At 71.6% G+C, this 57,671-nt stretch carries 49 protein-coding genes and 1 tRNA gene (1 of these 50 running past the window's edge); 26 read left to right on the top strand and 24 right to left on the bottom strand.

What is annotated here, in order from left to right:
* Nucleotides 1-95, bottom strand: the start of a protein-coding gene (locus OJ997_RS13285; protein WP_270025591.1) for a hypothetical protein. The gene continues 271 nt to the left of window position 1, outside the view; only the first 95 of its 366 coding nucleotides appear in the window; its start codon is at nucleotides 93-95; its stop codon lies beyond the left edge, outside the window.
* 104 nt (nucleotides 96-199) lie between these two features.
* On the opposite strand from OJ997_RS13285, the gene OJ997_RS13280 reads away from it, so the two are divergent.
* On the top strand, nucleotides 200-550 hold the full coding sequence (locus OJ997_RS13280; protein WP_270025590.1) for a hypothetical protein: 351 nt from the start codon (nucleotides 200-202) through the stop codon (nucleotides 548-550).
* 12 nt (nucleotides 551-562) lie between these two features.
* Entirely contained in the window at nucleotides 563-832 is a 270-nt protein-coding gene (locus OJ997_RS13275) for a DUF3303 domain-containing protein (RefSeq protein WP_270025589.1), read from the top strand.
* A 44-nt stretch (nucleotides 833-876) separates the two neighbouring features.
* Here the strand turns inward: OJ997_RS13275 and OJ997_RS13270 are convergent, their stop codons facing one another.
* Entirely contained in the window at nucleotides 877-1,302 is a 426-nt protein-coding gene (locus tag OJ997_RS13270) for a VOC family protein (protein ID WP_270025588.1), read from the bottom strand.
* A gap of 11 nt (nucleotides 1,303-1,313) precedes the next feature.
* On the bottom strand, nucleotides 1,314-1,748 hold the full coding sequence (locus OJ997_RS13265) for a helix-turn-helix transcriptional regulator (protein WP_270025587.1): 435 nt from the start codon (nucleotides 1,746-1,748) through the stop codon (nucleotides 1,314-1,316).
* A gap of 64 nt (nucleotides 1,749-1,812) precedes the next feature.
* Between OJ997_RS13265 and OJ997_RS13260 the strand changes: the two genes are divergently transcribed.
* From OJ997_RS13260 to OJ997_RS13235, 6 genes are all read left to right on the top strand, one after another.
* On the top strand, nucleotides 1,813-4,038 hold the full coding sequence (locus OJ997_RS13260; RefSeq protein WP_270025586.1) for an NADP-dependent isocitrate dehydrogenase: 2,226 nt from the start codon (nucleotides 1,813-1,815) through the stop codon (nucleotides 4,036-4,038).
* A 50-nt stretch (nucleotides 4,039-4,088) separates the two neighbouring features.
* The gene (locus OJ997_RS13255; protein ID WP_270025585.1) at nucleotides 4,089-4,838 is read left to right on the top strand and encodes a VOC family protein; all 750 of its coding nucleotides are present in this window, start codon (nucleotides 4,089-4,091) and stop codon (nucleotides 4,836-4,838) included.
* Between the two features lie 30 nt (nucleotides 4,839-4,868).
* On the top strand, nucleotides 4,869-5,126 hold the full coding sequence (locus OJ997_RS13250) for a DUF7218 family protein (RefSeq protein ID WP_270025584.1): 258 nt from the start codon (nucleotides 4,869-4,871) through the stop codon (nucleotides 5,124-5,126).
* A 40-nt stretch (nucleotides 5,127-5,166) separates the two neighbouring features.
* On the top strand, nucleotides 5,167-5,418 hold the full coding sequence (locus tag OJ997_RS13245) for an Rv1322 family protein (protein ID WP_270025583.1): 252 nt from the start codon (nucleotides 5,167-5,169) through the stop codon (nucleotides 5,416-5,418).
* A 251-nt stretch (nucleotides 5,419-5,669) separates the two neighbouring features.
* Nucleotides 5,670-5,743: transfer RNA gene (locus OJ997_RS13240), tRNA-Arg, on the top strand.
* A gap of 156 nt (nucleotides 5,744-5,899) precedes the next feature.
* Nucleotides 5,900-7,651, top strand: coding sequence for a TROVE domain-containing protein (locus tag OJ997_RS13235; protein WP_270025582.1), 1,752 nt, complete (start codon nucleotides 5,900-5,902; stop codon nucleotides 7,649-7,651).
* A 35-nt stretch (nucleotides 7,652-7,686) separates the two neighbouring features.
* Here the strand turns inward: OJ997_RS13235 and OJ997_RS13230 are convergent, their stop codons facing one another.
* From OJ997_RS13230 to OJ997_RS13210, 5 genes are read right to left on the bottom strand one after another with little or no spacing between them, the layout of a single operon-like run.
* Entirely contained in the window at nucleotides 7,687-8,997 is a 1,311-nt protein-coding gene (locus OJ997_RS13230) for an acetamidase/formamidase family protein (protein WP_270025581.1), read from the bottom strand.
* Nucleotides 8,998-9,010: 13 nt separating this feature from the next.
* Nucleotides 9,011-9,256 carry a MoaD/ThiS family protein gene (locus OJ997_RS13225; RefSeq protein WP_270025580.1) on the bottom strand — a complete coding sequence of 82 codons (246 nt, stop codon included), beginning with the start codon at nucleotides 9,254-9,256 and terminating at the stop codon, nucleotides 9,011-9,013.
* Nucleotides 9,253-11,403: an SF1B family DNA helicase RecD2 gene (recD2, locus tag OJ997_RS13220; RefSeq protein WP_270025578.1), complete on the bottom strand. Its 2,151-nt coding sequence runs from the start codon at nucleotides 11,401-11,403 to the stop codon at nucleotides 9,253-9,255. Before recD2 ends, OJ997_RS13225 begins: the two co-directional genes overlap by 4 nt.
* A gap of 48 nt (nucleotides 11,404-11,451) precedes the next feature.
* Nucleotides 11,452-12,390, bottom strand: coding sequence for a C40 family peptidase (locus tag OJ997_RS13215; protein WP_270025577.1), 939 nt, complete (start codon nucleotides 12,388-12,390; stop codon nucleotides 11,452-11,454).
* Between the two features lie 7 nt (nucleotides 12,391-12,397).
* Entirely contained in the window at nucleotides 12,398-12,934 is a 537-nt protein-coding gene (locus tag OJ997_RS13210) for a TetR/AcrR family transcriptional regulator (protein ID WP_270025576.1), read from the bottom strand.
* Between the two features lie 61 nt (nucleotides 12,935-12,995).
* Between OJ997_RS13210 and OJ997_RS13205 the strand changes: the two genes are divergently transcribed.
* The 5 genes from OJ997_RS13205 (at nucleotide 12,996) to OJ997_RS13185 (ending at nucleotide 22,655) form a co-directional block, all read left to right on the top strand.
* Nucleotides 12,996-13,892, top strand: coding sequence for an oxidoreductase (locus OJ997_RS13205; protein ID WP_270025575.1), 897 nt, complete (start codon nucleotides 12,996-12,998; stop codon nucleotides 13,890-13,892).
* 63 nt (nucleotides 13,893-13,955) lie between these two features.
* On the top strand, nucleotides 13,956-17,168 hold the full coding sequence (locus tag OJ997_RS13200; protein WP_270025574.1) for a response regulator: 3,213 nt from the start codon (nucleotides 13,956-13,958) through the stop codon (nucleotides 17,166-17,168).
* Nucleotides 17,165-17,566, top strand: a complete 402-nt coding sequence (locus OJ997_RS13195) for a response regulator transcription factor (RefSeq protein WP_270025573.1) — start codon at nucleotides 17,165-17,167, stop codon at nucleotides 17,564-17,566. Before OJ997_RS13200 ends, OJ997_RS13195 begins: the two co-directional genes overlap by 4 nt.
* 10 nt (nucleotides 17,567-17,576) lie before the next feature.
* Nucleotides 17,577-22,241, top strand: a complete 4,665-nt coding sequence (locus tag OJ997_RS13190; RefSeq protein WP_270025572.1) for an NAD-glutamate dehydrogenase — start codon at nucleotides 17,577-17,579, stop codon at nucleotides 22,239-22,241.
* 9 nt (nucleotides 22,242-22,250) lie between these two features.
* Entirely contained in the window at nucleotides 22,251-22,655 is a 405-nt protein-coding gene (locus OJ997_RS13185; RefSeq protein ID WP_270025571.1) for a nitroreductase family deazaflavin-dependent oxidoreductase, read from the top strand.
* Here OJ997_RS13185 and OJ997_RS13180 read toward each other — a convergent pair.
* Entirely contained in the window at nucleotides 22,630-22,959 is a 330-nt protein-coding gene (locus OJ997_RS13180) for a PilZ domain-containing protein (RefSeq protein WP_270025570.1), read from the bottom strand. The genes OJ997_RS13185 and OJ997_RS13180 overlap by 26 nt on opposite strands.
* Nucleotides 22,960-22,988: 29 nt before the next feature.
* Between OJ997_RS13180 and OJ997_RS13175 the strand changes: the two genes are divergently transcribed.
* From OJ997_RS13175 to OJ997_RS13165, 3 genes are read left to right on the top strand one after another with little or no spacing between them, the layout of a single operon-like run.
* Nucleotides 22,989-23,585 carry a flavin reductase family protein gene (locus OJ997_RS13175; RefSeq protein ID WP_270025569.1) on the top strand — a complete coding sequence of 199 codons (597 nt, stop codon included), beginning with the start codon at nucleotides 22,989-22,991 and terminating at the stop codon, nucleotides 23,583-23,585.
* A 48-nt stretch (nucleotides 23,586-23,633) separates the two neighbouring features.
* Nucleotides 23,634-25,577, top strand: a complete 1,944-nt coding sequence (locus OJ997_RS13170; protein ID WP_270025568.1) for a putative bifunctional diguanylate cyclase/phosphodiesterase — start codon at nucleotides 23,634-23,636, stop codon at nucleotides 25,575-25,577.
* A gap of 28 nt (nucleotides 25,578-25,605) precedes the next feature.
* Nucleotides 25,606-27,366, top strand: a complete 1,761-nt coding sequence (locus OJ997_RS13165) for a hypothetical protein (RefSeq protein WP_270025567.1) — start codon at nucleotides 25,606-25,608, stop codon at nucleotides 27,364-27,366.
* On the opposite strand, the gene OJ997_RS13160 is transcribed toward OJ997_RS13165, so the two are convergent.
* Nucleotides 27,363-28,442 carry an ATP-dependent DNA ligase gene (locus OJ997_RS13160; RefSeq protein WP_372517892.1) on the bottom strand — a complete coding sequence of 360 codons (1,080 nt, stop codon included), beginning with the start codon at nucleotides 28,440-28,442 and terminating at the stop codon, nucleotides 27,363-27,365. The genes OJ997_RS13165 and OJ997_RS13160 overlap by 4 nt on opposite strands.
* Nucleotides 28,427-29,491, bottom strand: a complete 1,065-nt coding sequence (locus tag OJ997_RS13155) for a hypothetical protein (protein WP_270025565.1) — start codon at nucleotides 29,489-29,491, stop codon at nucleotides 28,427-28,429. Before OJ997_RS13155 ends, OJ997_RS13160 begins: the two co-directional genes overlap by 16 nt.
* Before the next feature lie 57 nt (nucleotides 29,492-29,548).
* Here OJ997_RS13155 and OJ997_RS13150 point away from each other — a divergent pair, with 57 nt between their 5' ends.
* Entirely contained in the window at nucleotides 29,549-30,220 is a 672-nt protein-coding gene (locus OJ997_RS13150) for a TVP38/TMEM64 family protein (protein ID WP_270025564.1), read from the top strand.
* Here OJ997_RS13150 and OJ997_RS13145 read toward each other — a convergent pair.
* Nucleotides 30,202-30,909, bottom strand: coding sequence for an META domain-containing protein (locus tag OJ997_RS13145; protein WP_270025563.1), 708 nt, complete (start codon nucleotides 30,907-30,909; stop codon nucleotides 30,202-30,204). The genes OJ997_RS13150 and OJ997_RS13145 overlap by 19 nt on opposite strands.
* A 127-nt stretch (nucleotides 30,910-31,036) precedes the next feature.
* Between OJ997_RS13145 and OJ997_RS13140 the strand changes: the two genes are divergently transcribed.
* Nucleotides 31,037-34,723 (top strand): 3-keto-alpha-glucoside-1,2-lyase-like domain-containing protein, encoded by a 3,687-nt coding sequence (locus tag OJ997_RS13140; RefSeq protein WP_270025562.1) that lies wholly within the window; start codon nucleotides 31,037-31,039, stop codon nucleotides 34,721-34,723.
* Here the strand turns inward: OJ997_RS13140 and OJ997_RS13135 are convergent, their stop codons facing one another.
* Nucleotides 34,724-35,563 carry an aldo/keto reductase gene (locus OJ997_RS13135; RefSeq protein WP_270025561.1) on the bottom strand — a complete coding sequence of 280 codons (840 nt, stop codon included), beginning with the start codon at nucleotides 35,561-35,563 and terminating at the stop codon, nucleotides 34,724-34,726.
* Nucleotides 35,564-35,606: 43 nt separating this feature from the next.
* Between OJ997_RS13135 and OJ997_RS13130 the strand changes: the two genes are divergently transcribed.
* Complete coding sequence (locus OJ997_RS13130) at nucleotides 35,607-36,089, top strand: DMP19 family protein (RefSeq protein ID WP_270025560.1); 483 nt, start codon at nucleotides 35,607-35,609, stop codon at nucleotides 36,087-36,089.
* Here the strand turns inward: OJ997_RS13130 and OJ997_RS13125 are convergent.
* Entirely contained in the window at nucleotides 36,041-36,322 is a 282-nt protein-coding gene (locus OJ997_RS13125) for a hypothetical protein (protein ID WP_270025559.1), read from the bottom strand. The two genes, OJ997_RS13130 and OJ997_RS13125, sit on opposite strands and share 49 nt — an antisense overlap.
* A 253-nt stretch (nucleotides 36,323-36,575) precedes the next feature.
* Between OJ997_RS13125 and OJ997_RS13120 the strand changes: the two genes are divergently transcribed.
* Together OJ997_RS13120 and OJ997_RS13115 are read left to right on the top strand one after the other, a co-directional pair.
* Entirely contained in the window at nucleotides 36,576-40,388 is a 3,813-nt protein-coding gene (locus OJ997_RS13120) for a DNRLRE domain-containing protein (protein WP_270025558.1), read from the top strand.
* On the top strand, nucleotides 40,385-40,993 hold the full coding sequence (locus tag OJ997_RS13115; protein ID WP_270025557.1) for a hypothetical protein: 609 nt from the start codon (nucleotides 40,385-40,387) through the stop codon (nucleotides 40,991-40,993). Before OJ997_RS13120 ends, OJ997_RS13115 begins: the two co-directional genes overlap by 4 nt.
* Here the strand turns inward: OJ997_RS13115 and OJ997_RS13110 are convergent.
* The 4 genes from OJ997_RS13110 to OJ997_RS13095 form a co-directional block, all read right to left on the bottom strand.
* The gene (locus OJ997_RS13110) at nucleotides 40,990-41,754 is read right to left on the bottom strand and encodes a lysophospholipid acyltransferase family protein (RefSeq protein ID WP_270025556.1); all 765 of its coding nucleotides are present in this window, start codon (nucleotides 41,752-41,754) and stop codon (nucleotides 40,990-40,992) included. The genes OJ997_RS13115 and OJ997_RS13110 overlap by 4 nt on opposite strands.
* A gap of 70 nt (nucleotides 41,755-41,824) precedes the next feature.
* The gene (larAH, locus tag OJ997_RS13105; protein ID WP_372517891.1) at nucleotides 41,825-43,438 is read right to left on the bottom strand and encodes an NPN-dependent hydroxyacid isomerase, LarAH14/15/16 family; all 1,614 of its coding nucleotides are present in this window, start codon (nucleotides 43,436-43,438) and stop codon (nucleotides 41,825-41,827) included.
* 17 nt (nucleotides 43,439-43,455) lie between these two features.
* Complete coding sequence (locus tag OJ997_RS13100; RefSeq protein WP_270025554.1) at nucleotides 43,456-44,598, bottom strand: zinc-dependent alcohol dehydrogenase; 1,143 nt, start codon at nucleotides 44,596-44,598, stop codon at nucleotides 43,456-43,458.
* Complete coding sequence (locus tag OJ997_RS13095; RefSeq protein ID WP_270025553.1) at nucleotides 44,598-46,826, bottom strand: SDR family oxidoreductase; 2,229 nt, start codon at nucleotides 46,824-46,826, stop codon at nucleotides 44,598-44,600. Before OJ997_RS13095 ends, OJ997_RS13100 begins: the two co-directional genes overlap by 1 nt.
* A 32-nt stretch (nucleotides 46,827-46,858) precedes the next feature.
* Here OJ997_RS13095 and OJ997_RS13090 point away from each other — a divergent pair, with 32 nt between their 5' ends.
* Nucleotides 46,859-47,449: a TetR/AcrR family transcriptional regulator gene (locus tag OJ997_RS13090; protein ID WP_270025552.1), complete on the top strand. Its 591-nt coding sequence runs from the start codon at nucleotides 46,859-46,861 to the stop codon at nucleotides 47,447-47,449.
* On the opposite strand, the gene larE is transcribed toward OJ997_RS13090, so the two are convergent.
* The 3 genes from larE to larB all read right to left on the bottom strand — a co-directional run bounded on the left by larE (nucleotide 47,412) and on the right by larB (nucleotide 50,084).
* Nucleotides 47,412-48,212 carry an ATP-dependent sacrificial sulfur transferase LarE gene (gene larE / locus OJ997_RS13085; RefSeq protein WP_270025551.1) on the bottom strand — a complete coding sequence of 267 codons (801 nt, stop codon included), beginning with the start codon at nucleotides 48,210-48,212 and terminating at the stop codon, nucleotides 47,412-47,414. The genes OJ997_RS13090 and larE overlap by 38 nt on opposite strands.
* 70 nt (nucleotides 48,213-48,282) lie before the next feature.
* A complete protein-coding gene (gene larC, locus OJ997_RS13080; protein ID WP_270025550.1) occupies nucleotides 48,283-49,419 on the bottom strand; it encodes a nickel pincer cofactor biosynthesis protein LarC in 1,137 nt (378 codons plus the stop codon).
* Nucleotides 49,416-50,084: a nickel pincer cofactor biosynthesis protein LarB gene (gene larB, locus OJ997_RS13075; RefSeq protein ID WP_270025549.1), complete on the bottom strand. Its 669-nt coding sequence runs from the start codon at nucleotides 50,082-50,084 to the stop codon at nucleotides 49,416-49,418. Before larB ends, larC begins: the two co-directional genes overlap by 4 nt.
* Nucleotides 50,085-50,231: 147 nt before the next feature.
* On the opposite strand from larB, the gene OJ997_RS13070 reads away from it, so the two are divergent.
* The 4 genes from OJ997_RS13070 to OJ997_RS13055 are packed head-to-tail and all read left to right on the top strand — an operon-like array spanning nucleotide 50,232 to nucleotide 53,758.
* Nucleotides 50,232-50,468, top strand: a complete 237-nt coding sequence (locus tag OJ997_RS13070) for a hypothetical protein (protein ID WP_270025548.1) — start codon at nucleotides 50,232-50,234, stop codon at nucleotides 50,466-50,468.
* Nucleotides 50,469-50,499: 31 nt separating this feature from the next.
* The gene (locus OJ997_RS13065) at nucleotides 50,500-50,880 is read left to right on the top strand and encodes a hypothetical protein (protein ID WP_270025547.1); all 381 of its coding nucleotides are present in this window, start codon (nucleotides 50,500-50,502) and stop codon (nucleotides 50,878-50,880) included.
* A 20-nt stretch (nucleotides 50,881-50,900) separates the two neighbouring features.
* Nucleotides 50,901-52,583, top strand: a complete 1,683-nt coding sequence (locus OJ997_RS13060) for a methyltransferase domain-containing protein (RefSeq protein WP_270025546.1) — start codon at nucleotides 50,901-50,903, stop codon at nucleotides 52,581-52,583.
* A complete protein-coding gene (locus OJ997_RS13055) occupies nucleotides 52,559-53,758 on the top strand; it encodes an ArnT family glycosyltransferase (protein WP_270025545.1) in 1,200 nt (399 codons plus the stop codon). Before OJ997_RS13060 ends, OJ997_RS13055 begins: the two co-directional genes overlap by 25 nt.
* Here OJ997_RS13055 and OJ997_RS13050 read toward each other — a convergent pair.
* The 3 genes from OJ997_RS13050 to OJ997_RS13040 form a co-directional block, all read right to left on the bottom strand.
* The gene (locus tag OJ997_RS13050) at nucleotides 53,723-54,874 is read right to left on the bottom strand and encodes a patatin-like phospholipase family protein (protein WP_270025544.1); all 1,152 of its coding nucleotides are present in this window, start codon (nucleotides 54,872-54,874) and stop codon (nucleotides 53,723-53,725) included. The genes OJ997_RS13055 and OJ997_RS13050 overlap by 36 nt on opposite strands.
* Complete coding sequence (locus OJ997_RS13045; RefSeq protein WP_270025543.1) at nucleotides 54,861-55,238, bottom strand: hypothetical protein; 378 nt, start codon at nucleotides 55,236-55,238, stop codon at nucleotides 54,861-54,863. The genes OJ997_RS13050 and OJ997_RS13045 overlap by 14 nt, the downstream gene beginning before the upstream one ends.
* The coding region (locus OJ997_RS13040; protein ID WP_270025542.1) for an AAA family ATPase at nucleotides 55,235-57,671 on the bottom strand (2,437 nt) is incomplete at its 5' end. The genes OJ997_RS13045 and OJ997_RS13040, both read right to left, overlap by 4 nt.

Raw genomic sequence — 57,671 nt, 5'->3', positions numbered from 1 at the left:
GTCAGCTCGTCGACGATGCTGCTCGACGAGGTGACGAGCTCGAGGAGCGCGTCGACGAGTTCAACGTGGCCCGGAGGCGTAGCGAGTTCTTCCATGGTCTGTGTAGGCCATCGCGGGAACTTCTCGCCCCCTCGAGAATTGACAAAGAAGTTGCAATTTCGTCTTGTTTCGTGACAGCCGGGTCGCGGATGCTCCCGATATGGCACCCAAACATACGTTCGCCGGAGAGCTGTCCCAGTACGAGCGGCCGAACTGGGACCCGCTGATCGAGCTCGTCGGTGTGCACCTCGTGCGCTGGTTCATGTGGATGCACGAGTTCGAGGTGGACGGCACGCCCGCGCACGCGTACAAGCACGTGGCCACGCGGCGCTACCTGCACGTGGGCGAGGACGGGCGGCTGTTCGGCTACGTGCCCCGGTTCCGGTACCAGGTGGTCGAGCGCGGGGATGCGCTGGACGAGGTCTTCTTCGAGTGGGAGGAGACGCTGCCGCAGCCGGACGAGGCCGCGCTCGCGGCGCTCGAGCAGCTGCGTCGGAAGGCGGCGTCGTGAGAGGGTTCGCCGATGCAATTCATGGTGATCGAACGCTTCCGGGCCGGCGCCCGCCCGGTCTACGAGCGCTTCGGGGAGCAGGGGCGCCTCATGCCGGACGGGCTCGAGTTCGTCGCGAGCTGGGTGTCTGCGGACCTAGGTCGCGTGTTCCAGGTCATGGAGTGCGACGACATCACGCTGCTCCAGCGGTGGGTCGCCAACTGGGAGGACCTCACGGAGTTCGAGATCGTCCCCGTCGTCCCGGGCGGGACCCCGACGGCCGACGCGGTCCTGGGGCGCTGACTCGCCGCGCGCCGCGTGTGCGCGCGGCGGCTCATAGAGGCACATCACGCGGGGGAGGCGACCTGGGTGAGCTGCGACAGCCGGAAGTGGTTCCCGGACGGGTCGCGGAAGCCGCAGTCGATGCCGTAGGGGCGCTCCTCGGGCGGCTCGGTGAACTCGACGCCCCGGCCCTTGAGGGTCTCGTAGTCCGCCTGGATGTCCTCGGTCGTGAAGAACACGGCGGTGGCGACGCCCTTGGACATCGCGTCCTGAGCGGCCTTGAAGCGCTCGTCGTCGAAGACGGGCGCGCCGGGGATGGCCATCAGCACGAGCGCGACGTCCGAGCCGGCCGGCGCGACGGTCAGCCAGCGGAAGTTGCCGAGCTCGGGCATCGTGACGTCCTCACGCACCTCGAAGCCGAGCTTCTGCGTGTAGAAGGCGAGCGCTTCGTCCTGGTCGTGAACCCAAATCTGCGTGGTGGCGATCTTCATGGGACAGCAAGCTATTCGGGGCCCGCGCCGTTGTCTTCTCGAAATGTGCGGTGTTGCGGACGGCCGTACGCGCGCACGACGCAGCTGGGCACGACGGCGCGTGAAACGGCCGGTGGATGGCTCGCGCGGTACTGGGTCGGCGTGGCGTCGAACATGCGCTTGAAGCTCGTGGTGAACGAGCCGACGCTGGTGAGGCCGACGTCGAGGCAGATCTCCGCGATCGAGCGGTCGGTGTTGCGCAGCAGCGCGGCGGCGCGCTCGAGCCGGCGGGTCAGGAGGTACACGTGCGGGGAGACGCCGAACTCCTTGCGGAACGCGCGCGAGAAGTGGGCGCGGGAGAGCCCGGCGGCCGCGGCCATGTCGTCGACGCCGAGCGGCTCGCTGTACCGGAGGTCGGCGAGGTCCTTGCCCCTGAGGAGATGCCGGGCGAGCGGGACGTGCACCATCGGATCGAGTATCGCCGATGGGTACCCTCACCGCCCCAGGAACAACGAACGCGAAGAGCAGGCGATGAAGCTCATCTACACGTATACGGACGAGGCTCCGGCGCTGGCGACGCACTCGCTGCTGCCGATCGTCGAGGCGTACGCCGCGCAGGCGGGCGTCGACATCGAGTTGCGCGACATCTCGTTGGCCGGGCGCATCCTCGCCCAGTTCCCCGACCGGCTGACGGATGAGCAGCGGGTCGCGGACGCGCTGAGCGAGCTCGGCGAGCTGGCCAAGACGGCGGACGCGAACATCATCAAGCTCCCGAACATCAGCGCATCGATCCCGCAGCTCAAGGCCGCGATCAAGGAGCTGCAGGACGCGGGCTACGACATCCCGGACTACCCGGACGACGCGGGCACGGATGACGCGAAGGCCGCGCGCGACGCGTACGACCGCGTGAAGGGCTCCGCCGTGAACCCGGTGCTGCGCGAGGGCAACTCGGATCGTCGCGCGCCCGCGTCGGTGAAGGCCTACGCCAAGGCGCACCCGCACTCTATGGGCGCGTGGTCGAAGGACAGCCGCACGCACGTCTCGACGATGAGCGACGGCGACTTCCGCACTACGGAGCGCTCGGTGACGCTGCCGGCCGCGGACGAGCTGACGATCGAGTTCGTCGCGCCGGACGGCACGGCCACGCCGCTCAAGCGCGCGATCAAGGTGCAGGAGGGCGAGGTGTTCGACGGCGCGGTGCTGCGCGCGCGGGCGCTGGACGCGTTCCTGGCCGAGCAGATCGCCGACGCCAAGGAGCAGGGGCTGCTGTTCTCGCTGCACCTGAAGGCGACGATGATGAAGGTCTCGGACCCGATCATCTTCGGGCACGCCGTGCGCGCGTTCTTCGCGGGCGTGTTCACCGAGCATCGCGAGGCGCTCGAGAAGCTCGGCGCGAGCCCGAACAACGGGCTTGGCGCGATCCTCTCGGCGCTGGACGGGCTGCCCAAGGAGGAAGGCGACGCCATCCGCGCGGCCATCGAGGCCACGTACGAGACGGCGCCGGACCTCGCGATGGTGGACTCGGACCGCGGGATCACGAACCTGCACGTGCCGAGCGACATCATCATCGACGCGTCGATGCCGGCGATGATCCGCTCCTCGGGCCAGCTGTGGAACGCCAAGGGCGACACGCAGGACACGAAGGCCGTCATCCCGGACCACTCCTACGCGGCGCTGTACGCGGAGACGATCGACTTCTGCCGCGAGCACGGCGCGTTCGACCCGTCGACGATGGGCACGACGCCGAACGTCGGCCTGATGGCGCAGAAGGCCGAGGAGTACGGCAGCCACGACAAGACGTTCGAGATCGCCGCGCCGGGCACCGTGCGCGTCGTCAACGGCGCGGGTGAGACGCTGCTCGAGCACGACGTCGAGGCGGGCGACATCTGGCGCGGCTGCCAGACCAAGGACGCGCCGGTGCGCGACTGGGTCCGGCTGGCCGTCGAGCGGGCGCGCGCGACGGGCGTGCCGGCCGTGTTCTGGCTGGACCGCACGCGCGGGCACGACGCGGAGCTGCTCAAGAAGGTCGAGGCCTACCTCGGCGAGCACGACACGGACGGGCTGCAGATCGAGATCCTGCCGGTCGCCGAGGCGACGCGGTTCACGCTCGAGCGCGCCGCGCGCGGCGAGGACACGATCTCGGTCACGGGCAACGTGTTGCGCGACTACCTGACGGACCTGTTCCCGATCCTCGAGCTCGGCACGAGCGCGAAGATGCTCTCGATCGTGCCGCTGATGCAGGGCGGCGGGCTGTTCGAGACCGGCGCGGGCGGGTCGGCGCCGAAGCACGTGCAGCAGCTCGTGAAGGAGAACCACCTGCGCTGGGACTCGCTGGGCGAGTTCCTCGCGCTGGCGGTGTCGCTGGAGTTCCTGGCGGAGAAGACCGACAACCCGCGGGCGCAGGTGCTGGCCACGACGCTGGACGCGGCGACGGGCTCGCTGCTGGAGAACGGCAAGTCGCCGCAGCGCAAGGTCGGGCAGCTCGACAACCGCGGCAGCCACTTCTACCTCGCGCTGTACTGGGCGCAGGAGCTGGCCGGGCAGTCCGAGGACGCGGAGCTCGCGGAGGCGTTCAAGCCGCTGGCCGAGCGCCTGGCCGCGGACGAGGAGACGATCGCCGGCGAGCTCGCGGCGGCGGAGGGCGACAGCGTGGACCTCGGCGGCTACTACTTCGTCGATCGCGACAAGGCCACGTCGGTGATGCGGCCGAGCGAGACGTTCAACGCGGCGCTGGAGACGCTCACCGCCAAGGCGTAGTCCTCAGCCGGATGCGTGTGCCCGCGGCCGTGCGGGCATACGCTCCGGCCATGGGGGAACGAACGAGCCACGCACCCGGGACGCTGTCCTGGACCGAGCTGCTGACGAGCGACGCCGACGGCGCGAAGGCCTTCTACACGGAGCTGTTCGGGTGGTCGTACGACGACCGCCCGGTCGGCGAGGGGATGGTCTACTCGATGGCGCAGCGCGACGGCAAGAGCGTCGCCGCGCTGTACCAGAGCGACGATCCGCCGCACTGGAACTGCTACGTGACCGTCGAGTCGGTGGACGCCACGGTCGAGGCCGCGCGCGGGCTCGGCGCACAGATCCTCGCCGAGCCGTTCGACGTGATGACGGCGGGCCGGTCGGCGGCGATCGCGGACCCGACCGGCGCCGTGCTCTACCTGTGGCAGCCGGGCGACAACATCGGCGCCTACCTCGTCAACCAGCCCGGGGCGATGGCTTGGAACGACCTCGTCACCGCCAACCCGGACGCGGCCACCGACTTCTACGGCCCGCTGTTCGGCTGGACGATCGAGGAGCTCCCGGAGGCCATGGGCTACCGGATCATCAAGAACGGTGAGCGCACCAACGGCGGCGTGATGCCGATGGACGGACCGTCCGCGTGGATGCCGTACTTCGGCCATGACAGCGTCGACGCCGTCATCGAACGCGCCGAGGGCCTCGGCGCGAAGCTGATGACCGGTCCGATCCCCGTGCCGTCGGGCAAGTTCGCCGTGTTCGTCGACCCGCAGGGCGCCGTCTTCGGCGTGCTCGAGTCCAACGCCTACGACGACTGAGGCGGGCTGCCGGCTGGGTAGATCCGAGGCATGGCAACCAAGGATCACGGTCCGTCCGTGAAGGACGACGAGCAGTACGAGGCGCTCCGCGATCAGGGCGCGAGCAAGGAGAAGGCGGCACGGATCGCCAACTCGAACACCAAGTCGACGGCGAAGAAGGGCGGCAAGGCGCCCGCCTATGAGGACTGGACGAAGGACGACCTCGAGGAGCGGGCCAAGGAGATCGGCATCGAGGGGCGCTCGGACATGAACAAGGATGAGTTGATCAAGGCACTCCGCGACCACTAGCGTCCCGGGCCTGGAACGCCAGGCCCCGAGGTGGTGGGTGGTGCGGCCGGCGCAGAACTCCAAGCCGGCCACGTATCGCTGCCCGTTCTGCGAAGAGCACCTGCCGTCGATGATGGAGCACGTGCTGATCGCCCCCGAAGGCGACACGCGGCGCCGCCGGCACGCGCACACCGAGTGCGCGCTGGCCGAGCGCCGCGCCGGGCGGTTGCCGTACCGCGACGAGTGGCTCGCGACGCAGCCGGAGCGGCGCGGCCGGCTCGCGCGGCTGCTGGGCGGCCGCCGCGCCCGTTGACGCTGCCCGGGCTCGAACCCGGAGGCGCCCCGGACTCGAACCCGACTGCCCCTTGCAACGTCCGTCACGAGGCCCTACCTTGCAGCTCCGCATGACAAGCAGCCGCCGAGAACTCCAGCTGTACCTCGCCCTCGCCGGGAGGTGCGTCCACGCCTGAGCGCCTGCTCGGACAGTGACGCAGCACCAAGCGAGGGCGGCCCGGCGGGCCGCCCTTTTTCGTTCCTTGACAACCGCATACCGATGCAACACAGACGCTCGTAGCTCAGTGGAAGAGAGCACCGCCCTGCGACGGCGGAGGCCGCTGGTTCGAATCCAGCCGAGCGTGTTCACCGCGGGCCGAAGGCGGCCGGTTATCGCCTGTCAAGCGATGGCCGACACCGTCGGTCATTTCCTCCGGTCGCCGACCCATGACCGCGGTGAGTGCTTCACCTGTCCTAGCCCGTCCACGACCCACGAAGAGAGGAGAGAGGTCCCTCGAACCATGTCCTACCTGACCCGCATCAACCTCCGGCGCACGTCGCAGAGCGAACCGATGCCCGGCACCGATCAGGTGCCGAACTCGGCGGGTGGCTTCGCGTGGGCCGTCGACGACTGGACGCGCCTGCGCCGCTTCCTGATCCTCGGCTCCGCCGGCGGCTCGTACTACGCCGGTGAGCACGAGCTGACGCTCGAGAACGCGCAGGTCGCGGCCAAGGCGATCGCCGCCGACGGCCCGCGTGCCGTCCGTGAGATCGTGGCGATCTCCCGCGACGGCCGCGCCGCCTCCAATGACGCGGCCATCTTCGCGCTCGCCATGGCGGCGTCCGCGGAGGACGAGGCGACGCGCGCGCTCGCACTCGACGCGCTCCCGCAGGTCTGCCGCACCGGCACGCACCTGTTCACGTTCGCCCGCCACGTCGAGCAGTTCCGCGGCTGGGGCCGTGCGCTGCGCCGCGGCGTCGGGCGCTGGTACGTCGAGCAGCCGGTGGACCGCGTCGCCTACCAGGCGGTCAAGTACCGCCGGCGCGACGGCATGAGCCACCGCGACCTGCTCCGCCTCGCCCACCCGGGCGCGAAGACCCGCGCGGGCAACCCGCGCCTGCCCGTCTCCGACGAGCACGCGCGCCTGTTCGAGTGGATCGTCCGCGGCGGGGGCGAGACGGCCGCGCGTGCCGGCGGGATCGCGGCGGGCGGCGGCGAGACGGCCGCGCGTGCCGGCGGGACCGTGGCGGGCAGCGAGGACGCGGCCCGCGGCCTCCCGGCCGTGATCGGCGCGTTCGAGGCCGCGCAGGCCGCCACCACGGCGGCCGAGACTGCGCGGCTCGTGCGCGAGCACGGGCTCCCGCGCGAGGCGGTCAAGGCCGAGCACCTCGACGACGCCGAGGTGTGGGCCGCGCTGCTCGAGCGGATGCCGATGACGGCGCTGCTGCGCAACCTGGCGACGCTCACCCGCGTGGGTGTGATCGCTCCGGGCTCGTTCGGCGCCGACTACGCGGCCGAGCAGCTCGGCGACACGGATCGTCTGCGCAAGGCGCGCGTGCACCCGATCGCCGTGCTGTCCGCGCTGCGGACATACGCGAGCGGGCACGGCGTGCGGAGCACGCGCACGTGGGACCCGGTCGCGCAGGTCGTCGACGCGCTCGACGGCGCGTTCTACGCGGCGTTCGGCAACGTGGAGCCCGCGAACACGCGGGTGATGCTCGCGCTGGACGTGTCGGGCTCGATGACGTACGGGCAGCTGGCAGGCGTGCCTGGGCTGACGCCACGTGACGCCTCGGCGGCGCTGGCGCTCGTGACCGCGGCGACCGAGCCGCGCCACGAGATCGTCGGCTTCTTCGCCGGCAAGGGCGGTTGGAAGTCGGGCACGCGTGACTGGATGGGCCACACCGGCCTCACGCCGCTCGCCATCAGCCCGCGCCAGCGGCTGACGGACGCGGTGAAGGCCGTGTCCGACCTGCCGTTCGGCGGCACGGACTGCTCGCTGCCGATGCGGTACGCGCTCGAACGCGGCCGCGAGATCGACACGTTCGTGATCTACACCGACTCGGAGACGTGGGCGGGCGAGATCCACCCGGTCCAGGCGCTGCGGGAGTACCGCGAGCGGACCGGGATCGCCGCGCGGCTCGTCGTGGTCGGGATGATCGCGAACGGGTTCACGATCGCCGACCCCGAGGACCCGGGGATGCTCGACATCGTCGGGTTCGACACCGCGACGCCGGATGTGGTCTCCGGCTTCGCGCGCGGGGTGGTGTGACGAGGGGCGCGAGGAGACTCGCGCCTCTTGTCGTTCTAGGACCCGTACTGCTCCATCGCGTAGCCGAGCAGGCCCGCGGCCTCGAGCGCCGGCAACGGCGCGCGGAACGTGACCTGCACGACACCCGGCGCGCGCCCGATCTCGATCGCGCCGGTGATCGTCGCCCGGTTCATGACCTCCGGGACGCTCATCCCCAACAGCGCGGCGGCCCGCGCGAGCCCGTTGTCGATAGCGGAGTTCAGGTCCGGCCCGGTACCGATCACGGAGATCGGCAGCGACTCCTCGATCGCCGCGACGCCCTCGCGCTCCGCCAGCGCCAGCGCCCGCGCACGCTCGTCCGCCGTCAACGGGCGCGCCAGGAACGGCAGGTCCTCGAGCACCGGGAACAGCACCGGTCCGTCGATCCCCAGCCCCTTCAGGACCTCGACCTGCAGCGTGACCGTCCCCGCGACGTCCGCGGTGTGGCCGGCGATCTCGCCGTCGCCCTGCATCGCGTGCATGTCGCCGAGGTAGACACCGCCGCCCGGCACCTTCACCGGGCAGACGAGGATCGCGCCCGCGCGCACCGCGTCGATGTCCAAGTGCCCGTCCGTCTTGTGCTGCTGGAGCGCCTGCGCGTCCATCGCGAACTTGTGCGGCGCGCCGACCAGGAACGCGCCGAAGTCCCCCGCGTTGTGGGAGTCCGGCATCGTCGCGCTCGGCGTCGTCCCCAGCTGCCCGAGGAACGGCCGCATCCGCGCGACCACACCGACCAGGTCGCTCGGCGCGAACGTCAGGATCGGGTTCTGCGCGCTGTTGTCCGGCAGCTGCGCGTAGGCGGCGGCGTCGCGCGCGATCTCCTCGGCCCGTGCGGAATCCACGCTCAACCCGAGCTTGCCGTCGAACGCGAGCGTGTAGCCGTTCGTGAACGTGAACGGCGTCGCGTCCGCCCCGCAGACCACGCACCGCACGGCCGTCTCGCCGATCCCGTCCAGCCGCGTCTCCGGCCACTCCGCCCCGCAGCCGGGACACACCGCCGCGCAGTACGGGTCGCCGTTGAAGCGGCCCTCCATCGCCTGGTCGTTGCCCGATGCGGTCGCGCGGGAGGTGACCGCGATGTCCTTGATGCGGATCGCGATCCCGTCGCCGGGCTCGGCGCCCTCGACCGCGACCGGCGTGCACACCTCGTGCCCGCCGCGGATCGCGGGCGTGATCATCGGCCCCCAGCAGCCCGGGGTGGAGTTCCAGACGATGTGCCCGCCGTCGGCCACCGGGCCGAGCATCTCGACCTCGGGCCCGAGCACGCCGTCCGTGAACGTGTCGACGATGAGCGTGCGGCGGGTGGTGGAGGTGTCTTGAATCGCCATCTCAGTGGTCCTTTCAGCCGCCGGAGACCGGCAGCAGCAGGGCGACCTCCTGGCCGGAAGCCAGGACCTGGTCGCGGGTCACGTGCTCGCCCGCGACGACCGGGAGCACCGATCGCAGCGCGGGCGCGAGGTCCGGCTCGTCCTCCGCGAGTCGGGCGAAGAGGTCACCGACGGTGGCGCCTTCGGGGATCTGGACAGTCTTCAGCGGCGCGGCCGAAAGGCGCGCGAGCCCAGCGCCGAGGCGGACCCGAACCGTCAATCCGAGGCAAGCCTAACCGCCAGGCGCGAATACCGACGCGAGGTGTCCGGCGTGCCCGCGGCCCGGCCGACGACGCCGCGCGTGCCGACCACCAAGGTGGCCACGCGCGCCCGCGTCATCGCCGTGTAGAGCATCTCGCGGCGCAGGAAGTACGCGCCCGCCGCGGGGTGCGCGACGACGATCGCGACCGGCAGCTCGATCCCCTGCCCCTTGTGGATCGAGCACGCGTAGGCGAGCTGCAGGCGCGGCGCCTCCTCGTCGGGCAGCTCGACCACGAGCCCGTCCGCCGACACGATCAGCTTCTCGTCGCGGTGGTCGAGGAGCCGCAGGATCGTGCCGTTCATCAGCCCGAGCTCGTGCAGGTTGCGCCCGGACAGCATCAGCTTGTCGCCGATCCGCAGCCGGCCGCCCATCACCGGCTCGCCACGTCCGTTGAGCGCCTGCCGCAGCCGCGTGTTGATGGCCTCGATCCCGAGCGCGCCGCGGTAGACCGGCGCGAAGACCTGCAGGTCGGTGATCGGATCGATCCCGTAGTGCTTCGGGAGCCGCTGCGCGACCAGCGTCTCGATCTCGTCCAGCGCCGCGGCGGGGTCCTCGCGCTCGATCAGGAACAGGTCCCGCCGCAACTCCTCGTGGGCGGCGAAGTCCGGCATCTGGCCCTGGCGGACGGCGTGCGCGCCGCGGACGATCATCGAGCCCGCCGCCTGCCGGAAGATGTGCGTGAGCTCGGCGACGGGGACGACCTTGGTGGCCACGAGCTCCGCGAACGGCTTGCCGGCGCCGACCGGGGCGAGCTGGTCGGCGTCACCCACGAGCACCACGTGCATGTCCGTGCCGACCGCACGCAGGAGCGTGACCAGCAGCTCCAGGTTGGCCATCGAGGTCTCGTCGACGACGAGCACGTCGGCCTCGATCTCGTCCTTCGTCGGGCCCTGGCCCGGGATCCAGCCGAGCGCGGAGTGGATCGTCGACGCCTCCATGCCCGTCGACTCGGTCATCCGTCGCGCCGCGCGACCGGTCGGCGCAACCAGCGCGATCGACGCCTTCTGCGCCTTGGCGGCCGCGCAGATGAGCCGGATCGTCGCCGTCTTGCCGGTGCCGGGGCCGCCCGTGACGATCGAGATCCGCGACGTGAACGCCGCGAGCACCGCCGCGGCCTGCTCAGGCGCCGGGGTGAGGTCCTCCTCGGCGACGACCGCGGGCTTGAGCGACGCGCGCGAGCCGGCGAGCCGGCCGATGAGGTCGGCGAGCTCGGCCTCCAGCCGCCACGTCGGCGGCCGGTACGCCCAGATCACCGGCGCCATCGTCGCCGTCAGCGCGTCGACCGCGTCGAGCGTCGGGTCGTCGACCTCCAGCACGAGGTCCTCATGGTCGACCATCTCGTGCAGCAGCTCCGCGTCCGGCGGCGGGCCGCCGACCAGCGCGCCCGCCTTGGTCGCGAGCTCGGGGACCGGCAGGCACGTCGAGCCGTCGCGCTCGGCCTCGGCCAGCACGTGCACGACCGCGGCCCGACGACGACCGGGCGAGTCGGGCGGGAGGCCGGCCGCGCGCGCGATCGTGTCGGCGATGGCGAAGCCGACCCCGAACACGCTCGTGAGGTCGTAGGGGCGCTTGCGCACGACCTCGTGCGCGCGGTCGCCGTACTCGGCCGCGATCCGCGGCACGAGCCAGGCGAGCCCGTGCGGCGCGAGCAGCAGGTGCAGCGCGCGCGTGGAGCGCAGCGCCGCCCACGACTTCGCGGCCTCCTTGGAACGCGTGTGCGTGAGCCCGGCGCGGCGGAACGCCAGGCCAGGGTCCTCGTCGATCGCCTCGAGGACGTGCTCGCCGTAGCGCTCGAGCAGGTTGGAGGCCCGCTTGGCGCCCACGTGGCGGACGCGCTTGAGGTACGCGAGCAGCGCCTCCTCGCCCGACGGCGGCACCGACTCGGCGATCTGCACCTTGACCTGCGGGCCGTAGCGCTTGTCGTCGTGCCAGACGCCGACCACCCGCACGTGCTCGCGCTCCTCGAGGTGCGCGAGCGGGCCGATCAGCACGAGCTCGTCCGCGCCGCGGTCCGCGTCGACCACCGCGAAGCCGGTGTCCTCGCTGGAAAAGCGGATGCGGCGGACGACGATCTCGTCCTCGAAGGGGGTGCCGGGCGTATCCATCACTGGCATAGAGGATCGCGCGTGCAAAGTTCGCCCCGGCCCTGAGGCCTAGAAACGCCGCGCGCCTACGTAGTGCGTGCCCCAGTAGTCGCCGCCGATCGCGTGCTCGCGCACGCCGTGCGTCGTCGCCGAGATGACCGTCGCGTTGCCCGTCGCGATGCCCACGTGCGACGCGCCCGGGCCGTTGGCGTCGAAGAACACGAGGTCTCCCGCCTGGATGCTCTCGCGCGCGACCGGCGTGCCGACGTTGAACTGGTCGAAGCTCGTACGCGGGATCGTGACGCCGGCCTGGGCGAGCGCCCACTGCGTCAGGCCCGAGCAGTCCCAGCCGCCTTCACCCTCGCCACCGAGCAGGTACGGGGCGCCGAGCTTCGTCTGCGCGGCGCCGACGGCCGAGCCGCTCGACGAGCCTCCGCCTCCGCCCGTGCCGGAGGACCCCGAGACGCCGAGCGCGCCCAGCGTCGCCGGCCCCGCGACGCCATCGACGACGAGCCCGCGGCTGCGCTGGAAGTCTCGCACCGCCTGGCGCGTGACCGGCCCGTAGACGCCGTCGGCGCCGATGCCGAGCGCGCGCTGGATGGCCATCGTGGTCGTGGCGTTGGACGGCGTGACGCCCTTCGAGGCGCTCGGCGCGGGCGCGCCCGCCAGACCGAGTGCGCGTTTGGTCATCGGGCCGACGATGCCGTCCACGACGAGCCCGCTGCGCGCCTGGAAGTCCTTGACCGCCTGGCGCGTCATCGGACCGAACTCGCCGTCGGCGGAGATGCCCAGCGCGCGCTGGACCGCGCGCACGTCGTCTCCCGTGTGCCCGCGCTCGAGCGTCTGCGCCATCGCCGTGCCGCCCGTCGCGGGTACGGCGACGGAGGCCGCGATGAGCGCGGCCGACACCTGCACGTTCGTCACCCGGCTCTTGCTCTGCGCCCGGCGACGGCGGGAGCGCTCCAATGACCGCTCCCACAGCTCGACGCTCGCGAGATCCCGCTCCATCCGTTCATCACATCACCACGCCCCGACGGATCTGCGCGACGGCGTCCGCCACGAGCTCGTCGAGGTCGTCCACGGCGAGCATGTGGCTGTTGATCATCGCCGCGAGGCCGTGGAAGGTGGCGAAGGTGACCATCGCCGAGCGCTCGGACTCGAAGAGGCCCAGCGCGGAGTGGAACGTGCGGTCGGCCGCCTCGGTGAGCAGCGGCGACGCGCCGTCGGCGTGCTTGCCGGTGTACATCAGGTCGAGCAGCGCCGCGTGCTCGGTCGCGAAGCGCACGTAGGTTCGCGCCCACGCCTGCACCGGGTCCTCGCTCGCGAGCGCGACGTCCAGCTGCTCCCCGAGCCGCCGGAAGCCGTCCAGCGCGAGCGCGTCGAGCAGCACCTGCTTGTCCGGGAAGTGCCGGCGCGGAGCGGCGTGACTCACGCCGGCCCGCCGCGCGAGCTCGCGCAGCGACAGCTCGCCGCCCTCGGTGAGCACCTGCTCGGCGTGCGCCAGCAGCGTGGGGCGCAGGTTCCCGTGGTGGTAGCGGCGGACGGGGGGCACTTAGGAACAGCTTACGATGTTGCCATTGACAGCATTGTTGTCAGCGACTACTTTACTCGGCATGAGTCACTGGACCGCGCAGGACATCCCCGATCAAACCGGCCGGACCATCGTCGTCACCGGCGCCAACAGCGGCATCGGCCTGTCCGCCGCCCGGGAGCTCGCGGGCAAGGGCGCGCGGGTGATCCTCGCGGTGCGCAACACCCAGAAGGGCGAGGAGGCCGCGCGGCAGATCTCCGGCACGACCGAGGTGCGTGAGCTGGACCTGGCGGATCTAAGCTCGGTGCGGGCGTTCGCGGAAGGCGTCACCGAGGACGTCGACGTCCTGATCAACAACGCGGGCGTCATGAACATCCCGCAGGCGCAGACCAAAGACGGTTTCGAGATGCAGTTCGGCACGAACCACCTCGGCCACTTCGCGCTCACGAACCTGCTGCTGCCGCACCTGACCGATCGGGTGGTCGTGCTCGCGTCAACCGCGCACCGCTACGGCCGGATTCAGCTGGACAACCTCAACGCCGAGCGGGGCTATCGCCGGCACCGTGTGTACGGGCAGGCCAAGCTCGCGAACCTGCTGTTCATGTCCGAGCTGCAGCGCAAGCTCGAGGCTGCGGGGTCCGCGGTCAAGGCCGTCGGCGCGCACCCCGGGTGGGCCGCGACCAACCTGCAGTCCCGGTCCGGGAACGTGGTGGAGCACACGCTGATGAGCATCGGCAACCGGCTGCTCGCGCAGAGTGCCGACATGGGTGCGCTCCCCACGCTCTACGCCGCCACGGAGGACATCCCGGGGGATACGTACATCGGGCCGGGCGGGCTGGGCGAGATGCGCGGCTACCCGACGATCGCGAACCGCACCGACTACGCGAAGGACGCCGACATGGCGGCGAAGCTGTGGGTAGAGTCCGAGCGGCTGACGGGTACGCATTTCTCGCTCGATCAGTCAGCTCTCACTCACTAGACGTCCGTTTACCACGGACTGCACAAGGAAACACCTTCACGAGTGTCTTCACGGCGGTCGCTCGTGCGCGCCCCCGGGGCCAGCGCGCTGCTTGTCCTCGCGGTGCTCGCCGCGATCGTCGCTCTGCTCGTCGACCATCGCGTCTCCCGCGACACGCTCGAGCGCACGGCGGAGTGGCGGGACCAGGTCGCCACCGTCCGCAACGAGGCCGCGCTCGGCCGGCTCGGCGCCGAGAAGCGCGCAGCGGGGGACATCCGCGCTGACGTCGACGGGCCGCTGGCGGCGGCGATGCAGGGCTGCGAGGACTTCCGGGAGAACGCGCGCGGCGACCTGGTCGAGACCGCCGATGCGCTCTGCCGGCAGACCCTGCTGCTGCGCTCCACCCCGCGCGACGACACCGTCTTCGCCGGCCTGCTGCGTGAGCGCGACCGGGCGATCGTGCAGATCGAGGAGCGCCGGCGGTCGGACGAGCGCTGGCTGCTACGCCTGGAGGTGCTGATCGGCGCGCTGCTGATCGCGCTGTTCGGCGGCGCCGGGTTCGCGCTGCGCCGCTCGCGCCTGACCCTCGCGACCCTCGCACGCCAGCACGAGAGCGTCCTGAGCTCCGTCGGCGACGGCATCGTCACCACGGACGCCGGCGGCAGGGTCGTGTACGCGAATCCGGCCGCCGTCGCGATCACGCGCCGCGACCTCGTGGGCACGGACCTCGCAGGCGACTATCCGGACTCCAAGGTGCTCGCGACCCTGCGCGACGGGCAGACGCGCCAGGTCGACCACGAGCGGATCAGCAGCCCCGAGGGCATCGAGACGATCGTCGCCTACACCGTCACCGCCGTGCGGCGCGGCGAGCGCATCGTCGGCGTCACCTCCGTCTTCCGCGACGTGTCCGACCAGGTGCGCGCGCACCGGCGCACCGAGGCCGAGCACGCCGCCACGCGCGTGCTGGCCGAGGCGACCAACGTCGAGGAGGCCGCCCCCAAGCTCGTCGCCCAGGTGTGCCAGGCGCTGGAGTGGCAGGTCGGCGCGCTCTGGCTGGTCGGCAGCGGCATGCTGCACCTGCAGGCCTACTGGTCGCCACGCACGGAGACGGTCGAGGCCATCCAGGCCGCCGGCGGCGACGAGCTCGCGTTCACCCGCGGCCAGGGGCTCGCGGGCACGGTGTGGGCGGCGCGCGCCCCGCACTGGATCCCCGACATCGCCAAGGACGAGCGCTTCGCCCAGTCGGCCGTGCGCGAGCTGCGCGCCGCGCTCGCCGTCCCCGTCATGAGCGAGGGCGTGTGCCTCGGCGTGTTCGAGTTCCTGGACGACGCGGTGCACGAGCGCGACCCCGAGGTCGAGTCGACGATGATCTCGATCGCGGGCTACCTCGGCCAGTTCATGCAGCGCCGCCGCGCCGAGGCCGAGCTCGTCCTCGCCCGCGACGAGGCCGTCGAGGCCGCGCGCCTGAAGTCCGAGTTCGTGGCCAACGTCAGCCATGAGATCCGCACGCCGATGAACGGCGTGCTCGGCATGGCCGACCTGCTGCTGGACACGCCGCTCGACGACGAGCAGCGCTCCTTCGCCGAGACCGTCAAGAGCTCCGGCGCCTCGCTGCTGTCGATCATCGACGACATCCTCGACTTCTCGAAGATCGAGGCGGGCAAGCTGGACCTTGACCCGATCGTATTCGACGTGCGCGAGGCCGTCGGCGACGTCTGCGAACTGCTCGCGAACCGCGCGCACGACCGCGGCCTGGAGCTCGCCGCGCAGATCTCCGACGACGTGCCCCAGGCGGTCACGGGCGACGAGGGGCGCCTGCGCCAGATCCTCACGAACCTGGTCGGCAACGCGCTCAAGTTCACGCACGAGGGCGAGGTCGTGGTGACGGTGACGGCCGAGACGCCGGGCCTGCGGATCGCGGTCCGCGACACCGGCATCGGCATCGACCCGGAGATCATGGAGGGGCTGTTCGACTCCTTCAGCCAGGCCGACAGCTCGACGACGCGCCGCTACGGCGGCACCGGCCTCGGGCTGGCGATCTCGCGCCAGCTGGTGGACATGATGGGCGGGCGGATCGGCGCGGAGAGCGTCCCCGGCCAGGGCAGCACGTTCTGGTTCACGGTGCGGATGCCGGCCGCGACGAAGGAGACGGTCGCCCTCCCGCGTGAGCTCGCCGGCCTGCGCGTGCTGATCGTCGACGACAACGAGACCAACCGCGAGATCCTGGACCGCCGGCTGCGCTCGTGGCGGATGGAGGCCGACTGCGCGGACGGCGGCGAGACCGGGCTCGCCAAGATCCTCAAGGCGCAGGAGGCGGGTGCGCCGTACGACCTGGTCCTGCTCGACCACCACATGCCCGGGCTCGACGGGCTGGACGTCGCGCGTGAGCTCGGCCCGGACGGTCCGCGCGTGATCCTGCTCAGCTCCGCGGGGCGCAACCGCGGCGGGCCGGGCATCAGCGCGACCCTGACCAAGCCGGTCCGCGACTCGCGCCTGTACGACACGATCGCCAACACGATGGCGGGCGGCGCGCCCAAGACGAAGACGCCGCCCGCGCTGCCGGCGGTGGCCACGCCGCGGGCCGGCGCACCGATCCTGCTCGCCGAGGACAACCCGACCAACCAGGCGGTCGCGGTCAACATCCTCAAGAAGCGCGGCTACCGCGTCGAGGTCGTCGGCAACGGCGAGGAGGCGGTCGCGGCGATCCGGCGCGGGCCGTTCGCGGCGGTGCTGATGGACTGCCAGATGCCGGTGCTCGACGGCTACGCGGCCACCGCGGAGATCCGCGACCTCGAGGGCGAGGCACGCCACACGCCGATCATCGCCATGACCGCGCACGCGATGGAGGGCGCGCGCGAGCGCTGCATCGAGGCCGGGATGGACGACTACCTGAGCAAGCCGTTGCGACCCGAGGCGCTCGACGAGGTGCTCGGCCAGTGGCTCGAGCGGCCCGCGCCGGCGGTGATGGACCGCGCGTTCCTGGCCTCGCTCGCCAAGGACGTCGGCGGCGAGGACGTGGTCGCGGAGATCGTCGACCTGTTCCTGTCCGACATCGACGCGCGCGTGGACGGTCTCCGCGAGGCGACCGCGGACGGCGATTTCGGGACGGTGCGCGGCGCCGCGCACCAGCTCAAGGGCAGCGCGGCGAACATCGGGGCGGTGGCGGTCGCGAACGCGGCGGCCGAGGTCGAGCGCCTCGCGGGCGAGAGCGACGGCGCGGCGCTGGACGCGGCGCTCACCCGTCTGGGTGATGCGGTGCGAATGACATGGGCGGCACTGGGTAAGAGCGCTCCGTGAAGATCCTTGTCGCCGAGGACGACCCGGTATCGCGCCGGGTGTTGGAAGCCGTCCTGAACCGGATGGGCCACGAGTGCGAGTCGGCGGAGGACGGCGAGGCGGCGTGGGCGCGCTTCCAGCAGGCGACGCCCGACGTGCTGATCACCGACTGGATGATGCCGGGCCTCGCGGGGCCGGACCTGTGCCGCCAGGTCCGCGCCGAGCACGGCACCGACTGCTACGTGATCATGCTCACCGCGCTCAGCGGCGACAGCGACGTGAAGGTCGCGATGGAGGCCGGCGCGGACGACTTCCTCAACAAGCCGCTGGACCGCAACCAGCTGGCGATGCGGCTCGCCGTGGCCGACCGCCTGCGCGTCCTGCGCCAGCGGGTGGCCGAGCTCGACGGAAAGGCGTAGCGTCCGTGGAATGTCCACGGGAACGCAGGACGTCGAGTCCGCACTGATCGAGTCCGTCTGTGAACGGGTCCGCGAGCGGGTGGCGCCGGAGGACGTCGCCGACGCCGAGGCCTTCGTCCGCCAGTACTACCGCCGCGCACCCGCGGCGGATCTGAAGGGCCGCGAGCCCGTCGACCTCTACGGCGCCGCGCTCGCGCACCGCGCGTTCGCCGGCGGTCGCAGCGCCGGAGAGGTGCGCGTACGCGCGTACAACCCGACGTTCGAGCAGCACGGCTGGCAGTCGCCGCACACGGCCATCGACGTCGTCTCCGACGACATGCCGTTCCTCGTGGACTCGGTGAGCATGGAGCTCAGCCGGCGCGAGCTCGGCATCCACGTGCTGGTCCACCCCGTGGTCGGCGACGAGTCCTACATGCACATCGAGGTCGACCGCCAGGCGTCCGGCTTCGAGGAGCTCGAGCAGGCGATCGAGCGCGTGCTCGAGCAGGTGCGGGCCGCCGTCGAGGACTGGCCGCGGATGCGCGAGCACATGCACGCGCTGATCGACGAGCCGCTCCCGGCCGGGCTCGACCAGGACGAGTGCGAGGAGGCGCGGGCGCTGCTCGCGTGGATCGCCGACCACCACTTCACCTACCTCGGCTACCGCGAGTACCAGCTGACCGAGGAGGACTCCCTGCAGGCGGTCGAGGGCACCGGGCTCGGGCTGCTGCGGGGCGGCAGCGCGCAGTCCACGGGCTTCGCGAAACTCCCGCTCGCCGTGCGCGCGCTCGCGCGGGAGCCCGACCCGCTGATCCTGGCCAAGGCGACGACACGCTCCCCGATCCACCGGCCCGCGTACCTGGACTACATCGGCGTCAAGAAGTTCGACGACGCCGGCAACGTCGTCGGCGAGCGCCGCTTCCTCGGTCTCTACACGACCGGCGCCTACCGCGAGGTGCCGGCCAACATCCCGGTGCTGCGGCGTAAGGCCGCGGCGGTGCGCGAGCGCGCGGGCTTCACGCCCGGCAGCCACGACGACAAGGCGCTCATCTCCGTCATCGACACGTTCCCGCGTGACGAGCTGTTCCAGATCGGCGTCGACGACCTGTACGAGATGGCGAGCGGGATCCTCGAGCTGGGCGAGCGCCAGCGCGTGCGGCTGTTCATGCGCACGGACCGCTACGAGCGCTTCGTCAGCTGCCTCGTCTTCATCCCGCGCGACCGCTTCAACACGCACAACCGGATCAAGATCGGCCAGCTGCTGAGCGAGGCGCTCGGCGCCGAGTCGCTCGACTGGGGGCTCCGGCTCACCGAGTGGGTGCTCGTGCGCATCCACTACACGCTGCACCTGCCCGCCGACGTGCGCCCGGAGTTCGACGTCGAGGCGCTGGAGGCCCGGATCGTCGAGGCCGTCCGCTCGTGGGACGACGACCTGCTCGACGCGCTGCTGGAGGAGTGCGGCGAGGAGCGCGGGATGACGCTCTACCGCCAGTACGGCCTGGCGTTCCCGCCCCAGTACCGCGACGACCTGCTGGCGCGCTCGGCGGTCGCCGACATCCTGCGGATCGAAGGGCTCACCGACGAGGACGGGCTCGACCTGTCGCTCTACCGTCCGCTCGAGGCCCAGGCCGGCGTGCTGCGCTGCAAGGTCTACCGCCGCGGCGAACGCGTGTCGCTCTCCGACGTGCTCCCGATGTTCGAGTCGCTCGGGCTGACCGTGACCGACGAGCGCCCGTACCGCGTGACCCCGCGCGAGGGCCCGCCGGCGTGGCTGTACGACTTCGGTCTGCAGGCCAAGGACGAGGTCGACGTCGACGCCATCCGCGACCGCTTCCACGAGGGCTTCGAGCGCGTCTGGCGCGGCGAGGCCGAGCAGGACGGCTTCAACGGGCTCATCCTCGCCGCCGGGCTGGACTGGCGCGAGGTGATGATGCTGCGCGCGGTCGCGCGCTACCTGCGCCAGGCCGGGATCCCGTTCAGCGACCGCTACATGGAGGCGACCCTGCGCGGCCACGCCGAGGTGGCGGGCGCGCTCGTCGAGCTGTTCCGGGCGCGGTTCGATCCCGACGGCACGCGGAGCGGCGCGTCGGCGATCGCGGAGCGGATCGAGCAGGCGATCGACGCCGTCGACTCGCTCGACCAGGACCGGATCCTGCGTGGCTTCCTCAGCGTCGTCACCGCGATGCTGCGCACGAACTACTTCCTGCCGGGCCCGAAGCCGTACATCTCCTTCAAGCTGGACCCGCACCAGATCCCGCTCACCCCGCTGCCGCGCCCGAAGTTCGAGATCTTCGTGCACTCGCCGCGGGTGGAGGGCGTGCACCTGCGCGGCGGCGCGGTCGCGCGCGGCGGGCTGCGCTGGTCGGACCGGCGCGAGGACTTCCGCACGGAGATCCTCGGCCTGATGAAGGCGCAGATGGTCAAGAACGCCGTGATCGTGCCCGTCGGCTCCAAGGGCGGCTTCGTCATGAAGCGGCCGGGCGACCAGGTCGTCGAGGTCTACAAGACGTTCCTCTCGGGCCTGCTCGACGTGACCGACAACATCGTCGGCGACAGCGTCGTCCCGCCCTCGCACGTCGTGCGCGCCGACGGCGACGACCCGTATCTCGTCGTCGCCGCCGACAAGGGCACGGCGACGTTCAGCGACATCGCCAACGGCGTCGCCAACGACTACGGCTTCTGGCTCGGCGACGCGTTCGCGTCCGGCGGGTCGGTCGGCTACGACCACAAGGCAATGGGCATCACCGCGCGTTCGGCGTGGGTGAGCGTCCAGCGCCACTTCCGCGAGCTCGGCGTCGACGTGCAGGCGCAGGACTTCACCGTCGCCGGCATCGGCGACATGAGCGGCGACGTGTTCGGCAACGGGATGCTGCTCTCGCCGCACATCCGGCTCGTGGCCGCGTTCGACCACCGCCACATCTTCCTCGACCCCGATCCGGACGCGGAGCGCGGCCTGGCCGAGCGCCAGCGCCTCTTCGCGCTCCCGCGCTCGTCCTGGGACGACTACGACCGCTCGCTGATCTCCGAGGGCGGCGGCATCTTCCCGCGCACCGCGAAGTCGATCGAGCTGACCGAGCCGGTGCGCGCGGCGCTCGACCTCGAAGCCGAGCGCCTCACGCCCGCCGAGCTGATGCAGGCGATCCTGCGCGCGCCGGTCGACCTGCTCTGGAACGGCGGCATCGGCACCTACGTCAAGGCGGCGGAGGAGACCCACGCCGACGTCGGCGACAAGGCCAACGACCCCGTGCGCGTGAACGGGCGCGACCTGCGCGCGCGAGTGGTCGGCGAGGGCGGCAACCTCGGCTGCACGCAGCGCGGGCGGATCGAGTTCGCGGCCCGCGGCGGGCGGATCAACACCGACGCGATCGACAACGCGGGCGGCGTGAACTGCTCCGACCACGAGGTCAACATCAAGGTCCTGCTCGACAGCGTCGTCGCCGCGGGCGACATGACCGTCAAGCAACGCAACGCCCTGCTGGCGGAGATGACGGACGCCGTCGCCGAACGCGTGCTCAAGGGCTCCTACCAGCAGACGCAGGCGCTCTCGCTCGCCCGCTTCCAGGCGCCCGCGATGCTCGACGTGCACGACCGCTTCATGCGCGACCTCGAGAGCGCGGGCCGGCTGGACCGGGCGATCGAGGCGCTGCCGGACGCCGACGTGATCGCCGAGCGCCGCCAGGCGGGCGCCGGCCTCACCCAGCCCGAGCTGGCGGTGGTGCTCGCCTACTCGAAGATCACGCTCTACGCCGCGCTGCTGGACTCCGACCTGCCGGACGACCCCGCGCTGAACGGCGAGCTCGCGATCTACTTCCCGCCGCCGTTGCCCGAGCGCTTCGGCGAGGAGATGACCCGCCATCGCCTGCGGCGCGAGATCATCGCCACGCGGGTCGCGAACCAGATCGTGGATCGCGCGGGCACGACGTTCATGTTCCGCCTGCGCGAGGACACGGGCGCCACGCACGCCGACATCGCCCGCGCGTCGGTGATCGCGCGTGACGTGTTCGACATGCGCTCGCTGTGGTCGGACGTGGAGTCGCTGGACGGCGTGGTGACCGCCGACACGCAGACGTGGATGCTGCTCAGCGGGCGGCGGATGGTCGAGCGGGCGACGCGCTGGCTGCTGCGCACGCGGCCGCGGCCGATGGACATCGGCGCCGAGGTGGCGCGCTTCGCCGACGGCGTGCGCGCGGTGTCCGAGCTGCTCCCGGGCGTGCTCGTGGAGACCGAGCAGGCGGCGTGGCGCGACCGCGTGGCCGGGCTCACCGACGCGGGCGTGCCGGAGGCGCTGGCCGGGCGCGTCGCGTCCCAGAGCGTGCTGTTCAGCGCGCTGGACGTCGTCGAGGTCGCGGGCGGGGTCGAGCGGGGCGTGGAGGAGGTCGCGGCGCTGCACTTCGAGCTCGGCGGCCGGCTGCACCTGCACTGGCTGCGCGACCAGATCGCGCTGCTCACGCGCGACACGCGCTGGTCGACGATGGCGCGCGCCGCGTTGCGCGACGACCTCTTCTCGCTCCACGCCGACCTCACGCGCGAGGTGCTGCGCTACGAGTCGCTCGAGGCGTGGGTCGACGCCAACCGCGCCGCGGTGGAGCGCGCGCAGGAGATCCTCGGCGAGATCCGGGCGGGCGGCGCGTTCGACCTCACGACGCTGCCGGTGGCGTTGCGCGAGGTGCGCAATCTAATCCAGCCGAGGGGGTAACTTCCAACCATGCTCTTCGGACAGGAACACGTCGAGAAGTACAAGGAGACGGACGGCCAGGAAGGCCACGACTGGCAGGGCACCCAGTGCCTGCTGCTCACCACCACCGGCCGCAAGTCGGGCACTCCGCGCGAGCTGCCCTTGATCTACGGCAAGTCCGGCGACGACTACCTGATCGTCGCCTCCAAGGGCGGCGCGGACGAGCCGCCCGCCTGGTTCCTCAACCTCGAGGCCGACCCCACCGCCGAGGTGCAGGTCTGGGGTGACCGCTTCAAGGCCAAGGCGCGCGTCGCGACGCCGGAGGAGAAGGCCGAGATGTGGAAGACGATGGTCGCCGAGTGGCCGGCCTACGACGAGTACCAGACCAAGACGGACCGGGAGATCCCGATCATCGTGTTGGAGCGGGAGGCGTAGGCGCGAGCTCCTTGGCGAGCAGCGCCAGCTCCGCGCGCGCCTCGTCGCCGAGCTTGTCGAAGCGCAGCGCATAGACCCGATAGCCGCGCTCGCCCACCACGCGGGCGCGGCCGTTGATCCGCGCCCGGTCGGGCAACTCGAACTCGAACGTCTCGTCGAGGCTCATCGGCCGGTTCGCTTTCACGCGCATCCCGCCCGGGCCGAGATCCAGTGTCGTGCCCTCGACCACCTTGCCCGTCTTGCGGTGCAGGGTGCATTCGAGAGCGATCTCCGTGCGCCAGCTGCGGCGCCGTTCCCCGCTCATGGCTCCCACACCTTCCAGTATGTCTCGCCATGGTCTTCTACGAACCCGATAAGCGCGACCGTGAACTTCTGCCGCACGACCCGTTCAAGGCGTTTGTGGCGCCACGGCCCATCGGGTGGGTGTCGACCGTGGACCCGGACGGCGCGGTGAACTTGGCGCCTTACTCCTACTTCAACGCGGTGTCCGACAAGCCGCCGACGGTGATGTTCTCCAGCTCGGGGCCGAAGGACTCGGTGACGTTCGCCGCGGCCACCGGCGAGTTCGTGTGGAACATGGCGACCTGGGACCTGCGCACCCACATGAACGAGACGTCCGCCACCCTCCCGCGCGGCGAGAGCGAGTTCGAGCGCGCCGGGTTGGCGATGGCGCCGTCGACGCTGGTGGCACCGCCGCGCGTCGCCGCCGCGCCGGTGGCCTTCGAGTGCCGCGTGACGCAGACCGTCGAGGTCGGCGTGAACCTCGTCACCTTCGGCGAGGTCGTCGGCGTGCACGTGGACGAGCGCTACGTCGTCGACGGGATCTTCGACATCACCCGGGTCAAGCCGATCGCCCGCTGTGGCTACCGGGGCGACTACGCGGTGGTCGAGTCGCTGTTCCAGATGGTGCGTCCGGATTTCGACTCCTGAAAGCGGTTCGTTGGTCTTTGGAGGCGGAGTGCGGTTGTATCTGCCCTGATGTTCGTCGAGGCGGCCGGTGGGGTGCTCGTCTGCGGGAGCCTCGCGTGCGTCGTCGCCGCCGTTGTCGGTCGTCGCTCGTGGCTCGTCGCGGTCCTGTTCGCGTTGGCGCTCGCGTGCGCGGCGGCGGACGCGTTCGGCGCGGACTCCTGGCTGCACGCCGTGGCCTGCGGCTTCGGCTTCGCGGGCGCGGTGACGATGGTCCTGCAGCGGCTGGGCAAGCCGCTGCGGCTCAGCTGGATCGACTTCGTGATGGGCGGCTGCGCGGTCGGCGCGCTGTCGGCGACCACGGGGGCCGAGCTCGGCGCGACGCTCGGGGCGAGCGGGGTCGCCGCGGCGCTCGGCCTGGCGCGCTGGCGCGTGTCGACGGCGCTCGCGCTCGCGCTGATCGGCCTGATCGCGCTCGGTGAGCTGCCCGTGCTGGCGGTCCTGCCGGTCGCCGTCGCGATGTGGCTGAAGGAGCCGCCGGCGACGCCCTCGCCCGTGTTCAACCCGATCGTGCTCGCGGCGCTGCTGGCGTACGCCGCCGCCGCGATGGTCCTGCTCGTCGTCGGCCAGTTCGTGTCGCTGCCGGCGGACGCGGCCACGTTGGCCACGATCACGATGCTGGCGGGGATGGCGCGCGCCGGGCTGACCGTGGTCGACCGCCTCAAGCACAGCCACTACCAGGCGGTGACGGACGACCTCACGGGGCTCGGCAACCGGCGCCAGCTCCTGGACGCGTTGCGCGAGGCGATCGCGGTCGAGGGCCAGCACGTGGCGCTGCTGCTGATCGACCTCGACGGCTTCAAGGAGCTCAACGACACGCTCGGCCATCACGCCGGCGACGAGGTGCTGCGCCAGATCGGCCCACGGCTCGAGGAGGCGCTGCATCCCGAGGACACGCTCGCGCGGCTCGGCGGGGACGAGTTCGCGGTCGTGCTCGCGCCGGGCGACGAAGCGTCGGCGTCCGCCGCCGGGCTGCGGCTGCGGTCCTCGCTGGAGCGCTCGTTCTCGGTCGGCGGCATCCGCGTGCACATCGACGCGTCGATCGGGATCGCGCTGTTCCCCGAGCATTCTCAGGATGCGCTCGGGCTGCTCCAGCGCGCCGACGTTGCCATGTACGAGGCCAAGCGCACCCGCACCGGCCACGAGGTCTACCTGCCCGAGCGCGACACGCACTCCCGGCGGCGGCTCGAGCTGCTGGGCGAGCTGCGCGACGCGCTGGCGAACGACGAGCTGATCCTCCACTACCAGCCGAAAGCGGACATCGCGACGGGTGAGGTGCACGGCGTCGAGGCGCTCGTGCGCTGGGCGCACCCCCGGCGCGGGCTGCTGATGCCGAGCGACTTCCTGCCGCTCGCGGACCACAGCGGGCTCGGCCGCTCGCTGACCGCGTTCGTGCTCGACCGCGCGCTGGTCGAGATCGGCCAGCGCCGGAGCGAGGGCTTCGACCTCTCGGTCGCGGTCAACCTCTCACCCGCCGACCTGCTGGACCTCGGCCTGCCCAGTGACGTCGCCCGCACGCTGGAGCGGCACGCCTTTCCGGCCTCCTGCCTGCGGCTGGAGGTCAGCGAGGACGCGGTGATGGCCGACCCGGAGCGCTCGCTGGAGGTCCTGCGCGGGCTGCGCGCGATCGGCGTGGCCACGGCGCTGGACGACTTCGGCTCCGGCCACGTCTCGCTCGGGCACCTCAAGCACCTGGGCGTGGACGAGATCAAGATCGACCGCTCGTTCGTCCTGCGGCTCGCCGAGGACGAGCGCGACGCCGCGATCGTCCACACGACGGTCGACCTCGGCCGCCGCCTCGGAATGAAGGTCGTGGCCGAGGGCGTGGAGACCGTCGAGGCCTGGGACGCGCTGGCGGTGCTGCACTGCGACGAGGCCCAGGGCTTCTTCCTCGGCCGCCCGATGACGGCCACGGCGCTCGCGGGCTGGATGCGCGACCGCGCCGCTGCCGCCTGACGCACTCGCGACGCATAGTCTGGTGAGCATGCTTCGCGTGCTCCTCGTCGTGATTCTGGTCGGTGCGCTGTGCGGGACCGCGCAGGCGGCGCCGCGCACCGTCGCCCGCAGCGGCGAGTTCTCGCTCCAGGCCGAGCGCAAGGACGGCCAGGTCTGCCTGACCCTGCGCCGCGAACGCCGCTATCAAGGCCAGGAGTGCGGGCCGCTCCCGCGCTCCCCGCACCACACCCTCTCGGTGTTCCCGGACATTCCGTCGAACACCTACGCGGTCGCGGTCGCGCCGACCGTCCGGCGCGCGGAGGTCGAGGACGCCAAGGGCCGGCGGACGATGCACCGGACGTTCTCCGCGCGCGGCTTCGCGGCGCGCTTCGTGCTCATCCCCAGGCCCGCCGCGCTGTTCGTGCGCCTGTACGGCGCCGACGGCACGCTGCTGAGCATGGACGCGGGCACGATCGGCTACATCGAGTGGCACACGGACTCCGTGCCCGTGTTCGGGGATCGCATGGCCGGCGTCACGGCCTACACGGAGCTGCGGCTGCAGCCGTCACCCGACCAGGCCGACCGCGTGCGCACACTTGCGTGCGTCGACGTGGTCAGCAGCTCCGGCGGCAGCGGGATGTGCGACGACGACAGCGAAGACGCGCTCGTGATCATGGGCTCCTGCGACGGGCCCGGGCTGGTCGGTGGCGTCTTCAGCCCGGCGGTCGCCGGCGTGCGGCTCGAGCTGGGGAGCGGCGCGACGGTGCAGCTGCCCGTGAGCGAGCTGCCCGCGCCGTTCGGTGGGCGTCGCACGCTGGGCGCGAACGTCCCGGCCGGCGAGGCGGTCCGCGCGGCGACGGCGGTCGACGCGGCGGGGCGCGAGCTCAGCCGCGTCGGCGTGGGTCTGGCGCCCGGCGGGCAGCCGTGTGCCGGCGAGGACCGCGGCGACGACCGCTTCATGGGACGCCTCGTGCCCGTCGCACCCGCGCCCGGCGCGGTGGCCGTGGCCGAGGCGGCCGGCGTGCCGTTGCTGGTGGCCGACCAGGGCGAGACGCTGTGCGCCGAGCTCGGGCAGCTGCCGGCGCAGCTGTGCCCGCCCGCGCCGGTCGACTCCGACCCGCCGCGCCTGCTGCGGCAGGGCGGGACCGTCGCCGGCGTGCTGAGCGTCGACGCGGCGCGGGTCACGCTCGAGCTGGACCGCGGCCGCGACGTGACCGTGCCGACGACCGACGCTCCGGCCTACACCGGCCGCTGGCACGGCAAGGTGCGGTTCTTCGCGGCGGCCGTCGCGGCCTCGCGCAAGGTCGTTCGCGTCGTCGTCCGCGACGCCTCCGGCCGGGCGATCGGGATCGCCGACCGCGGTGTCGTCGCCCCGCGCGTGAACCGCCGGGTGCTCGCCGAGCAGGCGGGCGTGCGCCTGCAGGTCGCGCGCCAGACGGGCGAGCAGCCGTGCCTGGAGGCGGTGGTCGCCGATCCGGCGCCGGTGCCGCGGTTCTGCACGGACCCCGACCCGGGCGTGCCGATCGACGGTCCGATGCGGCAGTACGGCGGCGCCGTCGTCGTCTCCTGCACGCCCCGGCTGGCGCTGGCCTACGGGCGCTTCACCGACGGGCTGAAGACGCCGTCCGTCGTGCTCGTGGACGGTCGCGAGGTCAAGGCGCGCCGGATCGCCCTGGACGGTGAAGACGCCTGGTACGCGTTCGTGCCGGACGCCGTCATCGCCGGCCTGCGGGCGGGTGAGGATCGCGTGGCGCTGAACCTCCCGCCCGCGAGCGCCCAGTGCGGCTACAGCGTGAGCCGCGCCTTCTAGGCGCGCAGCACGTCGGCGAGCTGGAACGGCGCCGGCCGGTCCAGCTGTGCGTAGCCGCAGGACTCCGGCTCGCGGTCCGGACGCCAGCGCACGAACTGCGGCGGGTGCCGGAAGCGCGCGCCCTCCAGGTAGTCGTAGCGGACTTCGACGACCCGCTCGGGGCGCAGTGGCACGAACGTCAGGTCCTTCTTGGGGTTCCAGCGGCTGCCGCCCTCGGGCGCCTTCGTCAGCTCGCCCGCCCAGTGCCAGGGGTGGTCGGCGAAGTCGACGACGAGCGGTTGCAGCTCGGTGAACAGCTCGCGCCGGCGGGCCATCGGGAACGCGCCGATCACGCCGACCGAGGCGAGGCGGCCGGTCTCGCTCTGCCACGGCGAGGGCGGCGCGGCCTCGTCGATGTAGAGGCCGAGCAGGAGCGAGCCGATCGCCTGCGGGTCCGCCTTGTGGACGCGGTAGCCGGCGACGACGCAGTCCGCGGTGCGCACGTGCTTGATCTTGGTCATCACGCGCTTGTCGGGCTGGTAGGTGAGGTCACCGCGCTTGGCGATCAGGCCGTCGAGCCCGGCCCCCTCGAAGCGCTCGAACCAGGCCTGGGCGAGCGTCTCGTCGCGGGTGATCGGCGTGAGGTGGACGGGCGGCCGCGCGTCCGCCAGCGCCTGCTCGAGCAGCGCGCGGCGGCGCTCGAACGGCTCGTCGGTGAGGTCCTTGTCGTCGAGCGCCAGCAGGTCGAAGGCGACGAAGCTCGCGGGCGTCTCGGCGGCCAGCCGCTCGACACGGCTCGCGGCCGGGTGGATGCGCTGCTGCAGCGCCCAGAAGTCGAGGCCGCCGTCACCGGCGATGACGATCTCGCCGTCGATGATCGCCCGCGGCGGGAAGCTCGCGCGCACGGCCTCGACGACCTCGGGGAAGTAGCGCGTCATCGGCCGTTCCTTGCGGCTGCCGATCTCCACCTCGTCGCCGTCGCGGAACACGATCGAGCGGAAGCCGTCCCACTTGGGCTCGTAGAACTGGCCGGGCGGGATCGCGGCGGCGGGCTTCGCCAGCATCGGCGCGACGGGCGGAGTCAGGGGGAGCTCGATGCGCGCATGCTCGCAGGCCCGAAGCGCTCGTCGTAGACCGGCTTGTAGCGGTCGTAGAGCCACAGCAGCAGCGAGATCAGCAGCGCGAAGAACAGCGCGGTGCCGAGCGGGAAGTTCTCGGCGGCCGTGAAGAAGCGGCTGAGGCCGAAGATCAGGCCGAGGTTGACGACGACGAGCCCGGCGAACTCGACCGTCAGCCGCGGCGCCCAGGTGCTGATCGCGTCGTTGGCGAGGATGATCGCGACGACGCCGACCCCGACCTCCAGCGCCGACGTCTCCACGTCCGGCAGGATCTCGGCGAAGATGATCGCGATCAGGCCGATCAGCGCGGTCTTCTCGCCGACCTCGCTCCAGCGCACGCCACCGCCGCGCCGCGGCTCGTGGTCGCGGCGCTCGGCGAGGAAGTGCCAAGCCCGGTCCGGCGCGGGCATCCGCGGGCGGGCGACGAACCAGTAGAGCGCGGCGAGGGCCGCGATGCCGAGCGCCGAGACGACGCCGACCCACGGGTAGTCGGTGACGGTCTCGGTGAAGTCGCGCTGGGCGATGTGGATCCAGTACTCCTGCGGCAGCTTCACGCACACCCACAGCACGATCGCCACCCACCACCAGAACCGCGGCGGCCACGTCGACGGGCTCCACCGCAGCGCCAGCGTCGCGTAGACGATGAAGAAGAACTCGAACGTGTTCGGGAACAGCAGCAACATCGCGCGCGAGTCCAGGAGCTCGAACGCGAGCACGCCGACCAGCCGGTAGTAGAAGAGGAAGCGCGCGATCCGGACGGCCGAGTGGCTCGTCCAGTTGCGCAGCGTCGTCACGTACGCGATCGCCAGGTAGTAGATGTCGAGCGCCTTGTCGACGCTCTGGTACGGGCCGTCCGGGCCGAGGTCGACGTCGGTGAACGCCGCGAGCAGCGAGTTGTCGATCGCGTCCAGGACGAGCGCGACGATGATCACCAGCTCGCAGCGCGGGATCAGCAACGGCACGAGGAGCCGCGCGAGCACGATCGCGACGATCAGCGCCCACTCGCTCGTGGTGGGATCCGGGATCACCGAGGTAAATGTTCCATAGGTGGCGTAACTCGGCGGCGCGCCTGCGATAGGTCTGGTGTGAGCCGCGAGCCCGATCGCCGGCGTGCGGTCGCGCGCCTTGCCCTGCTGGCGGTGCTGATCGCGGCCGCGTTTGCCGCCGTGACGGTCGCGGGCGTCGGCCCGGGCGATGCGCAGCGCTGGGTCGCGGGCGCCGGGCCGGCCGCCCCGCTCCTGTTCGTGCTCGTCGCCGCCACGCTCGGCGTCGCGCTGTTCCCGGGGCACGTGGTGGCCGCGGCCGCGGGGCTGCTGTTCGGCGCACTCGGCGGTACGGCGGTCGCGCTCGGAACCGCGCTGCTCGCCGCCGCGCTGTCGTACTTCGTCGCCCGTCGCGTCGGGTCGGACGCGCTGCTGTCGCTGCTCAGCCCGCGCGCCCGCCGCTGGCAGCAGTGGGTGGCCGAGCACGGGTTCAGCGCGGTGCTCGTCTCCCGGCTCGCTCCGGGTGTGCCGTCAGGCATCGTCAACTACCTCGCCGGGCTGGCGGGCCTGCGCGTGCGGGCGCTGCTCGGCGCCGTCGCGATCGGCGCGCTGCCGAAGACGATCGCCTACGTCGCGCTGGGCGGCGCGTTGTCGGACCCGTGGTCGGCGCGCGGCCTGGTCGCCGTGAGCCTGTACGTCGTCGCGGCCGCGGGCGGCGTGCTCGTCGGCCGCCGGCTGCTCAAGGCGCGGCCCGGTCAACTGTCGCGCGCGTAGGTGGCGACGATCGTCCCGGCCTTCGTCAGCAGCGTCAGCGTCGAGCCCGCCACGGTGTAGCTCGCGGTCAACGGGAGCGCCTTCAGGTACAGCGCCTCCTGCTCGGTCAGCTCGGGGCGCGAGCACGCGATCTCCGTGGCCTGCGGCGACGCGATCGTGAGCGCCTTGCCGCGCAGCGTGTACGGCGCCTTGTACGTGTTGCAGCCCGTCGAGCCCGACACCGTGCCGTCCACGAAGTTGGCGGTGAGCTCGGCGCCGTCGACCGGCCCGGTCACCGCGTCGCCCTGCAGGAAGGACGTCAGCGTCCACGACCCCAGCGGGCTCGCGCCGCGCAGGCGCAGCTGCTCGTCGCCAGCGTCGTCGAGCAGGGTGAGCTCCTCGTCCTCGACGCGCCAGCGGGAAGCGCGCTCCAGCGCCGCGCGGAACGCATCCGCGCGCTCCATGCGCGCCGGCTCGCAGGCCATCTTCGTCGTCACGATCGCGCCGAGCCGGAGCGTGTCCCCGTCGATCGTGTAGCTCGTCGTGTAGCGGTTGCAGCCGTCGCTGCCGGACAGCGTGCCGTCCGTGAACGACGCGCTCGCCTCCCCGGAAGCCACCACCCACGGCGTCCCTTCTAGGGCGGGCGGACCCTGCGCGGCCTCGCCGCCACAGCCGGCAAGGACCAGAACGGCCAGGAGCAGTCGGCGCATGCTCCCTATACGAAGGGGCGGCCGGATGATCACACGTCACCCGATAGGGGTGACCCGCTTGCATGCGGACCGGGGTGTCCGTAACTTCTCATGTCGCATTCACTGCTGACTCAAGGAGGAGAACGAAGTGGGTAGAGGGAACTGGCGCGGCCGCGTGGGCGCGGTTGCGGTCGTGTGCGCCGGAGCGACCGTCGCGCTGACGGGCTCGGCGAGCGCGCAGCTGCCGCCGCAGCAGCCGGGCGTCACGCTGCGCACGTACCAGCTCGGCAGCACGCCGAACGAGCTGTGCACGATCAAGGCGGGCACGACGCCGAACGTCGACAAGGTGATGTCGACGATCAACTGGACGACGACCGACCAGTTCGGCGCCAGCAACAACTTCCTCTCCCATGTCTTCGCGAACCTCACCGTCGCGACCGCCGGCGAGCACACCTTCCGCCTCAGCAGCGATGACGGCTCGCGCCTGAAGATCAACGGCAGCGTCGTCATCGACCACGACCTCACGCACGGCGCCGACCCGCCGAAGGACGGCGCGGTCACGCTCACCGCCGGTGTGCACACGCTCGACGTCGACTACTTCGACCGCGCCAACGATCAGGTCCTGAAGCTGGAGTGGAAGCGCCCCGGACAGTCGACCTTCGAGGTCGTCCCGACGTCGGTGCTGAGCACGGACGCGGACGTCGTGCGCGTCGTCGCGCCCGGCAACAAGTACTGCGAGGGCGCCGCCGACACGGCCGGCGACGGCCTGCGCCTGGAGACGGTCAACCCGAACTACACGCTCACGAACCTGCGCCCCGCCGGCTTCGAGCCGCGCGTCGCGGCGCTGGACTTCATGGCCGACGGCCGGATGGTCGTGCTCACGTCGGGCACGCCGCGGCCGGGTGCCGACCCGTCGGTCCAGCCGGGCGAGGTCTTCGTCGTCTCCAACGTCACCGGCACCACGAGCGCGAGCCAGGTCGAGTACAAGAAGGTCGCGACCAACCTGAACGTGCCGATGGGCATCGCGGCGATCGGCGACAAGCTCTACGTGACCGAGAAGCACGCGCTCACCGAGCTGTCCGCCGACACGAACGGCGACGGCATGATGGAGCGCCGGACGCTCGTGACGCTGCCCAACGGCGGCAACTTCCACGAGTTCAACTTCGGCCTGCTCCACGACGACGACTACTTCTACGTCAACCGCTCCGTGGCCATCAACGAGGGCGGCGCGACGACGAGCCCGCAGCCCGGCCCCAACGCCGGCACGCACCTGCGGATCGACCGTGAGACCTACGCGGTCGAGTACATCGCGGGCGGCCTGCGCACGCCGAACGGCATGACGTGGGGCCCCGAGAACGACATCTTCGTGATGGACAACCAGGGCGGCTGGCTCCCGGCCTCCAAGCTGGTCCACATCAAGAAGGACCGGTTCTTCAACCACTTCACGACGCCGGCCGGTCCGTTCGACCACAAGCCGGTCAGCAAGCCGGTCCTGTGGCTGCCGCAGAACGAGATCGCGAACTCGCCGAGCACGCCGATCACGCTCTCCGACGGCCCGTTCAAGGGGCAGATGCTCTTCGGCGACGTCACCTACGGCGGCCTCCAGCGCGCGTTCCTGGAGAAGGTCGGCGGCGAGTACCAGGGCGCCGTGTTCCGCCACTCCGCGGGCCTCGAGGCCGGCGTGAACCGCATCATCGCCGGTCCGGACGGCGCGCTCTACGTCGGCGGCATCGGCTCGACCGGCAACTGGCAGGAGCCGGGCAAGCTGCGCCACGGCCTGCAGAAGCTCACCCCGAACGGCACCAACGTCTTCGACATGGAGAAGATGGAGGTCGTCGAGGGCGGCTTCAAGATCACCTACACGCAGCCGCTCTCCGACGACACGGTCGCCGACCTCGCCGACGGCTACCGCGTGCAGCAGTGGCGCTACGTGCCGACGTCGGCCTACGGCGGCCCGAAGCTCGACGAGGAGCAGCTCCTGGTCACGGGCGCGACCGCGTCCGCCGACCGCAAGTCGGTCACGCTCCAGATCGCCGGACTGCGCCCCGATCACGTCGTGCACGTCCGCTCCCCGCGCCCGTTCTCGGCCGCCAACGGCCAGGAGCTGTGGAACACCGAGGCCTGGTACACGCTCAACACGATCCCGGGCTACAAGACCCCGGCCGAGAGCGGCTTCTACGAGGCCGAGGAGGCCGCGCTGCTCGGCGGCATGCAGTACGACACCGAGCACTCGGGCTACTCCGGCTCGGGCTTCGCCGACAACCTGGCGGCCGTCGGCAGCGGCGTCCGTTGGCAGGTCACCGTCCCCGAGGACGGCGTCTACCCGGTGCGCTTCCGCTACGCCAGCGGCGTGACCGCGGGCCTGCCGGTGAACAAGCGCGTCTCGATCTACGTCAACAACGCCAAGCTCGGCCAGCAGACGTTCCCGGGCACGACCGACTGGAAGAACTGGACGTTCCTCTCGCGTGACCTCACGCTCACCAAGGGCGTCAACACGATCGCCGTCCGCTACGACACGGGCGACGAGGGCCGCATGAACTTCGACGCGCTCCAGGTCGGCAACGGCGCCGACCACTGCGCGCCGATCACGCAGGAGCCGGGCTACGTCGCCCTGTACGACGGCACGCTCGAGTCGCTGTCGAAGTGGCGCATGGCCGGCCCCGGCTCGTTCGGGCGCCAGGAGGACTGCTCGCTGCGCAGCGCCGGCGGCTCGGGCATGAACTGGTTCACGGCGCAGGAGTTCGGCAGCTACACGCTCAAGCTCGACTGGAAGCTGATCAAGGACGACAACGGCGGCATCTGGGTCGGCTTCCCGAACCCGGGCACCAACCGCGACATCGCGATCAACCAGGGCTACGAGATCCAGATCGACGAGTCCGACGTGCCGGACCGCCTGACCGGCTCGATCTACACGTTCCAGGGCGCGAACCGCGACAAGGTCGTCGAGGCGCTCAAGCCGCTGGGCCAGTGGAACGGGTACGAGATCCAGGTCCAGGGCCAGAACATCAAGGTGTTCCTCAACGGCGTGCTGGTCAACGACTTCACCAGCACCGACCCGGTCCGTGACCTCACGCAGGGCTTCATCGGCATCCAGAACCACGGTGCCGGCGAGCTCGTCTGGTACCGCAACATCCGCCTCAAGAGCGGCCCGGTCACCCCGGTGGACTCGACGCCGCCGACGGTCTCCGCGACGCTCGACGGCACCGGTCCGGTCCAGGTGACGCTGTCGGCGCAGGACGAGTCGCCCGGTGCCGTGACGGTCGAGTACCGCCTGGACGGTGGCGCGTGGACGGCCTATTCCGCTCCGCTCACCGTGACCGCCACCGGCGACCACACGGTCGAGTACCGCGCGACCGACGCCGCCGGCAACGTCTCGCCCGTCGGCTCGAAGACGTTCACGATCGCCTACGTCGAGGACACCGAGACGCACGAGCTGGAGGGCACCGTCGCGCCGACGCTCGCCGTCCGGCTCAGCGGCACCTCCTCGCTCGGCGCGTTCGTCCCGAACGTCGATCGCGACTACACCTCCACCACCACGGCGACGGTGACCAGCACCGCCGGCGCGGCCACGCTCACGGTCTCCGACCCGAGCGCGACCGACACCGGCAAGCTCGTCAACGGCAGCTTCGCGCTCGCCCAGCCGCTGCAGGTCCGCAGCGGCGCGGCCGCGTTCGCGCCGCTGGACGCCTTGGTCACGCTGCGCACGTTCGCGGCGCCGATCAGCGGCGAGCCGGTCCCGGTCGAGTTCAAGCAGACGATCGGCGAGCGCGACCCGCTCCGCACGGGCCGCTACAGCAAGACGCTCACCTTCACGTTGTCGAGTACGACGCCGTAGCTAGGTGAACAGCGGCGCGAGGTCCAGCGCCGCCAGCTCCTCGTCGGCCGGGCGCTCTCTGTAGCGCTCGGCCGCGTCGAGCAGCTTGGGCAGCACGCCGACGTCACCCGTGGTGAGCAGGAACACCTGCGGGTTGCCGAGCACCCAGTGCACGGCGGTGTCGATGGCCGACTGCTCGGTGAGCGGCTCGTACCACGTGGCCGCCGTGTGCTCGCGACCCTCCCACGGCGCGCGGGCGAGGCTCTTGATCGTCTGCAGCGCGACGTTCTTGGTCGCGCACAGCGCCGCCAGCTCTTCGAACGTGCGCGCGTACCGCTCGTCCTGCATCTGCACGTGGTTGTACGGGCACAGCACCGAGTCGAAGTCGAACCGCTCGAGGCTGCGCAGGTGCATCTTCGGGATCGAGAGCCCGTGCCCGGTCACGCCGATGTGCTCGACGAGCCCTTCCTCACGCGCCTCCAGGCAGGCTTCCAGCGCCCCGCCCGGACTGAGCGCGATGTCCCACTCGATCACGTCGCACAGGTTGTGCAGCTGGATCGAGTCCACATGGTCGACGCCGAGCCGGTCCAGCGACCGCCGGATCTCCTCGCGGGCCTTCGCGTATGTCCGCTCGCCGGTCTTCGTCGCCACGAAGAACTCGTGCTCCTTCAGCCACGTCGCGATCCGCAGCTCCGCGTCGCCGTAGCTCGCGGCGACGTCGATGTGGTTGATGCCGTGCTCGAGGAGCAGCTGCAGCGCTGCGTCGGCGTCTGCCTTCGAGACGTCGCCAAGCGCCGCGGCACCGAAGATCACGCGGCTGGACTCGTGTCCGGTCGCGCCGAATGGGGCGCGCTCGATCATGCGCGGAGCTTACGCCTCCGCCCGGCCGGGCACTTGCGTGGTCGTGGCTCTCGACCATCGCGTCTCGCCCGGGTCCGTCACCGGGCTCGAGGGCTTCGACCGCCTCCAGCGCCTGCACGAGGCGGCCGTCGGCTGCTTCGACGACCGGCTCGACGAGCTGACGCCGGGCATGCGCGCGCTGACCGTGCTGTTCGTGTTCTGCGGCGAGGTCGACAACGGCGGGTTCTGCTCGTGCATGGGCAACTCGGCCGGCGACTTCACCGCGGAGGCGATCGCCGCCGCGCGTCTCGTCGGCGCCGACGCGCACGCGGAGCTCTTCGAGCGCTTCGTCGCGGTCGGCCTGGCCGGCGACGTCGCGATGCCGCAGCCGACGCGCAACGCGCGGCTGCTCGCGATGACCGGGGACGACGAGGCGGCCATCACCGAGCTCGACGACGCGTTCTACGCGCTCCCGTCGATCGACGAGGATCTGGAGCGCTACGTCGCCTCGCGCCCGGAGGAGTTCTTCACGGCGCCGCTGAGCTGAATGACGGCGAGGAACACGCCGAGCACGAGCACCGTGCCGAGGAACCACGGGTTGACGAAGACGTCGGTCGTCGAGGGCTCGCCGTAGGTGCAGGCCGCCCCGGGCGGCCACAGCGAGAGGTCGCCGCCGGGCACGAACCGCTCGCGCTCGCACAGCGTGCCGGCGCGGCCGCCCGTGTGCCAGAAGACGAACGCGCCGACCGCGAGCAGCAGGGCGAGAAGCACTTGCGACATTCGGGACACACCGAGTGGGTGCCCCGGATGGCCGCAATCTAACGCCTCACTGATCCGGAGCGGCACGTCACTTTAGTTACGCATCATTTAAATGATCGGGGAATCTCGCCTTTACGTGTCACATTGGGGGCGCTGAGGAGATTGCTCCTCGCTTAGGAGTGGGGGAGAAATGACAGCTCTGGCTGCACGTGCGCGGGCGCGTGCTTCGACGGGGTCCATTCGGCGATCACACGTGGTCGCCGCTGGATGTGTGGTGCTTTCGAGCCTGGTGCTCGGGACCGAGGCGAGCGCGAGCACCGGCGTCGACGCGCTGAGCCGGGCAGGCACGCCGCTCGGATCGTTGACGGGCACGCGCGACGCGACGCCGACGGTTGCAGGCGCCGAGCTCACGTCGGAGCGCACGCGGTTCTCGCGGACGTATCAGCGGGCCGGGCAGGACGGCCGTTTCATCACGCGAGTCTCAGAACAGCCGCTGAACTTCTCGGTCGATGACGGTGCCACTTGGCGCCCGATCGACAACCGGCTGCTGGCCACCGGCGGCGCCTTCGCGGCACGCAACGCCGCCAACGCGTTCGACGCGCGCCTGCCGCGCTCGCTGGCCGCTCCCGTTCGCGTGGAGGCCGACGGTCGCTGGGTCAGCTTCGCGCTCCTGGGTGAGGAGACCGCCGCGCCGACGCTCGACGGTGACACGGCGACCTATCGCGTGTCCCAAGAGGTGACCGCGCGCTACACGGTGCACGGTGCCGGTGTCCGCGAGGTGCTCTCGCTGGCTTCCGCGAAGGCGCCGGACAGCTTCCGCTATCGGGTCGACGCCAGCCGTGGCCTCCAGCCCCGGCTCACCCGCGACGGGGGCGTCGCGTTCGTCGATGCCGCCGACAACGTGCGCTTCGGCTTCGCGGCCCCGACGATCGTCGACGCCAAGGGCGTGACGGGGCGTGCCACGTTCGGGCTCTCGCGCGCAGGCTCCGCCTGGACGCTCACGGTCAGCACGGACCGGGGCTGGCTGCGCGACAAGGCACGCGCGTTCCCCGTTGCCCTCGACCCCGACGTCTACTGGGTCGACGGGCTGCTGCGCTTCTCCAAGGCCGACCAGGACTGCTTCTTGGACAGCTCGACGCCCACGACGTCCACCTGCAGCCTTGCCTACCTGCGCGTCGGCCGCACCTCGAGCGGTGAGCTCAAGCCCACCTTCCGGTTCGCGGTGGAGGACGCGATCCCGCCGGACGCGCAGGTGCTCGAAGGCTGGTTCGCCCTCTACCACAACCAGAGCACCGGGAGCACGTCGCCGACCGGCATCGAGCTGCATCGGCTGACGGTCCCGTGGACGAACGCCGCGACCTGGAACACGACGAACGGCAGCACGGCCTGGCCCGCCGGAGCGATCGACCCCGCCGTCGAAGGGCCCGTGCGCACCATCGGGCAGCCGGGCTTCTGGACCGCGTGGGAGCCGACCGAGCTCGTCCGCAAGTGGGTGGCTCGAGCGCTTCCGAACCACGGCTTCGTGCTGCAGACCCCGACCGGGTCGCCGCAGAGCCAGTTCCGCTTCACCTCCAGCGACGGTGACGCCTCGCAGGCGCCGTACATCGATGTCGACTGGATGCCGGCGGTCGGCCAGCTCGGGAACTACACGCTGGTCGACGCGCCCGACACCGCGACGCACGCGGTGCGTGTGAACCCGGCCAACGGCAACCTGCTCGTCGACGCGACCGACGCGCCCTTTAGCGGGTTCGAGGAAGGGTTGGCGCGTACGTTCAACTCGTTCGCGACGTGGCGGGTCTGGGGCCAGCTCGGCCCGGGCTGGACGAACCATCACGGCGATGGCCTCTACGTGGGCGTCCCGGACTGGGACGGTTCGATCCAGGTCGGGCTCCCGAGCGGTGCCGAGCTGACGTTCTATCCGGACGGTGGCGGCGGCTACTTCACGCCGGCCAGCAACCATGCGGCGCTGTCGGCGAACCCCGACGGCTCGTACACGGTCCGCCTGCAGCCCGCCGACGCCGCCGAGAGCGCGTACACGGGGTTCCCGGATCCGTACCACTGGCGGACGCAGAGCATCGTGCGCGGCGCCAGCACAGTGACGTTCGGCCAGGAGGACGCGAACCGCCGTCGCACGATCGTCGACGCCAACCGGACCCTGCTGCAAGAACGGGACACGGCGGGCCGGATCGACACGATCGTCGACCAGACGAGCGGGCGTACCGTGAACTACAACCATGACAGCGGAGGGATGCTCACCAGCGTCCAGACGCCGGAGCGGACGAGCACGTACACGCACGACGGCTTCCGCGGACCGCTCACGTCGATCGCGGAGTCCTCGGGCACGACGATGGCGTTCGGCTACGACGGACAGGGCCGCGTCACGAGTGCTCAGCGCACCGTCGGGAGCACCGTGACGAGCACGACGTTCGCCTACGCCGCGGCGAGCTCGCCGTGCGACCCGGCGACCGACGCGACCAAGACGACCGTGACCTCCGGCAGCGTGACGTACACCTACTGCTCGGACCGCACGGGCGTCGTGACCCGTGTGATCTGCTCGTGCACCAGCACGGACACGACGCCACCGGTGATCGCGCTCGACGGCTTGCTGTACGAGCGCGGGCAGACGACGTCGCACACGGTGCCGGACGACTCGGACCTGCTCGTGATGGCCACTGACGGCAACTCGAGCGCGCCGCAGTCCGGCGTCAAGCAGATCGCCATCAACCTCACGGGTGCCTCACAGGTGCTCAACGGGGCTCCCACCTCGCAGGTCACGCTGACCGACCGGGCCGAGTGCCCGGGCGACTCGTGCGTGCTCGACGCGGAGCTCGAGTTCAACCCCGACAACTACGTCGCTCCGAGCGGCATGACGGTGACGGTCACCGCGACCGACTTCGCCAACAACACGGCGACGACGTCGTTCACCGTCGTACCGGACGGGCAGCCCGACACCACCGACCCGGACGACTCACCCGCGGCCCGCAGCGTCTACACGTGCACGCCCGACGCGGAGCTCGCGACGGCGATGGGCGGCGTCGGATACACGACCGGCGGGACGTCGGCCAATCCCCAGTGGACGCTGTTCTACGCGGACGACACGTACCGCGTGACGCAGTGCAACGCGGCCGACGAGGTCACGTACGCGGAGCGCGTGGAAGCGTTCGAGCTGCCCAGTGGGACCACGGAGTACGTCACGACGGAGACCACTCGCCGTGACCGCTACGACCAGCTGTTCGTATTGGATGCGATGCTGGTCAGCCCTGACGATCCGGCGTTCGCCGCCGGCCTCGCGGAAGCACGGAGCAAAGGCATCCCGGAGCCTCAGCCGCCCACGGTGGGGGACTTCGAGCCGGCCGCGTCCGCCGCTCGTTCGCTGGAGGAGCTGCCGGCCGGGATCGACGAGAACGCCCGTGGCTGTGGCGCCAACAGCCGCCTCAGCTACGAGCTGTACCCGAAGTGGGATGCGCGGGAATACACCTACCGCTTCAACCGCAGCGGGCTGGGCGGCCACGTGCGGGCGCGTCAGCGGGTCATCGAGGGTCACCAGGCCTGGAACAGCACGCGGGACAACTGCGGCTTCCGTGACCAGGTGAACTTCCGCGCGATCTACGACTCGTCCCCCACCAACCGGAGGTTCAGCGCGACGCAGCGCAACTGTCCGAACGGGACGAACGCGACCAACTGCGCGAACACCGTCGACTTCGCCGAGATGGCCGCGGGCAGCTGTGGCGGCATGGCCGTGCCGGTCGGCTGCACGGCCCGGTCGCTCAACGCGAACGGCACCCGCATGAACGAGGCCAATCAGCGCTACAACACGGCGGTCAGGCTCTATCTCGGCTCGGTCGGAACCAACACGGGCCAGTTCATCAACCCGCTGGACAACTGCACCAAGACCGCCGCCGGTAGCCCCAATTGCTACGACCTGTACGCGGTCGCCATCCACGAGACCGGTCACTCGATCGGCCTCGCGCACGACGACGATGCGCTGCAGGCGATGTTCGGCGTGGCTCGGGAGAACTCCACCGGTTGGCGGCGGCTCTACCGTGGTGACGTGAACGGCATGCGGAAGCAGTATCCGGCGCAGTGAACCTCCGGCCCTGGACTTCGGGCGGCGTAGCCGCCGGCGTGATCGCGGCATTCGTGCTGTGCCTCACCGGCTGCGGCACCGCTCGCCCGGAGTCCAGTGGCCGACCGGTCGCCGCGCCTGCCTCGGACTGGGTCACTGCCGGGATCGGGCGGTTCCAATGGGGTGAGCGCTGGCGGTTGCGTGTCCGGCTCTCGAGCGAGGGACGCGGGGAGCAGTGCCTCAACCTCCGGCCGCGCGAGCCGCGTGAGCGGGTCTGCCCGGCCGGTGGCGAGACCGGGGTGCCGACCGAGGAGTTCGAGAGCTTCGAGGACGTCTGCGCCGGGCGCGCGTTCGCGTACGGTGCGGTGGACCGCGGCGCGACCGACGTGAAGCTCGTCACCGGGCGCGGCGGTGCGCTCCCCACGCGCGTGACGTTGATGGAGGCGCCGTCGCAGCTCGGGGGCGACCTGCGGTACTTCGTCGCCGAGGCGCGCACACGGCGGCATCGAGCCCGCGGGACCACGCGACTGCGCGTCTATTACGCGAGCGTACGTGATGCCACGGGGCGTGAGCTCAAGCGCGTCGAGCTCCACCCGGGGGACGTGGTCACCCTCGTCCGCTGTTAGTGCTCGATCGAGTCCTGCAGGCGTGCGGTGAGCTGATCGGGCGTCTCGCCCGGGCGGGGCTGCAGCGGGCGGGCGAAGGTGACCTTCGTCTTGCCGCGGCGGTTCAGGCCGCGGCCCTTGGGCATGACGAGCGCGGTGCCCTCGATGTGGATCGGGATGATCGGGACGCCGGCGGTCAGCGCGAGCTCGGCGACGCCCGCGCGGTAACCCTCAGGGCCGGCTCCGCGGGTGCCCTGGGGGAAGAGCATCACGTTGCGGCCGTCGCGCAGGTGGGCGGCCGCCGCGGCGAGGCCGCGGCGCTGGCCGCCGCCGCGGTCGAACGGGAAGGTGTTGATCCAGAAGCCGGCCGCGAGGGCGTAGCCGCGCTTGCGGTAGAAGCGGTCGCTCGCCGCGCCGACGACGGTGCGGGAGCGCCAGGCGTGCGGGAGCGCGAGCAGCACGAGCGGCGTGTCGATGTCGCTCTCGTGGTTGGGCGCGAGGATCGCCGGCTGCGGCGCGTGGACGAGGTCCTCGGCGCCGATGATGGTCGGCATCGCGACCGCCCGGGTGGCCGGGAAGAGCAGCGCCTGCTGGGCGAGCTCGCGGATCAGCGCCGGGCGCGGCTCACGCAGCCAGGCCTGGTCCTCGACGCCGCGCTCGGACCACGGGTCCTTGCCCGCCGAGACCGTGCGCCACTTGGAAGGCGCCGACGGCGCCCGGCTTCCCGCCTTGTTCGAACCGGCGAGCTTCTCCAGCCGACGCCCGCCAGAGGCGAACTTCACAAAACACCTCGAGCGCGAGAACGAGCCCCTGGGCGAGTTCTCGCCCCGGATGCGAGCCCTTGGGCGAGCATCAGGCCTCGACTTGCGCGTAGAACAGCGGCGGGCAGTGGAAGTGGGTGAGCGACGGATCGCGGCCGACGACCTGCTCGGCCATCTCGAGCGCGTCGCGCATCGTGTCGGCGCGGCGGAAGCCCAGGCGGCGGCAGGCCTCGGCGTCGCCGCCGACGAAGATCACGTCACCGAGGTGCTGGAGGCCGTGCGCGCCCCAGTACCACATGTAGAACGGGTGCACGCCGTGGTAGGCGTGGCTCGTCCGGTACAGGTGGCGGTACCACTCGTCCTCGGCGTAGCTCTTCTCGAAGCGCCGCTCGATCTCCGCCGGGTCCTTCGTCTCGCTCAGGACCTCCTCGTAGAAGTCCACGTACGAGGGGTGGTGCACCGGGTGGAACTCGCGCTTGACGGGGTGCGTGAAGATCATCACGCCGCCCTCGCGCACCAGGGGCACGCCCTGGTAGAGGTTGAAGAAGTACCCGAGCCCCATGCACATGACGAGGATCGGGTTCAGGATCGAGTCGACGTTGTACGGGCCGACGTACGGCAGGCCGGCGGTGACGATGTCCGCCTGGCCCTTCACGTACACGGCCTGCTGCGCGGCGACGTGCTCGAGCGTGACCTCGTGGACGGGCCCGACCGCGCCCGCCTGGACGCCGGTGATCGAGTACGGGGCCGTCGACTTGTGGAAGGCCGCGCGCCGCAGCTTCGGGTTCATCCGGTCCGTCGTGCGCTTGAGCGCCGCGAACGTCGTCTGCTCACGCGCCGTCCAGCGGGCCTCGGGCTTGGCCAGGAAGCTCAAAGGCCCGTCGAACATGTCGTTGTTGAGCGTCGTCTCGATGTGGAAGATCGGGACGGCCGCCTCGACGATGTCGCCCTGCCGGTTGGTGCTGTTGTGCATCTCCGACTTGCTCGGGTCCATGAAGGACTTCGAGTGGCGCATCGTGTGCACGTTGTGGTGGGCCTTGACGCTGTTGTACGTGCCCAGGCCGACCGCGACCGACTTGTGGCCACCGTCCATCGAGACGATGTTGATGTTCACGTAGATCAGCAGGTCCGACTCGGCGGCCCGCTTGGACAGCTCCACGTCTTCGTCGTGGCGCGTCTTGCCCAGGTCCACGATGCCGTCGGGATCCTCGGCGTCGTGGTTGTAGAGCCGGTCGGGATAGAACTCGTCGAAGATCCGGGAGCCGACGGCGCGCTTGAGCTCGGCCGCGGTCATCCGCCGGTGCAGCGCGAGCGCCGCGATCAGGTGGATGTCCTCGACGCCGGCCCGGTAGGCGCGCTCGAGCACGTGCTCTATGACCCGCCCGCGGATGTCCGGGAGCTTCATCGGCGGGAGCGGAAGGCTGATGTCGTCGAACGCGATCGTCAGCTTCATGCCCGGTCGCAGCAGCGAGTCGAGCGGGTCCATGCCCAAGGGTGAGTCGAGCGCGGCGCAGATCGCGGCATCGACGTCGATGAGGCCCTTCATGGGCGGCGGCGGATAGACGATCCGGGAGCCGACGGGCAGCCGCTCGAGCCGGAACTGCTCGCCGGAGTGGAACAGCGTCGGCGGCGAGTGCTCGTGCACCTCGACGACGCACGCCTCACGCTCGGTGGCGGGCTGGCGGCGCTTGGTGCGCTCGATCATGCGGGTCGGAGCGATGCTCATGCGGCGATCTCGAAGACGGTCTTGACGCGACCTGCGCGTGCGGATTTGGGCGCAGTCTCCAAAGCCTTCTGGAAGCTGCGCAGCGGCCAACCGCGGTCGATCAACCGACCCGGCTTCAACGTACGGGCGAAGTTCAGGGCGGCGGGGAAGTCGTGCTCGTAGCCGTACGCGCCCCGCAGCTCGAGCTCGCGCAGCCACGCCGCGGCGAGGTCGGCCTTCAGCTCACCCGGCATCCCGACGAGGACGACCCGGCCACGCGGACGCGTGATCGTGATCGACTGCTCGATGCTCATTCCCGTCCCCACACAGTCAAGTACACGGTCGAAGCCGCCGAGCAACATCTCGCGGTTCAAATGACCGACCAATCTCCGGGAATGCGTGACCCGCGCGCCCTCGATGTAGAGGTTCTCGGGCGTGAAGACGTCGTCGGCGCCGAAGCGGCGCGCGGCGGTCTGCTGGCCCGCGTGCTTGGCGACGACGATGATCGTGGCGGAGGGCGCGGCCTCGCGCACGGCCGCCAAGGTCAGCAGCCCGATCGTGCCCGCGCCGATGATCGCGATCGTCTCGCCCGGCTGGACGTCCGCCTGGCGCGCGGCGTGCAGCGCGCACGCGAGCGGCTCCACCAGCACCGCGTCCTCGTCGGAGAGGTCGTCGGGCACGGTGTGCAGCTGCGACTCGTGCGCGACGAGGCCTTCACTCCAGCCGCCGCCGGTCTCGCGGCAGAAGCCGGTCTGCAGGCCGGCGGACAGGTTGCCGTCGATCACGTTGCGGCACAGCGCCGGCAGGCCCTGCGCGCACTCCGTGCACGGGGGCGTGACGCCACGCACGGTGCAGCCGAGCGCGGGCTGGACGACGACGCGCTCGCCGCGCCGCGGGCCCGCGCCGATCTCGCCCACGATCTCGTGACCGGGGACGAACGGCGTGCTCGTGAGCGTCGCCAGGTGCAGCGAGGCCTTGCCGGTCACGAGCGCGAGGTCCGAGCCGCAGATGCCGGTGAGCTTGGGCCGCACGGGCAGCCAGCCCGGGCCGGGCATGCGTGGGGGCCGAACCTCGGCGAGCGCCAGCGCGCCGGAGCCCGGAAGCTTCGCGCGCTGCGCCACGTACTTGGCCACCGACGGCGTGTACGTCAAGGCCTGCACTAGATCGCGGCCTTCTCGGTGCTCCACGCTTCGATCGGCCAGCGGCGACGCCGCGCCTCACGGGAGAGCCGGAAGTCGGGGTTGATCGCGTGCGGATGGCCGACGAGCTCGAGCAGCGGCAGATCGGCGAGCGAGTCGCCGTAGGCGTGGCAGTCGCTCAGCTCGACGCCGTGGTCGGCGGCCAGGCGGGCAGCCAGGGACGCGCGACCGTCGGCGGTCAGCGGCGGCTCCTCCAGCTCGCCCGTGAAGCGCCCGACGCGCTCGACGAGCTTGGCGGCGTGGACCTCGTCCGCGAGGTGCTTGAGCGGCTCGACGAGGAAGTCCAGGGCGCTCGTGATCAGGATCACGCGGTCCCCGCGGCGCTTGTGCTCGCGGATGCGGCGCACGGCCTCGTTCTGGATCCGCGGCTGGATGAAGTCCGCCAGAGCGTCCTCGGCCTGGCGCTTGAGCTCGCGCGCCGGGAGGTCCTTGTAGAGCTTGTAGAAGTTGCGGTTGAACGCGGTGCGCGAGCGGCGGTCCTCGATGATCCAGCTCGGGACCTTGGTCGCGGCGCCGGCCGTCCACACGAGCTTGTCCAGCTCGGGCATGTCGCGCGTGCGCAGCCAGGCGTAGAAGTGCGCGACGGTGGAGTCCAGCACGACGCCCTCGACGTCGAACAGCGCGAGCGCGGGCGGACCTTCGGGCACGGGGCGACGGCCGGCCGAGCGCGTCTTCTTCGGCCCGGGCGCGGGCGGCACGGCGATCTTGCGCAGCGCCGGGAGGTGGACTTCCTCCATGTAGTGGTCCCAGTCGATCTCGTCGACGTCGAACCCGAACCGCTCGCGGTCCTCGGGATGCAGCGACTCGAGGAGCGCGCGGGCGTTGCGGTCGTCGAAGACGCAGTCCAGCTCGCCGTACGGGCGGTAGATCTCGTTGAGCCGCTTCAGCCGGTCCAGCTTGCGCTGGTTCTTGTGCAGCCGGAGCTCGACGTCGTTGCTGCGCGGGATCGGCAGCTTGTCCACGAGCGTGCGGCCGCGCTCGAGCACGGCGTTCGCGCGGTTGATCTTCGTGAGGATGCTGCCGGCCGAGGAGAAGTTCCAGTCGGGCACGCTGACCGGCAGGCCGTCCTCGTCCGGGAGCGGGCGCTCGCGGAAGTACTTCGTCGTCACCTCGGCGAGGTCGCCGATCGTGAACGGGTTGCGCATCCCGGTGCTCACGTTGAACACGCGCGGCGTCTCCGGGGGGTGCGCGGCGGCCGCGAGGCACGCGTTGGCCACGAAGTCGACGGGGATGATGTCGATCCGGATGCTGCGGTTGGCGCCGAAGCGGCCGGGGATGATGCCGGCGCCGTAGCCGAGCATGATCGGGTCGGCGACCTTCAGCGACTCCATCCAGCCGGGGTACGGCGTGTGCAGCGCGGACTCGACGATCGCCGGGCGGACGATGGTCAGGTTGCGCGGGTTGGCCGTGATCAGCGTGCGCTCGCCGAGTGCCTTGGACAGGCCGTAGGTGTCGCTCCAGCCGAGGGCGCGGGCGCGCTCGCGACCGCGCTCGGTCAGCTGGTCACGCACCCACTCGTAGCGCAGGATCTCGGCGCGCGTGCCGACCGCCGGGCCGCCGGCCGGGCCGATCGCGCGGTGCGCCTCGGCGACGAAGCGGTGCTGGTGCTGCGGCAGCCGCGACTCGGCCTCGATGTCCCGCCGCCAGGCCTTCGCGGCGTCCAGCTCGGCGTTCAGGTCCAGCCACGGCTCCGTCGGCGCGGTGCCGGACGGCTTCTCGAGCACGAGCCCGGTGCGCATGCCGGCCGCGTAGGCCGTGGAGACGTGGATGAAGTAGGGGTCGCTGCCGCCGGCGCGGACCGACTCGAGCAGCCGGGCCGGGCCCTTGGCGTTGAGCTCGAGCGCCTCGTCGAGCGGCTGCTCGAAGGAGACGGACGCGGCGCAGTGGATGACGACGTCGATGCCTTCCAGGCCCTGCAGGCCCTCGCGGCCCAGGTCGCCGCTGACGGGGCGCACGCGGGAGCCGTCGAGGCCCGCGCACGGGCCGCTGGGGAGGATCTCGTCCGAGAGGCGCTTGGCGGCGTCGCCGCGCAGCAGCACGACGACCTCGGTCTCGGGCAGCTCGCGCAGGATCTGGCCGAGCACGGCCTTGCCGAGGAAGCCGGAGGCACCGGTGAGCAGCACCGTCTGGCCGGCCAGGCGTTCGCGAATGGTCGCGGGGAATACGTCTTCGTCAGGCAGAGCGAGCACCGTACCAAGGCTCTCTACTAACGTGTCAGTAGATGCCCTCTCAGGCCCGCATTTTGGAGGCTGCACGTGGCGAGTTCGCGCTCCACGGCTACGGCGCGCGGCTGCAGGACATCGCCGAGCGGGCGGGGTTGACGCACCCCACGCTGCTGTACCACTTCAAGTCCAAGGAACGGCTCTACGCCGCCGTGATCGAGCAGGCCATGGCGGACTGGGCGGTGATGACCTCGCAGGTCGTGGCGGTCGCGCCGCTCGGGTTCGACCGTGTCGCGGCGCTGGTCCGGGCGGGCATGGAGTTCTTCGCCACGCACGCGGACTTCGTCGTCATCTGGCGGCGCGAGGCGATCGAGGGCGGCGGCCGGCTCGAGGGCGCGATGGCCGAGCACATGCGGCCGTTCCTGGACCGCGCGATCGCGTTCCTGGAGCGCGAGATGGCCGCCGGCCGGCTGCGCGAGCACGACCCCAGCGAGCTGATGCAGATCGTCTACGGAGCGGTCTCGACCTACTTCTCCGACGCCGGTTTCCGCGCCCGGCTGTTCGGCGGCGACCCGACGTCGGCGGAGGCGCGCGAGCGCTTCGGCGCCGCGCTCACGGCGATGTTGCGGGACGCGCTGGCTCCACGTTGAGCCGGCCGCTCTTGAAGGGCTTGATGTCGATCACCGCGTGCTGGTAGCCGGCGCGCTTGATCGCCCGGACGATGCCGGGCTCGGCTGACAGCGCGCGGTCCAGGTCCTCGATGGCGACTTCCAGCCGGCCGAGGATGCCGTGGTGGCGGACGCGGATGACCGGGAACCCGAGCGCCTTCACGGCCTGCTCGGCGCGGTCGATCTGCGCGAGCGTCTCGGGGTCCACGCCGGTGCCGTAGGGGATGCGGCTCGCCAGGCAGGGGGAAGCGGGCTTCTCCGCGCTGGGCAGGGCGAGCAGGCGCGCGAGCTCACGGACCTCGTCCTTGCTCGTGTTGACGAGCGGGTGGACGACGTCGTGCTCGGCCGCGGCCTTCAGGCCCGGTCGCCAGTCGCCCTGGTCGTCTTTGTTGGCGCCGCTGAGCAGCGGGACACCCGGATAACGCGCGGCGAGCGTGCCGTAGAGCTCGGACTTGCAGAAGTAGCAGCGGTCGCGGCCGTTGGCGCGGTAGCCGTCGCGGGCGAGCTCGTTCGTGCTGACGAGCTCGTGCGTGATGCCGATGTGTGCCGCCACCCGCTGCGCGCCTTCGAGCTCGCCGCTCGCGACGGACGGGGACACGGCGGTCACGGCCCGGGCTTTGTCGCCCAGCGCGCGGAAGGCGATCGCGGCGACGACGGACGAGTCGACACCGCCGGAGAACGCGACGACGGCGTGGCCGAGCGCGGCGACCTCGCGCTCGAGCGCGGCGAGCCCGGGCCCGGTCACGAGGAAACCTCGCCGCAGGAGCGAGCCGCAAGGCGAGTTCCTGCCGAAGCATGCGAGCGCGCAGCGCGAGTCATGCGACTGCCTCGTGGGCCGCGGCGAGGGCACGCGCCCATACCGTCTTCACGGGCTCACCCGCGATTCGCGCCGCGCGCTCGCAGTCGGCGTGCTCGGGGGCGAGGTTCACGACCTTGCCTTCGCGGCGGCCGACCTTGATCCGGACGGGCTCTCCGGCGACCTCGACGGTGAGGAAGTCGCGTTCGAGCTCGACGCGGTCCAGGTGCGCGACGCGCACGCCGAGGCTGCTGGTCTCGCGCAGCATCGCGTCGATCACGGCGCGCTCGTCACCCGGACGGGCAAGGGCGGAGATGACGAAGCCCGGGCGGCCGCGCTTCATCTGGGCCGGCGTGGTCCAGACGTCGACCGCGCCGGCTTCAAAGCACGCGGCGGCGGCGTCGGGCGCCAGCTCGGGCAGGAAGTCGTCGAGGTTGGCCTCGATCAGGCTGATCGTGCCCGTGGTCGCCTCGGTGCCGAGGATCACGCGCACCACGTTCGGGAACGGCTTCAGGTCACGCGTGCCGGCGCCGTAGCCGGTGGAATGCAGCGTCATCCGCGGCAGCGGTCCGTAGCCCTCGGCCAGCGCGGCGACGAGCGCGGCGCCCGTCGGCGTGACGAGCTCCATCTCCAGTTCCACACCGTGGATCGGCGCGCCCTTGAGCAGCTCCAACGTGGCGGGCGCGGGCAGCGGCAGGTTGCCGTGCGCGGCCTTGACGAACCCGCGGCCCATCGGCAGCGGCGAGCACAGCACCTTGTCGATGCCGAGCGACTCCAGCGCGAGCGCGACGCCGACGATCTCGCCGATCGCGTCGATCGCGCCGACCTCGTGGAAGTGCACCCGCTCGGGCTCGATGCCGTGGATCCGGCCCTCGGCGATCGCGAGCCGCTTGAACGCCTCCTGCGCGCGGGCCTCGACGCGCTCCGGCAGCCCGGCCTCGGCGATCAGCGTGCGGATCGTCCCCCAGTCGCGGTGCGGCTGCTCCGCCGCGCCGGTCACGGTCGTGGTGACGGCGGTGATGCCGTGCCGGTCGGCGGTCCCGCGTTCGACTGCGAGGTCGAACGGCGACAGGTCGACCGTTGCACCCGCGTCCAGCAGCGCGCCGAGCAGCATGTCCCCGGCGACCCCGCCGATGCAGTCCACGTACAGGATCACTTCGATTGCCTCGCGATCCGCGCAGCGATCGTGCCGGCGCCAAATCCGTCGTCGATGTTCACCACGGCCACGCCCGCGGCGCAGCTCGTGAGCATGGCCAGCAGCGCGCTCACACCGCCGAACGTCGCGCCGTACCCGGTGCTCGTCGGCACCGCGATCACCGGCGCGGCGACGATCCCGCCGACCACGGACGCGAGCGCCGCGTCCCACCCGGCCACGACGATCACGCAGTGCGCGCGCTTGAGGTCCGGCAGCGCGGGCTCCAGCCGGTGCAGCCCGGCCACCCCTGCGTCTACGTGCACGAGCACCTCGGTCCCGAGCAGCTCCGCCCGCACCTGCGCCTCGCGCACGACCGGCAGGTCCGACGTCCCGCCGGAGACGATCGCGACCACGCCCTCGGGCGCCGGCACGTTGCGAGCGACCCACGCGAGCCGCGCCCGCTCGTCCTCCTGCGCGTCGGGCGCCACCTCACGCAGCGCGGCGCGAGCAGCCGCGTCGGCGCGCGTCACGAGCACGCTGCTCGCCTCGGCGTCCAGCAGCGCCTGCGCGATCGCGCTGATCTCCGCGGGCGTCTTGCCCTCGGCCACGATCGCCTCGGGGGCGCCTTGGCGCGCTTCGCGGCTGGTGTCCACCCGCGCGAACCCGAGGTCGGCAAAAGAGTCCATCTGGGCTCGCAGGTTATCCGCGGGGTACGGCTGGCCCCACCGGGACCGGCGGGTTGCACGGCCACAGAAGGCGGGCTGGCCCGGTGGGGAGAACGTTCACCCCGGAGGAGGATTCACCCAACCACCCGCCGACCCGAGGATTCCTCCATGACCACCACCGTGCACGAGCTCGCCTACCGCGCCCACGACGGCATCTACGTGACCATGTTCTGGGACGCGGCCTCCGATCAGGTCACGGTGGCGGTCGCCGACGCCAAGACCGACGACGCGTTCGAGGTGGTCGTGCTCCCCGGCGAGCGCGCCCTCGACGTCTTTCATCACCCCTACGCGTACCGGGCGGTGCGCGAACAGCATGGGGCGTCGACCCTGGTCCATACGACATGAGGGTGCTCCGCGTGGGATGATGCTCGGCGCGATGGTGATCGCGACCGATCTCACCGTTGTGCTGCGTGACGAGCCTGGCGGCTTGGCGCGGGTAGCCGAGGTCGCGGTCTCGGCCGGCGTGCACCTTCGCGGCATCGCGGCGTTCACCGGCGACGAGCACGGCTTCGTGCACGCGCTGGTCGACAACGACGACGTGAAGGTCGTCACCGCGGCGCTCGAACGGGAGCGCCTGCGGGTCGCCGACACGCGGGAAGTGCTCGTGGTGCCGGTCGGCCCCGGTGGGCTGGTGGACGTGATGATCCAGCTCGCCGAAGGCAACGTGAACGTGGACCTCGCGTACACGGCGCTCGGCGGCGACCGCGTCGTGATCGCCACGGACGACATCTACAACGCGCGTGAAGCGCTGACGTAGCTGGTAGCTTGCCGCCCCGAATGGCGGTGTGCCGGATCTGCTCCGGGGAGCTCGAGCTACGCGTGCCCGGCAACGGCGCCGCGCTGACGGCTGCCCACTTCTCGCCCTCCGCGCACGTGGTCGGCCAGCACGGCGACCTGCTCGGCTGCCTCGAGTGCGGGACGATCCAGCAGCCCGTGCTGCCACAGGGCGAGGCGCTGCACGACCTGTACCGCGAGATGCGCGACGACGACTACCTCGCCGAGGAGGAAGGCCGGCGCGCGACCGCCAACCGCCTGCTCGACCTGGTCGGCGCGCACCGCCCGCGCGGGCGGCTGCTCGACGTCGGCTGCGGTCACGGCCTCCTGCTCGACGAAGCCCGCAAGCGCGGCTACGAGACGGTCGGGCTGGAGCTGAGCCGCCAGAACGCGCAGCACGCGCGCGAGACGCTCGGGCTGGACGTGCGCGAGGTGCCGCTCGAGGCCTTCAGCGAGGGCACGAACGGTGACTCGCCCGGCGCGTTCGACGTGGTGATCCTCGCCGACGTGATCGAGCACCTCGACGATCCGGTGGCCGCGATCGACCAGTGCGCCGCGCTGCTGCGGTCCAGCGGCGTGCTGTGCGTGGTCACGCCCGACCCGGCCTCGCTCACCGCGAAGGTCGCCGGCGCGCGCTGGTGGGGCTACCTGCCCGCGCACACGGTCCTGCTGCCGCGCCGCACGCTGCGCGAGCTGCTGTCCGCCACCGGGCTCGTGATCTCCGAGGACGTCCCGTTCGTGCGCACGTTCGCCGCCAAGCGCTGGGTAGGCGGGTTGGCGGAGCGGCTCGGCCCGCTCTCGAGGCCGCTCAACGCCGTCGCGGACCGGATGCCGCCGGTGAAGCTCTCGCTCAGCCTGTACGACGAGCGCGTGATCCTCGCGCACCGCACGCCGGTCACGCTCGCCGACCACCCGCTGCTCTACCACGCCAACGGCCGCGCGCCGATCCACGTCGTGCTGCCCGCGTACCGGGCGGTGCGGACCATTCCTGACGTCGTCGCGGAGATGCCCACCGGCGCCGCCGACTCCGCGCTGCTGATCGACGACGCGTCCCCCGACGAGACCACGAACGTCGCGCTCCTGCACGGCCTGAACGTCCTTCGCCATCCCACGAACCGCGGCTACGGCGCCTCCCAGAAGACGGGCTACACGCGGGCGCTGCGCGACGGCGCGGCCGTGATCGTGATGGTGCACGCCGACAACCAGTACGACCCGGGCCTCGTCGCCGACATGGCCGAGCCGATCCTCGCCGGCGACGCGGACGTCGTGATCGGCTCACGGCTGCTTGTCGACCGCGCGGTCGCGGGCGGGATGCCGCGCTGGAAGTGGGTCGGCAACCGGCTGCTGACCGGGATCGAGAACGCGGTCTTCGGCGTGCGCTTCAGCGAGTACCACACGGGCTACCGGGCCTTCAGCGCCGACTTCCTGCGCTCGGTCCCGTTCCTGCGCAACTCGGACGACTTCGTGTTCGACCAGGAGATCTTCGCCCAGGTCCTGTCGCGCAACGCGCGCGTGGTCGAGATCCCGATCCCGACGCGGTACTTCCACGAGGCGTCCTCCGTCGACTTCCTCACGAGCCTGCGCTACGCGCTGAAGACGCTGTGGGTGCTCGGCCGCTACCGGCTGGACCGCCGCTGGACGTTGCTCCGCCGACCCGCTGCATGGCTTTCAGCACGCGACGAGTAGCCGTCGCGATCCTCGTCGCCGCGCTGGCGATCCGCGTCGCGTGGGTGTTCGCGACGCCGGACTACCGGCTCGTGCACGACGCGCTCGACTACAACCGGCACGCGATCTCGATCGCCAACGGGGACGGGTTCGCGCTCAGCTACGGCCGCGAGACCGCGTTCCGGCCGCCCGCGTACCCGATCTTCCTGGCGGGCGTGTACTGGCTCTTCGGCCCGTCGCTGGAGTGGGCGCGGCTCGCGAACGCGCTCGTCGGCACGGGCATCGTCGGCCTGATCGGCGTGATCTGCGCGCAGATGTGGAGCTCACGCGTGGCGCTGATCGCGATGGCGCTCGCCGCCGTCTACATCCCGCTGATCCTCGTCGGGCAGTCCGTGATGAGCGAGCCGCTGTTCGTTCTCTGCCTGCTCGGCGCGATCGCGTGTGCGATCAGGCGCTGGCCGCTCGCCGCGGGTGTGCTGATGGGGCTGGCCGTGCTCGGTCGGGCGAACGCGCTGATCCTGCTGCTGCCCTTGGCTTGGGCGGTGTGGAAAGGGCCCAAGCCCGCGCTGATCATGGTCGTCGCGTGCGCGCTCACGATCGTGCCCTGGACGATCCGCAACTACGTCGTGCTCGACCACTTCGTGCCCGTCTCCACGCAGCTCGGCTCCGCGCTCGCCGGCACCTACAACAGCGAGGCGATGAACAACACGGAGAACCCGGCCGCGTGGATGTCGCTCAAGCGCGTCGACGACTACCGGCCGATCTTCAACCGCGTGCGCGAGACCAACGAGGCCGTGCTGGAGAAGGAGCTGCGCAGCGCCTCGCTCGACTACATCAAGGACCATCCGGGCTCGCCCTTCAAAGTCGCCTACTGGACCTCGCGCCGGATGCTCGACCTCGGCGGCTGGGACTGGGCGATCCACACCGCCGGCACGGTCAGCGCCGGCAAGCGCGCGGGCGCCGCGGGGATCGTCTGCTTCTGGGCGTTCGCGCTGCTGGCGATCGGGGGCGCGTTCACGCGGCGTGCGCGGGAGGCGCCGCTGTGGCTGTGGAGCGTTCCCGTGCTGATGTACCTCGGCGTGGTCTTCCTGGTGGTCGAGACGCCCCGCTACCGGATGGCGATCGACCCGTTCGTGATCATGCTCGCCGCGCTGGCGCTCTCAGCGCTCACGACCAAGCGGACCCAGGTCCCATAGGCCCTCGTCGTGCGGCTCGGCCAGCCACGCCTCGGCGTCGGCCCGGCCACGCTCGATCAGCGCGCGGGCGAACTCGGGCGCGAAGAACAGGTAGCTGAGCAGCTCGCCGTGCAGCGGGTCGGCGTCGGCGTCGATCAGCCGGCCGAGGAACGCGAGCTGCGGCGCGCGGGCCGCGTGCAGCAGCCCGCCGTAGTGCTTGCGGAAGACCTCGCGGGCGATCTGGCCGATCGTGTCGCGCTCGGGCGGCGCGACGAAGATGTACGGGATCCGCCGCTCCGGGCCGGCGAGCCGGTTGATCGTGGTGAGCGTCTGCAGGTCCTCGACGAGCGGGTCGGCGAGCAGCGCGTCGAGCACGAGCGCGGCGCCCGCGGCGAGGTCCGGGCGCTCGTCGCCGCCGGCCTGGCCGGGCGCGATCGAGTGCAGCCCGATCACGATCACGCGCCGCGCGCCGAACGCGAGCGCGGGCTTGATCGGCGCGTTCAGGCGCGTGCCGCCGTCGAAGTGCCAGCCGTCGTCCAGCCGGACCGCCGGGAACAGGGCGGGGATCGCGGAGGACGCGCGCACGTGCGTCTCGGTCAGCGCGGTCGGGACGTAGTCGATCGCGCGCTTGTCGTCGCGCACGTTGTCCGGCGTGCCGCCCGTGTGGAAGACGATGCTGCGGCCCGTGCGCGCGGACAGCGTCACGACCGCGGCGGTGATCAGCTGCCCGTTCGCGACGTGCTCGCCGATGGCGTCGAACGGGATCACGCGGTCCAGCGTCGGGCCGAGCGGCGTCGTGTCCAGCAGCGACGGGATATCGAGCGACAGCAGGCCCGTGAAGTTCACGGCGCCGCGGGCGAGGCGCTCCAGGTCCTTGAGCGACGGCGTCGCCATCACGTCGCCCCAGTGCAGGCGTTCCCACACCTCCCGGCCGGCGGCCAGCGTGGGGTCGCCGCCGTCGGGGACGGTCGCGGCGATGTAGGAGCCGTTGATCGCGCCGACGCTCGCGCCGACGATGATGTTCGGGCGCTCGTTGACCGGCAGCGCGGGCAGCAGGACGGACAGCACGCCCGCCTCGTACGCGCCGCGCGCGCCGCCGCCGGCGAGGACGAGGCCGACCGGGTTACGCGAGGGCACGAGCGACCGTCGTGAGGAACTCGCGCGCGGTGACGAGGTGCGTGCGCAGCTCGTCCTGCGTGAGCCCGACTTCATAGGCGCGGTGATGGCAGGCGTTCGAGAGCGCCGTCCAGGCGAAGTCCGCCTCGCGCGCCTCGGGCTTGTCGCCGAGGTAGGCGGGCAGGCATACCCAGCGGTCGCGCATGCTCGTCTCCAGCATCCCGGCCGACTTGTCGTTCCAGAACACGTCGACCGTGCGCTCCAGCGACTGGCGGATGAGCGCCGCGGCGGCGTGCGGCCAGGCGCCGGACGTGCGCGGGTCGAACTCGTCGAGCTGGCGCTGGGCCTCGTCCAGCACCTTGGAGACGGTGAGGCGCTCGCTCACTTGGACGTCGTCTCCAGGTCGCGGATGAAGCTGCGCGTGGTGTCCGGAAGCCGGGTCAGCGTCTCGCGCTCGAGCGCGTTCCCGTGCGCGCCGCGGTTGAGCGCGGTGACGAGCGCGGCGCTCGGGTCGCCGTAGCGGCGCTTGATCTCGCCGCCGACCTCGCCGTGGCGGCCGGCGTCGCCGAACAGGACGAGCGCGAGCGTCTCGCGGAGGCTGCGCGCCTCGGCGATCTGGTCGTCGGCCTCGTTGAGGTCGGTGCCGTGCTGGGCGGCGCGTCGGCGCACGATGTTCGCGGCGGCGGCCTCGACCGCGCTGCGGCAGAACATCGGGACGACGCGCGCCTGGACCTCGGGCGGGAGCCGGTCCGGCTTGGCGTAGCCGCGGGCGCCGTCGAGGTAGCGCTGCACCGGGCTGCGGGAGACCTGGACGTCCACCGAGGACTGCGCGCGGCGGTCGACGTGGAGCATCGTCGCGTCGAGTCGGAGGCGGCGGATCGCCTCCGGCAGGCGGTCGTCGTGGGTGAAGACGACGATCTGGCGCGTGCGGGCGGCGCGGTGCAGGACCTTCGCGAGGCCGTCGACCTTCGCCGGGTCCATCGCCTGCACCGGGTCGTCGATCACGGCGAAGCGGAAGGGCGACTCCTCGAGCGCGGCGCGCGGCAGGAAGACGGAGACGGAGAGCGCGAGCAGCTCGCCCTGGCTCATCACGCCGAGCGCGTTGGCCTCGGTGTCGTCGGCGCGGACGTCGAAGTCCGCGCGGCCGCCCTTGCCGACCTTCTTGAGCGTGATCTCGTGCAGGTCGACGCTCGATCCTTGACGGAGCTCCTGCCAGTTGGCGATCGCGGACTGGCTGATCGGGGCGAAGCGCTCGCGGCGCAGCTCGTCCGTGGCGCCCTTGAGCCACTTCTCGGCGTCCTTGATCGCCTTCAGCGTGGTGGCGCCGGTCTCGACCTCCCGCGCGCGGGCGAGCCACCCGCGCAGCTGGCCGGCGAGCTCCTGCCAGGCGGCGCCCTTGCGCTCGAGCTCGGTCGCGGCGCGTTGCGTGAGCTCGCGCAGCGTGGCGACCGAGGCCTTCAGCTCTGCCTCGGTCTCGCGCGGGAGCTCCAGCTCGTCCTCGATGAGCCCGAGGTGGCGCGCGGCGAGCGGGGCGGCGAGCGCGTTGCCGTCAAGCAGCGACTCGACGCGGCGACGGGCGCCGGTGAGCTTCGCGTTGGCCGACGTGAGCGCCTGCGCCTGCTCCTCGAGCTGCGCGGCCTCCTGCTGGGCGGCGCTGACCCACGCCTCGTCCAGCACGCCCGGCGTCTTGCACACCGGGCAGTCGTCGGTGAGCGTCGCGGGGTCCTTGAAGGCGAGCGCCTTGCGCAGCAGCACCGCGAGGTTCGTCGCGCGCGCGGCGTCCGTGGCGCTCGCGTCGGCGTGCGCGCGCTCGGCGGCCTTCAGGTCCTGGAACGCGTCGCGGATGTCGGTGTCCGTCGGCAGGTGCAGCGCGGCGAGCCGCCGCAGCAGCGTCAGGTCCTCCGTGTAGCTCGGCGTCTCCTCCAGCAGCCCCGTGAGCTGCGACAGGTCGGGCTTGCGGCCGCCGATCGCGGCGTTGACGAGCGCGTGCCGATCGTCGTCCGGGCTCAGCCGGGCGAGGAGCTGGTCGCGTTCGGCGGTGACCGCCTTGCGCTGCCCGTCGAGGGCCAGACGCGTGGTGGCGAGCTGCGCCGCGAGCGCGTCCAGGTCACCGAGCCCGAGCACCGGCGTGAGCGCGTCATACAGCGAGCTCAGCGTGTCGAACATCGTCGCCAGCTCCGCGTACGCGAGGAACGGCCGGAAGCTCGGCAGGTCGCGGTCCCAGCCGTGCTCGGCGAGGACCTGCGCCGGCGCTGCCCGACCACTCGCATCGCCATAGGGCGCGCCGTGCGGCCACTCCTGGTCGAGCGTCACGACCTCGCCGCCCTCGAGCTGCAGCTGCGCGGCGATCGCGGTCGGCTCGGTGTGGTGCAGGCACTGCCACGTCTCGCTCCACGCCTTCGGCCGCTTCTCCCAGCGCTTGAGCGCGCCGGTCATCAGCAGCTCCAGCCCTTCCGCGAACGACGACTTGCCACTGCCGTTGCGGCCGACCACGACGGTGAGGCCCGGCGCGGGGTCGAGCTTGAGCGTCGCCGGCCGACCGATCCCGCGGAACCCCTCGACCGTGACCTCCTTCAACCACACGGGCGGCGACGTCGCGGTGGTCGGCGCGGGCGCGGCGCTGTCGGCCGCGGCCTCGATCACGCCCTTGGCCTCGTTGTCGAGGTCGCTGGCGCCGAGCCGCTCCAGCAACAGGGTTCTCAGCACAGGGTCCATTGGCCTCCCGCGATCGTAGAAGGAGCCCCGGCCGGTTCGTACGGCGAGCACACCGTCGGGCCGCGTGTCAAGCACCTCGCGCTGCGCGGCGAGCCGCTTGACA

Source organism: Solirubrobacter phytolaccae (assembly GCF_027587195.1).
Taxonomy (GTDB): domain Bacteria; phylum Actinomycetota; class Thermoleophilia; order Solirubrobacterales; family Solirubrobacteraceae; genus Solirubrobacter; species Solirubrobacter phytolaccae.
Note: the sequence above shows the minus strand (reverse complement) of the source record. Positions and strands in the feature narration are given on the sequence as shown.

Coding starts and splice junctions, on each gene's coding strand:
- OJ997_RS13280 (WP_270025590.1), top strand. CDS start 200: ATGGCACCCAAACATACGTTCGCCGGAGAGCTGTCCCAGTACGAGCGG.
- OJ997_RS13275 (WP_270025589.1), top strand. CDS start 563: ATGCAATTCATGGTGATCGAACGCTTCCGGGCCGGCGCCCGCCCGGTC.
- OJ997_RS13070 (WP_270025548.1), top strand. CDS start 50,232: ATGACCACCACCGTGCACGAGCTCGCCTACCGCGCCCACGACGGCATC.
- OJ997_RS13145 (WP_270025563.1), bottom strand. CDS start 30,909: ATGCGCCGACTGCTCCTGGCCGTTCTGGTCCTTGCCGGCTGTGGCGGC.
- OJ997_RS13250 (WP_270025584.1), top strand. CDS start 4,869: ATGGCAACCAAGGATCACGGTCCGTCCGTGAAGGACGACGAGCAGTAC.
- OJ997_RS13060 (WP_270025546.1), top strand. CDS start 50,901: ATGGCGGTGTGCCGGATCTGCTCCGGGGAGCTCGAGCTACGCGTGCCC.
- OJ997_RS13090 (WP_270025552.1), top strand. CDS start 46,859: ATGCCCTCTCAGGCCCGCATTTTGGAGGCTGCACGTGGCGAGTTCGCG.
- OJ997_RS13190 (WP_270025572.1), top strand. CDS start 17,577: ATGTCCACGGGAACGCAGGACGTCGAGTCCGCACTGATCGAGTCCGTC.
- OJ997_RS13260 (WP_270025586.1), top strand. CDS start 1,813: ATGAAGCTCATCTACACGTATACGGACGAGGCTCCGGCGCTGGCGACG.
- larAH (WP_372517891.1), bottom strand. CDS start 43,438: ATGATCGAGCGCACCAAGCGCCGCCAGCCCGCCACCGAGCGTGAGGCG.
- OJ997_RS13170 (WP_270025568.1), top strand. CDS start 23,634: ATGTTCGTCGAGGCGGCCGGTGGGGTGCTCGTCTGCGGGAGCCTCGCG.
- OJ997_RS13235 (WP_270025582.1), top strand. CDS start 5,900: ATGTCCTACCTGACCCGCATCAACCTCCGGCGCACGTCGCAGAGCGAA.
- recD2 (WP_270025578.1), bottom strand. CDS start 11,403: ATGGATACGCCCGGCACCCCCTTCGAGGACGAGATCGTCGTCCGCCGC.
- OJ997_RS13175 (WP_270025569.1), top strand. CDS start 22,989: ATGGTCTTCTACGAACCCGATAAGCGCGACCGTGAACTTCTGCCGCAC.
- OJ997_RS13125 (WP_270025559.1), bottom strand. CDS start 36,322: ATGTCGCAAGTGCTTCTCGCCCTGCTGCTCGCGGTCGGCGCGTTCGTC.
- OJ997_RS13270 (WP_270025588.1), bottom strand. CDS start 1,302: ATGAAGATCGCCACCACGCAGATTTGGGTTCACGACCAGGACGAAGCG.
- OJ997_RS13065 (WP_270025547.1), top strand. CDS start 50,500: ATGGTGATCGCGACCGATCTCACCGTTGTGCTGCGTGACGAGCCTGGC.
- OJ997_RS13180 (WP_270025570.1), bottom strand. CDS start 22,959: ATGAGCGGGGAACGGCGCCGCAGCTGGCGCACGGAGATCGCTCTCGAA.
- OJ997_RS13055 (WP_270025545.1), top strand. CDS start 52,559: ATGGCTTTCAGCACGCGACGAGTAGCCGTCGCGATCCTCGTCGCCGCG.
- OJ997_RS13135 (WP_270025561.1), bottom strand. CDS start 35,563: ATGATCGAGCGCGCCCCATTCGGCGCGACCGGACACGAGTCCAGCCGC.
- larB (WP_270025549.1), bottom strand. CDS start 50,084: ATGGACTCTTTTGCCGACCTCGGGTTCGCGCGGGTGGACACCAGCCGC.
- OJ997_RS13185 (WP_270025571.1), top strand. CDS start 22,251: ATGCTCTTCGGACAGGAACACGTCGAGAAGTACAAGGAGACGGACGGC.
- OJ997_RS13205 (WP_270025575.1), top strand. CDS start 12,996: ATGAGTCACTGGACCGCGCAGGACATCCCCGATCAAACCGGCCGGACC.
- OJ997_RS13215 (WP_270025577.1), bottom strand. CDS start 12,390: ATGGAGCGGGATCTCGCGAGCGTCGAGCTGTGGGAGCGGTCATTGGAG.
- OJ997_RS13230 (WP_270025581.1), bottom strand. CDS start 8,997: ATGGCGATTCAAGACACCTCCACCACCCGCCGCACGCTCATCGTCGAC.
- OJ997_RS13255 (WP_270025585.1), top strand. CDS start 4,089: ATGGGGGAACGAACGAGCCACGCACCCGGGACGCTGTCCTGGACCGAG.
- OJ997_RS13265 (WP_270025587.1), bottom strand. CDS start 1,748: ATGGTGCACGTCCCGCTCGCCCGGCATCTCCTCAGGGGCAAGGACCTC.
- OJ997_RS13165 (WP_270025567.1), top strand. CDS start 25,606: ATGCTTCGCGTGCTCCTCGTCGTGATTCTGGTCGGTGCGCTGTGCGGG.